Annotated in this window: 55 protein-coding genes (1 of these 55 running past the window's edge); 6 read left to right on the plus strand and 49 right to left on the minus strand. The window is 63.8% G+C overall.

From position 1 onward, the window contains the following. Nucleotides 1–158: 158 nt before the first annotated feature. Genes ABIB24_RS22730 through ccmA form a run of 10 tightly spaced genes read right to left on the minus strand, consistent with a single transcriptional unit; the run spans nt 159 to nt 7,510 of the window. On the minus strand, nt 159–575 hold the full coding sequence (locus ABIB24_RS22730) for a hypothetical protein (RefSeq protein WP_025340051.1): 417 nt from the start codon (nt 573–575) through the stop codon (nt 159–161). Between the two features lie 12 nt (nt 576–587). Continuing rightward, entirely contained in the window at nt 588–1,778 is a 1,191-nt protein-coding gene (gene ccmI / locus ABIB24_RS22735; RefSeq protein ID WP_137164512.1) for a c-type cytochrome biogenesis protein CcmI, read from the minus strand. Beyond that, nucleotides 1,771–2,259 (minus strand): cytochrome c-type biogenesis protein, encoded by a 489-nt coding sequence (locus ABIB24_RS22740; protein ID WP_137164513.1) that lies wholly within the window; start codon nt 2,257–2,259, stop codon nt 1,771–1,773. Before ABIB24_RS22740 ends, ccmI begins: the two co-directional genes overlap by 8 nt. Continuing rightward, nucleotides 2,256–2,792 carry a DsbE family thiol:disulfide interchange protein gene (locus ABIB24_RS22745; protein WP_274078396.1) on the minus strand — a complete coding sequence of 179 codons (537 nt, stop codon included), beginning with the start codon at nt 2,790–2,792 and terminating at the stop codon, nt 2,256–2,258. The genes ABIB24_RS22740 and ABIB24_RS22745 overlap by 4 nt, the downstream gene beginning before the upstream one ends. Next, complete coding sequence (locus tag ABIB24_RS22750) at nt 2,789–4,762, minus strand: heme lyase CcmF/NrfE family subunit (protein WP_015271186.1); 1,974 nt, start codon at nt 4,760–4,762, stop codon at nt 2,789–2,791. The genes ABIB24_RS22745 and ABIB24_RS22750 overlap by 4 nt, the downstream gene beginning before the upstream one ends. 11 nt (nt 4,763–4,773) lie before the next feature. Beyond that, entirely contained in the window at nt 4,774–5,229 is a 456-nt protein-coding gene (ccmE, locus tag ABIB24_RS22755; RefSeq protein ID WP_019096399.1) for a cytochrome c maturation protein CcmE, read from the minus strand. Beyond that, nucleotides 5,226–5,402 carry a heme exporter protein CcmD gene (ccmD, locus tag ABIB24_RS22760; RefSeq protein ID WP_013973562.1) on the minus strand — a complete coding sequence of 59 codons (177 nt, stop codon included), beginning with the start codon at nt 5,400–5,402 and terminating at the stop codon, nt 5,226–5,228. Before ccmD ends, ccmE begins: the two co-directional genes overlap by 4 nt. Next, on the minus strand, nt 5,399–6,166 hold the full coding sequence (locus ABIB24_RS22765; RefSeq protein WP_012273476.1) for a heme ABC transporter permease: 768 nt from the start codon (nt 6,164–6,166) through the stop codon (nt 5,399–5,401). The genes ccmD and ABIB24_RS22765 overlap by 4 nt, the downstream gene beginning before the upstream one ends. A gap of 46 nt (nt 6,167–6,212) precedes the next feature. Then, nucleotides 6,213–6,890, minus strand: a complete 678-nt coding sequence (ccmB, locus tag ABIB24_RS22770; RefSeq protein ID WP_502945833.1) for a heme exporter protein CcmB — start codon at nt 6,888–6,890, stop codon at nt 6,213–6,215. Then, nucleotides 6,878–7,510, minus strand: coding sequence for a cytochrome c biogenesis heme-transporting ATPase CcmA (ccmA, locus tag ABIB24_RS22775; protein WP_137164514.1), 633 nt, complete (start codon nt 7,508–7,510; stop codon nt 6,878–6,880). Before ccmA ends, ccmB begins: the two co-directional genes overlap by 13 nt. Nucleotides 7,511–7,918: 408 nt before the next feature. On the opposite strand from ccmA, the gene ABIB24_RS22780 reads away from it, so the two are divergent. The 4 genes from ABIB24_RS22780 to ABIB24_RS22795 all read left to right on the plus strand — a co-directional run bounded on the left by ABIB24_RS22780 (nt 7,919) and on the right by ABIB24_RS22795 (nt 13,921). Further along, nucleotides 7,919–10,786, plus strand: a complete 2,868-nt coding sequence (locus tag ABIB24_RS22780) for a dermonecrotic toxin domain-containing protein (protein ID WP_286919661.1) — start codon at nt 7,919–7,921, stop codon at nt 10,784–10,786. A 177-nt stretch (nt 10,787–10,963) separates the two neighbouring features. Beyond that, nucleotides 10,964–12,520, plus strand: coding sequence for a flagellar hook-length control protein FliK (fliK, locus tag ABIB24_RS22785; protein ID WP_137164516.1), 1,557 nt, complete (start codon nt 10,964–10,966; stop codon nt 12,518–12,520). Then, the gene (locus ABIB24_RS22790; protein ID WP_075045906.1) at nt 12,517–12,858 is read left to right on the plus strand and encodes an EscU/YscU/HrcU family type III secretion system export apparatus switch protein; all 342 of its coding nucleotides are present in this window, start codon (nt 12,517–12,519) and stop codon (nt 12,856–12,858) included. The genes fliK and ABIB24_RS22790 overlap by 4 nt, the downstream gene beginning before the upstream one ends. A 91-nt stretch (nt 12,859–12,949) precedes the next feature. Continuing rightward, nucleotides 12,950–13,921, plus strand: coding sequence for a GlxA family transcriptional regulator (locus ABIB24_RS22795; RefSeq protein ID WP_023663289.1), 972 nt, complete (start codon nt 12,950–12,952; stop codon nt 13,919–13,921). 10 nt (nt 13,922–13,931) lie between these two features. On the opposite strand, the gene ABIB24_RS22800 is transcribed toward ABIB24_RS22795, so the two are convergent. The 6 genes from ABIB24_RS22800 to ABIB24_RS22825 form a co-directional block, all read right to left on the minus strand. Further along, entirely contained in the window at nt 13,932–14,858 is a 927-nt protein-coding gene (locus tag ABIB24_RS22800; protein ID WP_085691633.1) for a dienelactone hydrolase family protein, read from the minus strand. 71 nt (nt 14,859–14,929) lie between these two features. After that, on the minus strand, nt 14,930–15,157 hold the full coding sequence (locus ABIB24_RS22805; protein ID WP_085588993.1) for a hypothetical protein: 228 nt from the start codon (nt 15,155–15,157) through the stop codon (nt 14,930–14,932). Then, a complete protein-coding gene (locus ABIB24_RS22810; protein ID WP_274078400.1) occupies nt 15,150–16,403 on the minus strand; it encodes an aminotransferase class I/II-fold pyridoxal phosphate-dependent enzyme in 1,254 nt (417 codons plus the stop codon). Before ABIB24_RS22810 ends, ABIB24_RS22805 begins: the two co-directional genes overlap by 8 nt. A gap of 62 nt (nt 16,404–16,465) precedes the next feature. Further along, on the minus strand, nt 16,466–17,695 hold the full coding sequence (locus ABIB24_RS22815) for an MFS transporter (RefSeq protein ID WP_024087451.1): 1,230 nt from the start codon (nt 17,693–17,695) through the stop codon (nt 16,466–16,468). Nucleotides 17,696–17,718: 23 nt separating this feature from the next. Next, nucleotides 17,719–18,441 (minus strand): iron-containing redox enzyme family protein, encoded by a 723-nt coding sequence (locus ABIB24_RS22820; protein WP_075045910.1) that lies wholly within the window; start codon nt 18,439–18,441, stop codon nt 17,719–17,721. A 75-nt stretch (nt 18,442–18,516) separates the two neighbouring features. After that, a complete protein-coding gene (locus ABIB24_RS22825; protein ID WP_013973573.1) occupies nt 18,517–19,092 on the minus strand; it encodes a GNAT family N-acetyltransferase in 576 nt (191 codons plus the stop codon). Between the two features lie 234 nt (nt 19,093–19,326). Here ABIB24_RS22825 and ABIB24_RS22830 point away from each other — a divergent pair, with 234 nt between their 5' ends. Both ABIB24_RS22830 and ABIB24_RS22835 read left to right on the plus strand, forming a co-directional pair. Then, nucleotides 19,327–22,080, plus strand: a complete 2,754-nt coding sequence (locus tag ABIB24_RS22830; protein WP_354317278.1) for a dermonecrotic toxin domain-containing protein — start codon at nt 19,327–19,329, stop codon at nt 22,078–22,080. Then, nucleotides 22,077–24,941 (plus strand): dermonecrotic toxin domain-containing protein, encoded by a 2,865-nt coding sequence (locus tag ABIB24_RS22835; RefSeq protein WP_354317279.1) that lies wholly within the window; start codon nt 22,077–22,079, stop codon nt 24,939–24,941. Before ABIB24_RS22830 ends, ABIB24_RS22835 begins: the two co-directional genes overlap by 4 nt. Nucleotides 24,942–24,997: 56 nt before the next feature. Here ABIB24_RS22835 and ABIB24_RS22840 read toward each other — a convergent pair whose 3' ends face one another. From ABIB24_RS22840 to ABIB24_RS23000, 33 genes are all read right to left on the minus strand, one after another. Beyond that, nucleotides 24,998–25,393 carry a DUF2802 domain-containing protein gene (locus ABIB24_RS22840; protein ID WP_025340064.1) on the minus strand — a complete coding sequence of 132 codons (396 nt, stop codon included), beginning with the start codon at nt 25,391–25,393 and terminating at the stop codon, nt 24,998–25,000. A gap of 1 nt (nt 25,394) precedes the next feature. Beyond that, entirely contained in the window at nt 25,395–25,874 is a 480-nt protein-coding gene (locus ABIB24_RS22845) for a chemotaxis protein CheW (protein WP_003254393.1), read from the minus strand. A 41-nt stretch (nt 25,875–25,915) separates the two neighbouring features. After that, a complete protein-coding gene (locus ABIB24_RS22850; protein ID WP_025340065.1) occupies nt 25,916–26,809 on the minus strand; it encodes a CheW domain-containing protein in 894 nt (297 codons plus the stop codon). After that, nucleotides 26,809–27,597: a ParA family protein gene (locus ABIB24_RS22855; RefSeq protein ID WP_025340066.1), complete on the minus strand. Its 789-nt coding sequence runs from the start codon at nt 27,595–27,597 to the stop codon at nt 26,809–26,811. The genes ABIB24_RS22850 and ABIB24_RS22855 overlap by 1 nt, the downstream gene beginning before the upstream one ends. A 216-nt stretch (nt 27,598–27,813) precedes the next feature. After that, nucleotides 27,814–28,671 carry a flagellar motor protein MotD gene (motD, locus tag ABIB24_RS22860; RefSeq protein WP_075045915.1) on the minus strand — a complete coding sequence of 286 codons (858 nt, stop codon included), beginning with the start codon at nt 28,669–28,671 and terminating at the stop codon, nt 27,814–27,816. 3 nt (nt 28,672–28,674) lie between these two features. Continuing rightward, nucleotides 28,675–29,415 (minus strand): flagellar motor protein, encoded by a 741-nt coding sequence (locus ABIB24_RS22865; RefSeq protein ID WP_085614522.1) that lies wholly within the window; start codon nt 29,413–29,415, stop codon nt 28,675–28,677. Further along, complete coding sequence (locus tag ABIB24_RS22870; protein WP_137164523.1) at nt 29,415–30,548, minus strand: protein-glutamate methylesterase/protein-glutamine glutaminase; 1,134 nt, start codon at nt 30,546–30,548, stop codon at nt 29,415–29,417. The genes ABIB24_RS22865 and ABIB24_RS22870 overlap by 1 nt, the downstream gene beginning before the upstream one ends. Before the next feature lie 46 nt (nt 30,549–30,594). Continuing rightward, a complete protein-coding gene (locus tag ABIB24_RS22875) occupies nt 30,595–32,820 on the minus strand; it encodes a chemotaxis protein CheA (protein ID WP_274120213.1) in 2,226 nt (741 codons plus the stop codon). Between the two features lie 12 nt (nt 32,821–32,832). Beyond that, a complete protein-coding gene (locus tag ABIB24_RS22880) occupies nt 32,833–33,621 on the minus strand; it encodes a protein phosphatase CheZ (protein WP_025340071.1) in 789 nt (262 codons plus the stop codon). Nucleotides 33,622–33,641: 20 nt separating this feature from the next. Continuing rightward, nucleotides 33,642–34,016 (minus strand): chemotaxis response regulator CheY, encoded by a 375-nt coding sequence (locus ABIB24_RS22885; protein WP_161551427.1) that lies wholly within the window; start codon nt 34,014–34,016, stop codon nt 33,642–33,644. A gap of 103 nt (nt 34,017–34,119) precedes the next feature. Then, nucleotides 34,120–34,860, minus strand: coding sequence for an RNA polymerase sigma factor FliA (fliA, locus tag ABIB24_RS22890; RefSeq protein WP_013973585.1), 741 nt, complete (start codon nt 34,858–34,860; stop codon nt 34,120–34,122). After that, a complete protein-coding gene (gene fleN / locus ABIB24_RS22895) occupies nt 34,857–35,690 on the minus strand; it encodes a flagellar synthesis regulator FleN (protein WP_003254408.1) in 834 nt (277 codons plus the stop codon). The genes fliA and fleN overlap by 4 nt, the downstream gene beginning before the upstream one ends. A gap of 93 nt (nt 35,691–35,783) precedes the next feature. Beyond that, nucleotides 35,784–37,091 carry a flagellar biosynthesis GTPase FlhF gene (flhF, locus tag ABIB24_RS22900; RefSeq protein ID WP_274078403.1) on the minus strand — a complete coding sequence of 436 codons (1,308 nt, stop codon included), beginning with the start codon at nt 37,089–37,091 and terminating at the stop codon, nt 35,784–35,786. 11 nt (nt 37,092–37,102) lie between these two features. Continuing rightward, nucleotides 37,103–39,232, minus strand: a complete 2,130-nt coding sequence (gene flhA, locus ABIB24_RS22905; RefSeq protein WP_025340073.1) for a flagellar biosynthesis protein FlhA — start codon at nt 39,230–39,232, stop codon at nt 37,103–37,105. 522 nt (nt 39,233–39,754) lie between these two features. Beyond that, complete coding sequence (gene flhB / locus ABIB24_RS22910; protein ID WP_274078404.1) at nt 39,755–40,897, minus strand: flagellar biosynthesis protein FlhB; 1,143 nt, start codon at nt 40,895–40,897, stop codon at nt 39,755–39,757. A 2-nt stretch (nt 40,898–40,899) separates the two neighbouring features. Next, the gene (gene fliR, locus ABIB24_RS22915) at nt 40,900–41,676 is read right to left on the minus strand and encodes a flagellar biosynthetic protein FliR (protein WP_025340075.1); all 777 of its coding nucleotides are present in this window, start codon (nt 41,674–41,676) and stop codon (nt 40,900–40,902) included. Nucleotides 41,677–41,683: 7 nt separating this feature from the next. Next, nucleotides 41,684–41,953, minus strand: coding sequence for a flagellar biosynthesis protein FliQ (fliQ, locus tag ABIB24_RS22920; RefSeq protein ID WP_013973591.1), 270 nt, complete (start codon nt 41,951–41,953; stop codon nt 41,684–41,686). 21 nt (nt 41,954–41,974) lie between these two features. Continuing rightward, a complete protein-coding gene (gene fliP / locus ABIB24_RS22925) occupies nt 41,975–42,730 on the minus strand; it encodes a flagellar type III secretion system pore protein FliP (protein ID WP_003257293.1) in 756 nt (251 codons plus the stop codon). Continuing rightward, nucleotides 42,730–43,164, minus strand: a complete 435-nt coding sequence (fliO, locus tag ABIB24_RS22930; protein WP_043936227.1) for a flagellar biosynthetic protein FliO — start codon at nt 43,162–43,164, stop codon at nt 42,730–42,732. The genes fliP and fliO overlap by 1 nt, the downstream gene beginning before the upstream one ends. 12 nt (nt 43,165–43,176) lie before the next feature. Then, nucleotides 43,177–43,647 (minus strand): flagellar motor switch protein FliN, encoded by a 471-nt coding sequence (gene fliN / locus ABIB24_RS22935; RefSeq protein ID WP_003257291.1) that lies wholly within the window; start codon nt 43,645–43,647, stop codon nt 43,177–43,179. A gap of 47 nt (nt 43,648–43,694) precedes the next feature. After that, nucleotides 43,695–44,663 (minus strand): flagellar motor switch protein FliM, encoded by a 969-nt coding sequence (fliM, locus tag ABIB24_RS22940; protein WP_013973595.1) that lies wholly within the window; start codon nt 44,661–44,663, stop codon nt 43,695–43,697. Between the two features lie 9 nt (nt 44,664–44,672). After that, nucleotides 44,673–45,170, minus strand: coding sequence for a flagellar basal body-associated protein FliL (fliL, locus tag ABIB24_RS22945; RefSeq protein ID WP_025340078.1), 498 nt, complete (start codon nt 45,168–45,170; stop codon nt 44,673–44,675). A 419-nt stretch (nt 45,171–45,589) separates the two neighbouring features. Beyond that, on the minus strand, nt 45,590–46,855 hold the full coding sequence (locus ABIB24_RS22950; RefSeq protein ID WP_354317282.1) for a flagellar hook-length control protein FliK: 1,266 nt from the start codon (nt 46,853–46,855) through the stop codon (nt 45,590–45,592). A 72-nt stretch (nt 46,856–46,927) separates the two neighbouring features. Next, entirely contained in the window at nt 46,928–47,275 is a 348-nt protein-coding gene (locus tag ABIB24_RS22955; protein ID WP_137164527.1) for an Hpt domain-containing protein, read from the minus strand. A gap of 48 nt (nt 47,276–47,323) precedes the next feature. Then, nucleotides 47,324–49,015 carry a fused response regulator/phosphatase gene (locus tag ABIB24_RS22960; RefSeq protein ID WP_354317283.1) on the minus strand — a complete coding sequence of 564 codons (1,692 nt, stop codon included), beginning with the start codon at nt 49,013–49,015 and terminating at the stop codon, nt 47,324–47,326. Between the two features lie 8 nt (nt 49,016–49,023). After that, entirely contained in the window at nt 49,024–49,329 is a 306-nt protein-coding gene (locus ABIB24_RS22965; protein WP_025340082.1) for an STAS domain-containing protein, read from the minus strand. 244 nt (nt 49,330–49,573) lie between these two features. Then, nucleotides 49,574–50,026, minus strand: a complete 453-nt coding sequence (fliJ, locus tag ABIB24_RS22970; protein WP_025340083.1) for a flagellar export protein FliJ — start codon at nt 50,024–50,026, stop codon at nt 49,574–49,576. 6 nt (nt 50,027–50,032) lie between these two features. Continuing rightward, a complete protein-coding gene (gene fliI / locus ABIB24_RS22975; protein WP_137164529.1) occupies nt 50,033–51,388 on the minus strand; it encodes a flagellar protein export ATPase FliI in 1,356 nt (451 codons plus the stop codon). Further along, the gene (fliH, locus tag ABIB24_RS22980) at nt 51,378–52,160 is read right to left on the minus strand and encodes a flagellar assembly protein FliH (protein ID WP_274078406.1); all 783 of its coding nucleotides are present in this window, start codon (nt 52,158–52,160) and stop codon (nt 51,378–51,380) included. The genes fliI and fliH overlap by 11 nt, the downstream gene beginning before the upstream one ends. A gap of 101 nt (nt 52,161–52,261) precedes the next feature. Then, nucleotides 52,262–53,281, minus strand: coding sequence for a flagellar motor switch protein FliG (gene fliG, locus ABIB24_RS22985; protein ID WP_003257289.1), 1,020 nt, complete (start codon nt 53,279–53,281; stop codon nt 52,262–52,264). Next, the gene (fliF, locus tag ABIB24_RS22990) at nt 53,274–55,052 is read right to left on the minus strand and encodes a flagellar basal-body MS-ring/collar protein FliF (RefSeq protein ID WP_354317284.1); all 1,779 of its coding nucleotides are present in this window, start codon (nt 55,050–55,052) and stop codon (nt 53,274–53,276) included. The genes fliG and fliF overlap by 8 nt, the downstream gene beginning before the upstream one ends. A gap of 15 nt (nt 55,053–55,067) precedes the next feature. Further along, nucleotides 55,068–55,400 carry a flagellar hook-basal body complex protein FliE gene (gene fliE, locus ABIB24_RS22995; protein WP_013973606.1) on the minus strand — a complete coding sequence of 111 codons (333 nt, stop codon included), beginning with the start codon at nt 55,398–55,400 and terminating at the stop codon, nt 55,068–55,070. Between the two features lie 262 nt (nt 55,401–55,662). Next, nucleotides 55,663–56,966: the 3' portion of a sigma-54-dependent transcriptional regulator gene (locus tag ABIB24_RS23000; RefSeq protein WP_354317285.1), read on the minus strand. It continues 52 nt past the right edge of the window; 1,304 of the gene's 1,356 nt are visible here — the last part of the coding sequence; its start codon lies off the right edge, out of view; it ends in the stop codon at nt 55,663–55,665.

Genomic DNA, 56,966 nt, shown 5'->3' on the forward strand with positions numbered 1-56,966 from the left:
CTTGACGGGCATCCATGCCCGTCACCTCCCTCCGCAGTCCCTTCGCTCGGCCTCCTGAAGTCGCAATCGGCGGCGCCTGAACTATCGCGCGCTTAAAAGCAAAAGCAAAAGCAAAAGCAACGGCAACGGCAACGGCAACGGCAACGGCAACGTTGCAATTATTGGGCGAACGCACGCCCCAGACCACCCGGCACACCGCTGCTGTCAGTCTCCTGCCACGGCCCATCCGGGCTCAGCGACCAGCTCCAGCCGTTGTCGAAGCGGTAGTAGGTCCGCTGGCGGTAGAAGGTATTGGGTTTCTTCTCCAGCACATACACACCCAGCTTCGGGTCCCAATGGCTCGCCCCGCCAGGTGGCGGCGCGAAGCTGGCCGAGGTGCGTGGCATCGGCTTGGGCGTGGCCGCAGGCTTGCTCGGCGCGGGGGCCGGTTGCCTGTCCGGCAAGGGCTTTACCGCCGGCCCCGGCGGCGGCAGGCGCTCGATCGGTGGTTCGGGCTGCTCGTACGGCTCATGCACCGTACACGCAGACAAACCCAGGGCCAGGGTGATCAGGGTCAGGCGGACGATGCTGTGCATGGCATTGCTCTCTTACGGGTCGGGGCTGTCGATGGTCAGGTGCTGGATGGCCTGGGTGGCGCTGGGCAGTGGCGTGCCCTGGCCAATCCACTCGCCATGGGTTGGCTGGCCAGCGCGTGATACACGTGCAACGAGTTGGACTTCGGCAAAGTCCGACAGTTTCATCTGCGGCATCATGGCGTCAGCATCGGACAACTCCACCTCGATCGGCAACTGCGCCACGGTCACCCGCTTGGCTGCCAGCGGCATCGGTGGGCCATTGCTGGCACGGGCGAAGATGAACACCGTGTCGTCCGGCTTGACCTTGTCCTTCAACGCCGCCGCCAGTTCCACGCGCACCTTCAAGCGAGCCGCCACGGGCGCCATAGCCTGCCCCGGCGAACCACCCAGGCGCTCCGCGGCGCGGTCGATACCGCCCTGCAGCGCCGCACGCGAGGTATCACCTTCCGGCAGCTGCGCCAGCAGGCGCTTCCAGTAATCGATAGCTTCCTGGTAACGCTCGCCCTCGAAGGCAGCGATACCACGCAGGCCCAGGCTGGTCACTTCGTTGGGGTCGGCTTTCAGCGCCTCGTCAGTCAGCGCCTGCAGCTGCGGGCTCCATTTCTTGTCGGCGGCGAAGTACAGCGCCTGGGCCCACTGCCCGAGCAATTCGGGCTGGCGACCGGCCAGGGCCACGGCGCGCTCGAAGGTACGCGCGGCGTCGCTGGGGCGCTGCTCGGCCATGTAGGCTCGGCCCAGGAAGTACACGGCCTCGGCCGAATCCGGCTGGGCCTGCACCACCCGCTCCAGGCGGGCAGTCATTTCTTCCATCGACTTGGGCGCTTCGGCAAACTCCTGGGTCAACTCCACCTTGTCGGCCGCGCCGAAATGCAGGTACAGCCCCAATGCCAGCAGCGGCACCAGCAGCGCCGCCAGCAACGGCAGGGCCTTGCCCAGGTGCCCCTGGCGCGGGGCCTCGGCACCTTCGGTATCCGCCAGCAGCTCACGGGCGGCCTCGTCACGGCCCTTGGCCATCTGCGCCTCGTCGAGCACGCCAGCGGCCTGCTGGGCAGCCAGTTCGGCGACGCGCTCCTGGTACAGGGCCACGTTCAGGGCGGTGCGGTCTTCTTCCTGCTGGCGGCCACGGCCACGCAGGATCGGGATCAGCAGGAAGCTGAGGGCAGCGAGCAGCAGCAGGCCCGCGCTAAGCCAGAATTCAATCATGGGTCTGTTCTTTTTCCAGCAATTTGGCGAGACGCTCGTGTTCTTCGGCGGACAACTCATTGGCGCCCTGCACGGCCGCACCGCGGCGCCGGCGCACGATCAGCGCCAGCACCACGAAACCACCGGCCAGCAAAATCCCCGGGCCAAACCACAGCAGCCAGGTACGCCCGCTGAGCGCCGGCTTGTAGCGCACGAAGTCGCCATAGCGGTCGACCATGAAGTCGACGATCTGCTGGTTGCTCTTGCCCTCGCCGAGCATGCGGAAGATTTCCCGACGCAGGTCGGCGGCAATCGGCGCGTTGGAGTCGGCGATGTCCTGGTTCTGGCACTTGGGGCAACGCAGCTCCTTGGTCAGCTGCTGGTAGCGCTCACGCTCGGCATCGTCGCGGAACTGGTAGGTGTCGATGGCCGCCTTGGCCACGCCTGCCAGGCTCAACCCCATGAAGAGCCCCAGCACGGCAGCTGCCAGCCCCCGCTTCATGGCTTGGCCTCGTCGACCAGGCCCTGGTACAGCGGCGCCAGCTGCTCACGCCAGACCGTGGCATCGACCACGCCCACGTGCTTGTAGCGGATGATGCCCTTGGCATCGATCAGGAAGGTTTCCGGCGCGCCGTACACGCCCAGGTCCAGGCCCAGGCTGCCCTGCTCGTCACGAATGTCCAGCTGGTACGGGTTGTGGAACTCGGCCAGCCACTTCAGGGCCGCCGCATTGTCGTCCTTGTAGTTGACGCCATGGATCACCACGCCCTGGTGGGCCAGCTGGTTCAGGTAGGGGTGCTCGACCTTGCACGACGGGCACCATGTGGCCCACACGTTGACCAGTGCCGGGCGGCCCCGCAAGTCGGCCTCGGTCAGGGTACGGTCGCCCTGGGTCGAGGCCAGGGAAAACGCCGGGAACGGCTTGCCGATCATTGCCGAGGGCAGCTCGTCGGGCTTGAGGAACAGCCCTTTGTAGAGGAACACCGCCACCAGCAGGAATACCGCCAGGGGGACTACCATGATCCAACGCTTCATGCAGCTGCTCCAGACACGCCCAGGGCATCACGCACCCGGGTCTTGACCTTGACGCGATAGCGCCGGTCGAGGGCCGCCAGCAACCCGCCCAGGCCGGTCAGCAGACCGCCCAGCCAGATCCAGCGGACGTAAGGCTTGATATGCACGCGTACCGCCCAGGCACCGTTCTCCAGCGGCTCGCCAAGGGCGACGTACAGATCACGGGTGAAGCCGGCGTCGATGCCGGCTTCGGTCATCATCGACTGCTGCACGGTGTACAGGCGTTTCTCCGGGTGCAGGGTGGTCACTTCACGGCCGTCGCGGCTGACCACCACGGTGCCCTTGTCGGAGATGAAATTCGGCCCTTCGAAATGCCGGGCACCTTGGAACAGGAAGTGGTAACCGCCCAGTTCCACGCTCTCGCCCGGCGCCATGCGCAGGTCGCGTTCGGCGCTGTTGTTGCTCGACAGCACCACACCCAGCGCGCACACCGCCAGGCCCAGGTGCGCCAGCTGCATGCCCCAGTAGCTGCGCCCCAGCCCGGGCAGGCCCTTGAGCAGGCCTTTGTGGCGGGTCTTGTCGAGAATGTCGCGCAGCCCGCCAAGCACCACCCAGGCGGCCAGGGCAAAGGCGGTCAGGGTCGGCCAGTCGAAGTCGTCGACGATAAAGCCCGCCACCGGCGCGAGGATGGCGCTGCCGAGCAGCACCGGGGTCATCATGCTGGCCAGCCATTTGCCGGGGGTGTCTTTCCAGCGCACCACCACGCCCACGCCCAGCACCACCATCAGCAGTGCCATCAGCGGCAGGAACAAGGCGTCGAAATACGGTGGGCCGACCGACAGCTTGGCCCCGGTCAGCGCATCGAGCACCAGCGGGTACAGGGTACCGAGCAGAATCATCGAGGCCGCCACTACCAGCACCAGGTTGTTGGCCAGCAGCAGCGTCTCGCGCGACCACAGGGCAAAGCCGACCTGGCTCTTGACCACCGGTGCGCGCAGGGCGAACAGGGTGAGTGAACCACCGACCACGAACAGCAGGAAGATCAGGATGAAAATGCCCCGCGACGGGTCGGCGGCAAACGCGTGCACCGAGGTCAGCACACCGGAGCGCACCAGGAAGGTACCCAGCAGGCTCAGCGAGAACGCGGCAATCGCCAGCAGCACGGTCCAGCTCTTGAATACCCCGCGCTTCTCGGTCACCGCCAGCGAGTGGATCAGCGCCGTACCTACCAGCCAGGGCATGAACGAGGCGTTTTCCACCGGGTCCCAGAACCACCAGCCACCCCAGCCCAGCTCATAGTAGGCCCACCACGAGCCCAGGGTAATGCCAACCCCGAGGAAGGCCCAGGCAACGATGGTCCAGGGCCGCGACCAGCGCGCCCAGGCGGCGTCCAGGCGGCCACCGAGCAAGGCGGCGATGGCGAAGGCGAAGGCCACCGAGAACCCGACGTAGCCCATGTACAGCATCGGCGGGTGGACGATCAGGCCAAAGTCCTGCAACAGCGGGTTGAGGTCGCGGCCATCGGTCGGCACCTGCGGCAGCAGGCGCTGGAACGGGTTGGAGGTAATGATCAGGAAGCTCAGGAAGCCCACGCTGATCATGCCCATTACCGCCAGCACGCGGGCCAGCATCACCTGCGGCAACTGCCGCGAGAACACCGATACGGCAAAGGTCCAGCCGCCGAGGATCAGCGCCCACAGCAGCAGCGAACCTTCGTGGGCGCCCCACACGGCACTGAACTTGTAGTACCAGGGCAAGGCGCTGTTGGAGTTGCTGGCCACATAGGCGACCGAGAAATTGTCGGTCATGAAGGCATGGGTCAGGCAGGCGAAGGCAAAGGCCAGGAAGGCGAACTGGCCCCAGGCCGCCGGCCGCGCCAGGCTCATCCACAGGCTGTCGCCACGCCAGGCGCCCAGCAGCGGCACGCTGGCCTGCACGGCGGCAAAGCAGATGGCCAGGATCATCGCCAGCTGGCCGAGTTCGGGGATCACCAGCGCCGCGTTCATGGCTTGGCCTCCCCGCCGGTGGCGGCCTGGCCGCTTTCCTTCAGGGCCTTGGTGACCTCGGGCGGCATGTACTTCTCGTCGTGCTTGGCCAGTACTTCATCGGCCACCACCACGCCATCGGCGTTGAGCTTGCCGAGGGCGACGATGCCCTGCCCTTCGCGGAACAGGTCGGGGAGGATGCCACGGTAGGTGATCGGCACCGACTTGTTGAAGTCGGTGACCACAAAGCGCACGTCCAGCGAATCGGACGAACGCTGCACCGAACCTTTCTCGACCATGCCGCCGGCGCGGATGCGGGTGTCCAGCGGCGCTTCGCCGTTGGCGATCTGGGTCGGGGTGTAGAACAGGTTGATGTTCTGCTGCAATGCGCTCAAGGCAAAGCCGACGGCAACCCCGACGCCGACCAGCAGGCCGACGATGAGCAACAGGCGTTTCTTGCGCTGCGGATTCACTGGTTGTTCTCCCGGCGCAAACGGCGCGCCTCATCTTGCAGGTAGCGACGGCGGGCCAGCACGGGCGCGGCGACATTCAGCGCCAGCACTGCCAGGCAGATGCCATAGGCCGTCCACACGTACAGGCCATGGTGGCCCATGGCGAGAAAGTCACCGAAGGTGGCGAAACTCATTGTGCGGCCCTCCGCCCCAGGCTGTTCAATACTTCGTCCTTGACCCAACTGGCGCGCGCTTCGCGCTTGAGCACTTCAAGGCGCATGCGCAGCAACAGCACCGCGCCAAAGAAGCAGTAGAAGCCCAGCGCCGTGCACAGCAGCGGCAACCACATTTCTGCGGGCATCGCCGGCTTTTCGGTGAGGGTGAAAGTGGCGCCCTGGTGCAGGGTGTTCCACCACTCCACCGAGTACTTGATGATCGGGATGTTCACCACGCCGACGATCGCCAGTACCGCACAGGCCTTGGCTGCACTGTCACGATTACTGATTGCCTGGCCCAGCGCAATAATGCCGAAGTACAGGAACAGCAGGATGAGCATGGACGTCAGCCGGGCATCCCAGACCCACCAGCTTCCCCAGGTGGGCTTGCCCCAGATGGCCCCGGTGACCAGCGCCACGGCGGTCATCCAGGCACCGATGGGGGCGGCGCATTGCAAGGCGACGTCGGCCAGTTTCATCTTCCATACCAGCCCCACCACCCCGGCCACTGCCAGCAGCACGTAGCAGGACTGCGCCAGCATCGCCGCCGGCACGTGGATGTAGATGATGCGGAAGCTGTTGCCTTGCTGGTAGTCCTGGGGGGCGAAGGCCAGGCCCCAGGTGATGCCGACCAGCAGCAGGAGCACGGCAGCGCCGGCAAGCCACGGCAGCATGCGGCCGCTGATGGCATAGAACCATTTGGGGGAGCCCAGCTTGTGGAACCACGTCCAGCTTATTTTCATCAGGGTACATCCAGGGTATTGGCCGGGCTTGAAAGCCCGGGACTCGTTATTCGCCGACGCTGATCTTCAGGCCGGCCGCTATCGCAAAGGGTGCCAGGGTCACGGCCAGGGCCGTCAGGCTGGCGAGCCAGAGCAGGTGGCCGGTTGCCGGCATATTCTGCAACGCCGCTTGCAACGCACCACTGCCCAGGATCAATACAGGGATATACAACGGCAGAATCAGCAATGCCAGCAGCAAACCGCCGCGTTTCAGACCGACTGTCAGCGCCGCGCCCACCGCCCCCAGCAGGCTCAGCACCGGCGTGCCCAGCAGCAGGGAACCGAGCAGCACCGGCAGGCAATGGCTCGGCAGCCCCAGCATCAGTGCCAGCAGCGGCGCCAACAATACCAGCGCCAGCCCGGAAAAGATCCAATGCGCCAGCACCTTGGCCAGCACCAGCAGCGCCAACGGGTGCGGCGACAGCACCCACTGTTCCAGCGAGCCGTCCTCGAAATCGCTGCGGAACAGGCCGTCCAGCGACAACAGCACCGCCAGCAGTGCCGCCACCCAGACCAGGCCTGGCGACAAGGTTTGCAACAATTGGCTTTCCGGGCCGACTGCCAGCGGGAACAGCGCAACCACGATGGCGAAGAATACCAACGGGTTGGCCAGCTCGGTCGGGCGGCGGAACAGCAAGCGCGCTTCGCGGCGCAACAACAGGATGAATACGCTCATGCCGCCCATTGCCCCAGGTTCAGTTCACGGTAACCGGAGGGCTTGCGTTCCAGCGTGTGGTGGGTGGTCAGCACTACCGTGCCGCCTTGCTCGCAGTGGGCCGCCAGGTGCGCCTCGAGCTGCGCCACGCCCTGCTTGTCGAGGGCGGTGAAGGGTTCGTCGAGGATCCACAGCGGCGGGCTGGCCAGGTACAGCCGGGCCAGGGCCACGCGGCGCTGCTGGCCAGCAGACAGGGTGTGGCAGGGCACGTCTTCGAAACCACGCAGGCCGACGGCCGCCAGTGCCGCCCAGATCGCCTCGCGGCTGGCCGGCTGGTGCAGGGCGCACAACCAGTTGAGGTTCTCCTCGGCGGTGAGCAGGTCCTTGATGCCGGCGGCATGGCCGATCCACAACAGGATGCTGGCCAGGGCGTGGCGCTGCTCGGCCAGTGGCTTGCCGCCCAGCAGGATCTGCCCGGCCGTCGGCTGCATCAGGCCGGCCAGCAGGCGCAGCAGGCTGGTCTTGCCGCTGCCGTTGGGGCCGCTGATCTGCAGCATGTCGCCGGGCCGCAGCTCGAAAGCGAGGTGCTCGAACAGCAGGCGCCAGTCGCGCTCGCAGGCCAGGCCCGCGGCTTGGAGGTGAAGGGTCACGGTTTCGCCTTATCTTTGTAGGGTTCCGGAGCGGTGTCGCCTGCTTCGCGGGCACGCCCGCTCCCACAAGGTTTCACGCAAGGCTTGAAAGCTGCGCAAGGCCCTGTGGGAGCGGGCATGCCCGCGAAGCAGGCGACACGGCCCTGAAGCCCTGTATCTCAAGTCGCCCCCCTCGCTGCCGTTAACTGGCAACGACGGACGGCCGGCATTATTACACGCGCCGCCGCGCTGCCAAGAGGGCGGGTTCGACAGGTTGTATACAATCATGACTGAAATCAATAGTCTCGGCGCACAAACCCTCGCGGCGAGCATGCCCGGTGTACTGTCTCCCGGCCAATAAATACATACCTCCAGATCTGTCGCCCCGGGCTCGACCATGCCAACTCCTTCACATGGCAGGTCCAAGACATGACAACTCATTTGCACCCATCAGCGGCCCAACACACGCGCAAATACCTCACCCTGATTCCTCGCCCAGATCGAGTCGCCGCCGAAAAAATAAGGCAGTGGTACCAGACTCAGGAAACCGATCTCGATCCCGACACCACATTGGCAGTTACCTTGCACTACAAGCCCAACCCCGAGGGGGGCTGGCTAGCCCAGGTGGTTGAGCAAATTCCGCTCAGTCAGGCCCTGTTGTCCAAATGGCAAGATCAATCCAATAGCGTGGAGAACATTTCACTTGCCCCCCTTCTCCGTCCCACGGCCCTAGTCGCCCTCGACCTCATAGGCCTTTTCAAGGAATGGAGCCTTACGCAGGAAAGCTGGTCTCAGGCCTTTTCCGATGGTCACGTGCATATCGTCGATCGACTCCCCCAAGGCGGCCTCTTTGGCGAGATCGAAGACCATTTGGTGTATCAAGGGCTCTTCCGCAAGACCGAGCCCATGCAATACAACCGCCAGACGCAGATCATCACCGACACGCAAGCGTTTCAACAATTCATCTGGAATTTGAACTTTCATGACGAGTTCATCGCCCAATTGAACGACTATTGGCTGCACCAATTTGACGATTTCGCCATGCTGGCACGCGTAAACTTCATCGCCGCCTGCAACAAGCAGGTCGAGGAAGGTAGCCTGAGCCAAGCGGGGTGCGAGCTGGCCTGGCGCTCGGCCGGTATCGCCAACGACGATGACTCGCAAACCGCGCATGACGGCCAGGTTGAGGCACGCATGCTCAACTTCTATGGCTATGTCGCTACGGATATTCCTTGCCTCACTGATCGGGCCTCAGGCCTGACCCTGCTCTATATACCTGGCAACTCTTCGCCAGTGCATGAGTTTGCCAACCAGGGCGCAATGAAAATCTGGTTGGTAGAGCAGTGCAAGGATGCCGAAAAGTGCAAGGCGTTGATGGCGCATTTCCGTCTCGAAGACCTACAAAGCGGGCTTAGCTACTCGGGGTTGCAAGCCACGCTCGAAGGGTTGGGCAATTACCAGGGCACGCGCTACCTGTACATTGACAATCTGATCGTTCCAGCGCGCGGCTGGTCCCCCCAATACATCAACTACAAGGTCGAGACCTACAGCCCGGTGATAGCGGGCAGCCTGTTCGACCATATCGCCTTGCGGCACAAACAGCGCAGCTACGAAGATGCACAGTTTTTGATCACCAGCAACAGCGACCTCATCAAGGCCAAATGGCGAGGTTATCTCAACCTTACGCTGACTCTGCTCGCGCCCCTGTCGCTTCTGGTGCCCGGGCTGGGATGGCTGGTTGCTGTTGGTGGCATCGCGCAGTTCGGCGTTGGGCTTGATGAAGTGATCAACGGCAGGAACCTGCAAGAGAAACTGGATGGCGTCACCAACATTGCATTCGGTGCACTGTGTGCCGCGCCGCTGCTCGGAGAGCTGAGAGCCGGCAGCCAACAACTGTTCCGGGCACAATACGACGGTTTTGTTGCCCCTCGCAGGATAAATGGCCAGATCGGCTACCCGCTCAGCCCAACCCGGCCACCAAGACCCCGCTGGGGTGGTAGAAACTTTCAGGCGTACTTCGAGCAGCCGGTGCCGGTCGAACCGCTCCCCCCTCATGCAGGCGAAACAGTAATCCGCCGGCAAACCACCCATGCGGGCATGGACACGCTGATAGATGTGCATAATCCGGAAACGGACTTTGTCTACGACCTGAATGCCGACGCGTTTGTCAGGTCAAGCGATGTGGGTGAAGCTGCACCCACCCGCTTCATCGCCGAGAACGCTAGGTTGCGCACATACCAACCGGCATTCAACGGCCCTCGCAACGTTAGCAACGCCATGCGCGAAAGCACGCTGCGCAGTCTCGGTATAGAACTCCCGCTCCCCGTCGAAGTGCCGAGGGTCACCCACGTAAATCAGCTGCCTATCCCCAAGAGAGTGATCCATCTATGGCCCAGCGGTGATCCCATCTCGCCGGCGTCGCTCGCGCATGTCAGCCGCAATTCCAGGCTGCTCAACGAGAGCGGCTTTGCTCATGTTCTTTACCTGTCCAACGCAAACTATGACGCCTTCGTCATGAATAGCCGCGCCTTGGCCCGCGTCGCTCCCGACCTGCAGGTATTGCCCCTCGAACACCAAGGTTTCTACCGCGAAATGGGGTACTCCAAGCGCTATTACGATGCCGCCATGGAGGGACCGGAGCGCGGGTCCTCACACATAACCGCAGCCAATGACATATTGAAATACCATGCGCTCTATCACGAAGGCGGCTTGTACATGGATATCAACAATGACCTGCTGGCACCGTCTGATCATCCTGCGGCGGCAGGTATCGTCAATGCCCACGCACCCAGCGACTGGATCGGCAATGTGCCGTTGGAGGCATCGCCCGAGGGCCTATTGCTCGAGCAGCCGAGCTCCAACCCATTCAGAGGCGCGCATCAGCAATACAATACCAGCGTAATTGGCAGCCATCCCCGCAACCCGTCCTTGCGCAGGGTCATAGACGAAATGGAACGTCGGCTGGACACCCGCCCAGGGTTCTTCAGCCAGAAACAGAACTGGCCGGCCCAAGGAGCCAGGGGCGCCAAGTACGCCACCTATGCCAAGGCGCTGAGTAACTTGACCGGTATTGAAATGTTCAATCACGTCGTTGACCGGGCCTTACCTGCTTATCGGCAAATGAAACAGATATACAAGCTGCTCAGCTGCCCGCTGCTGGAGACACCTACGCTGCTGGGCGCGGACCTGAGGCCAGTGTCTGATGAAGAGCTGCAAGCCAGCCTCCAGTCACTGTTCCGCGTGAACCGAGTTGTGCGAGTGAACAACGGGTTCGCCTGGAGGAACCTGAATCACTGAGACAACGCTGGACGTGTGCCGGCCTGGGGCTCATAGCTCCAGGCCGGCACGCTTTCCGGGCTCCCGCCTCAAGTCGCTGTCAGCGCTGCCGTTATACTGGCAACAACGGGCGGACTGCATGACGAGACGCAGCGCCACGCTGCGAACCAGGCGAGCTCGAAAGGTTGTAGACCCTACATGAGTGAAATCAACAGTCTCGGCGCACAAACCGCGATCAGCCCCCAGGCCATCAAGGCGGGCATGACCGGCGAACTGCTGCGCCTGACGCAACCGCAGCCCGGCTTGATGGCCCCCGGCGAGACCGCGCAGGCCGAGGTCATGTCGTTGCGCCAGGTGGGCCAGGACTTTCAGCTGGTGCTGCGGCTGATGCAGGCCAACGGCACCCAGACCCAGCTGCAAGCCAGCGCCAGCCAGCCCCTGCCCCAGGGTAGCCAGGTCACGGTCAGCCAGACCGAAAGCAACCGCCTGGCGATCATGCTGCAGCAGGCCAGCGCCAGCCAGGTCGCCACCCTCACTCAGCTGGACACCAGCAAGGTGCCGGTCGGCACCCTGCTGCAGGGCAAGGTCCTGACCAACCAGGCGCTGGCCCAGGCGCCCGGCCAGCCCGCCGTCTACCGGGCGCTGGTCAGCCTGCTGAACAGTGCCCAGGCCGGCGCAACCCTGAGCGTGGACAGCCCTCGACCGCTGGCCGTCGGTAGCCTGCTCAGCGCGCTGGTGCAGGGCGACCAGTCGCTGCGTTTCGTACCGCTCAGCGGCCGCCAGGACCAGCTCAGCATTGCCCAACAGCTGCTGACCCAGCAAAACCGCCAGGCTTCGCTGCCCGGCCTGCTCAATGCCCTGCAACAGGTGGCCCGCGACCCGGGCGCCGATGGCGAACTGCGAGCCAGCGCCGAACGCCTGCTGGCGGGCCTGCCGGAAGCCCGGCAACTGGGTGATGCCAAGGCAGTGGCCCAAGCCCTGAACAACAGCGGTACCTTTCTCGAAGCCAAACTGCTGGGCGGCCTCCCGGCCAGCGTCGCCACCGACCTCAAGGCGCACTTGCTGCGGCTGATCTCCGTCGCGCCGGCCAGCATACCCGGGGCGCCCAACCTGGCGCCCGCCAGCCTGGCCGTAACCATGCCGACCCTGGCCCGCAGCGCGCTGGGCATGCTCGAACGGGTCAGCCCCAAGCCGCAGCCGGGCGCATTCCCGCTGCCGTCGCGCCTGCTCAAGGCCATGGAAGACGAAGGCGACCTGCAACAACTGCTGCGCCTGGCCGCCGCTGCCGTGTCGCGCCTGCAAAGCCACGCCATGAGCAGCCTGCAACAAACCGGTACCCTGGAAAACGGCAACCTGCAGACCACCTGGCAAACCGAAGTGCCGATCCGTCACGGCCAGGAGTTCATCCCGTTGCAGGTCAAGCTGCAACGCGAGGAAACGCCACAACAGCAAGCCGACCGCCAGCAGGAATCAGCCGACCCGCTGCAAGCCCTGTGGCGTATCGAGCTGGCTTTCGACCTCTCGCCCCTTGGCCCGGTGCAGGTCCAGGCACAACTGAGCCAAGGCCGCCTGGGTGGCCAGCTTTGGGCGGAACGCGAGGCGACAGCCCGGCTGATCGACAGCCAGCTCGGCAGCTTGCGCGAACGCCTGTTGGCGCGGGGCCTGGATGTGGGTGATCTGGAATGCCATCCTGGTATCCCGCCACAAGGCCCGCGTACGCGGGTTGAACAACGCTGGGTGGATGAGAACGCATGACGCACCAACCTGCACGGCAGGCGATTGCCCTGTTCTACGACGGGCAGCAAGCCCCTACCCTCACCGCCAAGGGCGACGATGCGCTGGCCGAGGCCATCCTGGCATTGGCCCGCGAGCACGAGGTGCCGATCTACGAAAATGCCGAGCTGGTGCGCCTGCTGGCGCGCCTGGAGCTGGGGGACCAGATACCGGAGGCGCTGTACCTGACCATTGCCGAAATCATCGCCTTTGCCTGGCACCTGCGGGGCAAAGTGCCTGCGGGCTTCGATGACGAACCTGCCGCCCCAGGGCCTACCCCACCGCTGCTCGGAAGGCTGCCCGGAGGCGAAGGCGCCTGACCGCCATGGTATCCATGCAAATTGCCTTTTTGCGCCATATTGGTAACGTGCCGTTCAAGGTCAGGCGCTTGGCGATGTAAGGAATACTGTAATGCGTACCATCTGGTTCTTGCTGCTCCCGGGCACCCACATCCTTGATCTAGGCGGCCCGCTACAAATCATGGCGAGCCTCGAAGAACTCCAGCTGGCACCGGTCAACGTACGTTGCATAGCCGCCAGACAACAGGTCAGCAGTTTTCAGGGCGTGACACTGAGTGGCCTGCACCAGTTGCCTGAGCGGCTCGCACCGCAGGACTTGCTGTTCGTGGTGGGCAACAAGCTCTCTGCGACACCCGCCGAAACAGCGATATTGACCGCCACCGCCCTGTGGCTGGCGAAGGTGGTCAGGCAAACGCCGGATATAAAGCTGTGCTCCATATGCACCGGTGCGTTCCTGCTGGGCGAAGCTGGCTTGCTGGATGGCCGACAGTGCACCACGCACCATCGTTACGTCGATTTGCTTCGAATGCGCTACCCAGCAGCCAAGGTGCTGGAGAACCGCCTGTTCGTCGAGGACGATGGCGTGTTCACCTCGGCAGGCGTGTCCAGCGGAACTGACCTGGCACTGCACATCGTCAGCCTGGAATTTGGCAAGGTCGTGGCCAACCAGGTGGCGCAGGAGCTGGTCATCTACCGGCGCCGCGCTGGCGAAGATGTGCAGCTGCGCGCGGCAGACCTGGCGCGCAATCACATCCACCCGTTGGTGCATGCGGCCCAAGACTACATCGATGCACACCTGGGTACCCACTTCAGCTTCGAACAACTGGCCAGCCAGTTCAATGTCAGCTACCGGCACCTGGCGCGGCTGTTCCGCGACAATACCGGTCAAACGCTGCAGAGCTACCTGCGCACCCAACGCATCGACCTGGCCCGTGAGCTTTTGCGCAGCAGCCACCTCAACGTGGAACAGATTGCCGAACGTTGCGGCTACGGCAGCAGCCATGCCTTTCGCCTGGCATGGCGCCAGGAAATGCCGCAACCGCCCCTGCAGTTTCGCCATGCTCTCGCCCACGAGCGCGCCTAGATTTCGACTGCTACCGCTCGCTTATCGCAGTCGGGGCGAAGCTTTCGGTGAAGAACTCCACCACGGCCTGGCGCGAAGCGTCGCGCGCCGCCGGGTCAGGTGCCGAACGCCCCACGCCGCCCTGACCACGGTGCAGGAACGGGTCCTGATACTCCTGGGCGGCCTCCAGCCCGTTGAAACCGTGCTCTGCGCCGGGGTAAACCAGCACCTGCGCACGCGCCTGGTCTTCGCTGGGCAGGTTTGAAATCAGCGACGGGCAGGCACGCGGGTCATCGTCGTACTGGTCGTTTTCGCCTACCAGCACCAGCAAGCGAGCCGGGGCCAGATGCTTGAAGGTATAACCTGGCACATGGTTGTAACCCCAGCACACGGGGTAAAACGCTGCCATCGAGATGGGGCGAATACCTGAGGCTTGCTCCAGCTCGTCGTTGATGGGCGCAGAGGCGGCGAGCATGGCCTGTACGCCCCCCCAGGAAAACCCGAGCACTCCCACGCGCTGGCCGTCGACGCCAGGCTGCTTGGCCAGGTAAGCCAGGGCGCCTGCCAGGTCCGGCAGGGTATCGTGCACGCGTGGCGGCCGCCCTTGTGCACCGCCAGTGAGCCTGCGCGCGCCCCACATGTCCAACTCCAGCGTTGCGATGCCGCGGGCATTGAGGTCACCGCCATGCAAGGGACCACGCGAATCCATACCCGCCGAGCCATGCAGGATGATCACAGCCGGTACCGGGCCCGCGGCCTTGGCCGGCAACGACAACACCGCCGGAACCCGAATCGGTATCGCCTTGCCGGCGGATGGCAGTGGCTGACTATAGAAAGAGACGAGCCGTTTGCTGACTGTGGCAACGGTGCCGCTATTGGTGGCAGCGACCTCAGCCCGAGCCGTTGCGACCTGAAGGGCACAGCCCAGCACCAAGCTGATGGCCATTACTTTGAACATCTGGTTACCCCTGAACGTCATGAGCGGGTGTTGAACCGGCACCCGTTATCGAAAATTGACGGCGCCCGGCATCATCCGCACATCGCCATTACTGCCAGGCCGTCGACATGCCATTGGGTGAATGCCAATGGGTCGAGCATCGCCATGCCTGCCATCACGCAACTCGCCAATGCGAAAGCCACGGCATAGAAACGCACTTCCTTCGCGCAGGCCGTGCCATACACCGCGATCAATGCAAGGATCTGCACGCCCACGGCGAACACGCCAATGCCGAATCCTGAAGCGAGCAGTTCAGCCATTGAATACCGCGTTCCGGTTATGGCCGACCGGCGCTGCCATGGATGTTTGCAAGGACACGGCCTGGAAAGCCTGTTGCAGGTCGGCCTTGATATCGTCCACACGCTCCAGGCCGACGCACAACCTGATCAAACCATCCGAGATACCCGCCTGATGCCGCGCCTGTGCGTCCAGCCGCCCGTGTGTGGTTGTGGCTGGATGCGTGACCATGCTGCGGGTGTCGCCAATGTTGGTGCAGCGCGCCACGCAACGCAGTTGGTCAATCCATTGCCAGGCTGCGGCCTGGCCCCCGACGATCTCGAAAGCCAACAGTCCGCCATGGCCGTCCTGCTGGCGGCATGCCAATGCATGCTGGGGGTGGTGCTCCAGGCCGGTGTAATGCACCGCGGTCACCAGCTCCTGATGGCTAAGCCAGCGGGCCAGCTCGAAGGCGCTCTGCTGTGCCCGCATCATCCTGACTTCGAGGGTTTCCAGGCTTTTGAGCAGCAGCCAGGCGTTGAACGGGCTGCAAGAAATGCCCAAGGTACGCAGAACACCCCGCAACACCTGCATCAGGCTTTGCGACCCCGTCACGACGCCCGCCAATGCGCGCCCCTGGCCATCCATGTACTTGCCAGCGGAGTGGATGACCAGGTCCGCTCCCAGTGTGTGTGGCCGCTGAAAAACCGGGGTCAGCAAGGTGTTGTCCACCACCAGCAACGCCCCTTTTTCATGTGCCAGCAAGCTTACGGCGCGGATATCACCGATTTTCAGCAGCGGATTGGAGGGCGACTCCAACACCACCAGGCGGGTCCTGCCGTCGATTGCCGACTTCCACTGCGCCAGGTCTGTCAAATCGACGAACCGGGCCTCGATCCCGAAGCGGGCCATGTAGTAGCTGAAGGCATTGACGGTAGTGCCGAACACGTCACGGCTGCAGACGATGTTGTCGCCTTGCTGGAGAAAGGCGTGACAAAGCGCGGTGAAAGCGCCCATGCCGGAAGCGAACGCCACTGCACTTTCAGCGTGTTCGAGCGCCGCCACACGGCTTTCAAACGCTTGAACGGTCGGGTTGGTGAAGCGGCTGTATACATTGCCCTGCTGTTGCCCGCTGAAGCGCTCGCAAGCCTCTTTCGCTGAAGCGAAGGTATAGGCGGACGTCATGGCCAACGGCTCGCAGAACACATCGGACAAGTCGCTGACCCGGTGAGCATGCAGTGCCCCAGTTGCATTGAAATCAGTTGCGTTGAAATCATCCAGGCCAATCACGGTCGATTGCATGGTTTTGCGCCTCCTTGTTTGCATTGAACAATGCGCAATTGATTGGTGGACTATTCAGGTTCAGCGAGTTGAGCAGCCAGGGTTTCGCTTGATGGGCGAACCGCTATCAGCCACAACGATGCCAGGGCAGCCACCGCCGTGGCCGTGGCCAGGCCGGCCAAGGTCAGCTGATAGCTTTGATGCCGGTCGAAATCCAGTGCGCCCAGCTGCGTGGCCACCAACGCGCCAAGTTGATGTACCAGGAACAGCATCCCGAACACCTTGCCTTTGATTTCGGCGCCATACAGCGCGAAGCAGAAGGCAGATGTGAGCACCACCGTTCCGAGGTAACTGGCGCCAAACAGCACAGCGAACACGTACGTTCCAAGGGGCCCGGGCGTGGTCAGCAGCACGATGACCGCAGCGGTTCGCAGCAGGTAGAACATCATCAGCAGCAGGCCCTTGTTGTAGCGGGTAGCCAACCAACCCGCGAGCAGGCCGCTGACCAGCTCCAGCACACCTAACAGGCTCAGGCCGCTGGCCTGCACCGAACTGGGCAGCGCCTCACCCTGCCAGAACGACACCAGATGAACATCGATGAACGCCATGGTGGCACCACAACTGGCGAAACTGAGGGCCAGCACGAAGAAGCGCGGGTCACGCAGCAGAAACATCACCGGATGCCTGACCTTCGCAGCCTGCGGGTCGGGCTTCAACGGCACGGTGCGGGATACCCAATACAGCGCCAGGCTCAAAGGCACCAGAAAGATCAGGCCAACCCAGGAGAACACCGACTGCCAGGGCACGCTCTGCTGCAGCATGATCCACAACGGCGACAGCACGATGAAGCCAATGGAGGTGCCGTTGGTGACGAATGCGAAAGCGAAGGCCTTGAACCGTTCAGCGACCAGGCGATCGACCAGAATACCCATGGGTACATAGGTCATCGCAGCGAGGGCAAAGGCGCCGAGCAGGCCATACAACAGTGTGAACACCAGCAGGTGCGTGCCTGCGAATGTCACGCCCAGCAGCACCACCCCGCCGCTGACACTGCCCAGGGCCACCGTGCTCAAGGGCCCAACCCTGTCGCTCAGCCACCCCACCACGGGCGATACCAGGCCAATGGTCAGGACGAACAGCGATCCTGCGGTAGCCAAGGCTGCGCGCCCCTCGCCAAAGTGGGAGGCCAGGTCGACGAAGTAGACTTGGTACAACCCCTTCAAGGCGCTGGACAGAAACATCACCACGAAGCCGACGACCAGCACCGAGACGATCAAGGTAGAGCTGAATTTCTGTTTCATGGCCAATCCTTATCGTGTGGGCATTACACCGCCTCGGCCTGCGGAGCTCGGCAATACGCCTGGTACATGTTTTCGTACATCGCGTAGAACAGCTGGCAGGTGTGGTCTACAGCCTGCAACGCCTCTTCTTGCATCTGCGCCGTGGTGCACAACTGCGAGACAAGGTCCAAGCCTTCATTGACGTGGCCCACGTCTTCCTTCTGGTGCACCGAGAAGAACAGCAAGTCTTGTTCGGCCAGGCCATAGGCACGCCCCAGCAACACATGCCGTGCATCTCCAGCGACGGTCTCGAGGTTTTGCCCTTCGCTGGCGATCATCACTGCTGCCGCACCAATGTGGTAACGCGCCGGGTCACGTACCGCCTGCAGGCGGAAATCGATCAGTTCCCAGGTGGCTGGCAGCGGCTGCTCGGCATCACGCTCGGCATCGCTGATGCCGAGCGCCCTCAGGAAATTCTGCATGAGCACGACATGGTTGTCGGTGCGGGAAAGCCGGCCGGTTTCTTCTTCGAAACAATTGGTGATCAGTGCCCGCTTGTGGGCAGGCAACGGGCAATGAAAGAACAAGTGCTCGACATAGGTCAGGAAGTACTTGGTGAGCTGATAGCCTTGCAACGCGACCTTGCGCAGCAGCGGCCTGTTGCCCTCAGGCGCAAGCAGTTCCTTGAATATCGGGTGGGACAGGGTCAGATGGTGGTGCAGTTTCTGCTCCAGCTGATCGCGAAAGGCTGCAGTAGATAAGGCCATTCAGGGTGTTCCTTGGGTGAGAGAGGCAGGTGCCGTTGACCGCGATGGCCACAGGCAGAGTCGACGAAGGGCAACTCAGTCCAGGTTGAGTCGCAGCGCAAGGCTTTCCACGGGCTGGGCCATGTAATGGCCGCGATGCTTCACGCCATCGACACGTGCGTAGTCGTCCAGCACGCCGTAGGTCTGGAAGCCGAAGGTTTGCCATAACCGGTGTGCACGGGTGCCCTCGCGTACATCCAGGGTCAACAGCTCGATACCTTGGGCCTGGCACAGGCGCACGACTTCGCTGAAAGCCCGTGCCACCAGGCCGGTCCCGCGATAGGCCGGGTGCACCACGCCTTTGCTCAGGTCGGCAATATGCCGGCAGTTCGGCATGCTGCTGCGCGAAACAATGACCAGGCAGGCCGGCCCCGCCATTGCCTGGCCGAGCAAGACATGGGTATTGCCGCCATGGATGCGCTCTTGCAACGAGGCCGTGAATTCGACGCTCTGCCCGGCAGACATCTCATGCTCGTAACCCAGAACACCGCCATCGCCAACCGTGCTGTTGATCAGTTGCATGATGGCCGGCGCGGTATCGCTGTCGGCCTGACGCAACCACTGCAACTGTGGCTCGCCAGGGGCCACCTGCTTTGAAGAGAGGGTGTTCATTGCGTAAATCCCTTGTGCGTACAAGCAGGGATTTAAACGTTTAAGTGCGATGCCGGGTAAGAAGGGAACCGGACAGGAAGCGGAAGGATAGTGACATCCACGACCAAAATGCCATCAGCGCGCGAGGGCCAGGGGGTGACGAGATCGGCCAGGCGCCGTACCGACATATCTACCACCGTCTTTTCGTGCCCCTGCTTCAACCTTGCCGGCTTCATCTCAGCGCAAGGTACCCCCATGCATTCGACTCGCATCAACGTGATGGGCACGCATTACGTTATAGACCACCTCGGCCATGTGCCTCGCCCCGATCGTGAAGCCAACCGCGCCATCCGCCAATGGCTCGCAAAGCAAGGCCATGACCTGGACCCGGACCAGCTCGACGTCGTTACCCTTCACTATTGCCCGGACGGCGCAGGTGGCCATCTGGCCGCAATCAGCCAGCGCACCAGCCTGACTCAGGCACTGCTGGGCAACTGGCAGGGTGAGTCTGCTAGTGACATGTTCGGCAAGCTGCTGCAAGCACCGTGGGCCGGTGCGTTACCCGCAGGCCCGATACGGTTGGTGGGAACCCTCCCGCAACCCGTCTTCAATCACTACGGGGCACCCTTCGAAGTATTCAACGGCCTGTTTCGGCGCACTACCCCGCAACGCTACGACGCTTCCACCCATTTGCCGGTAAGCGCCGAAGCCTTCCAGCAGTTCATCAGCAACCTGGACTTCCAGCAGCCTTTCAAGGCGGCGCTGGATGTGTACTGGCGTGACCATCTGCACAGTCACAGGCTGGCGCTGAAGCTCAACTTCATCGCAGCCTGCAACAGACAGGTCAGCGAGGGCAGCCTCAGCGAGCCTGCACGGCAACTGGTCTGGCAAGCGGCCGGGCTTATGCCACGGCGTAACAGGCTGCGATGCAGTACCTTGAGCATCTACGGCTATGCAGCGACCGACCTGCTGTACCTGAACGACCCCGCCACCGACCTGACGGTGCTGTACGTACCTGGCAACAGCTCACCGTTGCTGACGTTCAGCAGCGAACGAGAATTGAAGGCCTGGGTCGGCGAACAATGCAAAGACCCGACCAAACGCCAGGCCCTGAAACAGCATTTTCGCCTGGCAGATTGCCCGCAAGGCCTCGACTTCAGCGGCCTGGACACTGCCATGGAGGGGCTGGGCGCCTACCCTGAACGGCACCTGCTGCCTCCCGAACACGGCTATTTCAACGACGACGGCACCTGGCCGCCGCAGACCTATGTCAACTATCGACCTACCAGGTACAACCCAAGGATCAAGGGCGACCTTTTCCAGGCATTGGCCGAGCGCCAGCGTCAGCGCAGCTACGACGATGCCGCGTTTCTGATCACGGCTGACAGCGAAGTCATCAAGGCCAAGTGGCGTGGCTACCTGGCCACTACGCTCAACCTGCTGGCGCCACTGTGCCTGGTGGTACCCGGCCTGGGGCCGCTGCTGGCCATCGGTGGCATCGCCCAGCTTGGCCTGGGGCTCGACCAGGCAATCAACGGCAAGTCACTGCAGCAACAGCAAGAAGGTATCGGCAACATCACCTGGGGCCTGTTCAACGCCTTGCCCCTGGCGGCAGGCGCTGCCGCAAGGGGCAAGGCACTGTTCGAATTCAAGGTCGAGGGTTTCGCGCCGCCGACGCGGCTGAATGAACAGATCGGCTACCCTCTGAGCCCACTCTCGCCACCGCGCTTTCCCGAGCCCGAGGGCGCAAGCTACTTCCATATCACCGACCCGATAGAGCCACTGCCTGACTGTGACCAGGCGGTTGCCGACGCAGTCATTCGTACGCCCCAGTACGATGGTGAGCCAGACACCCTGGCAGCGAACATCAAGGGCTACAACGCCAGAATGATCTACGACATGGAGCGGGATGTTTTCATTCGGGCCGAAGACCTGAACCAGGTCGACCCTGTAGGCTTCGTGGCGGTACCCGACAGCCGGAACCTGAGCCCCGCGCCGCAAGGGCGCGTGGTTACCCATGCAATGCGCAACCGCACCCTGCGGGCGCTGGGCGTGGACCTGCCATTGCCGCTACAGGTACCTGCCAGAGCGCCGGGCAGTTGGCCAATACCCAAACGCATCTCCTGCCTCTGGGTCGGTGACCGGGTCATCGGCCCGGAGCTGCTGGCCAATCTGGGCCAGAACGCAGCGCAGTTGCAAGACAGCGAATACAGCATACGGTTGTTCCTTTCCAGCACTGCCCGGCACGCCTATGCCGAAAACCTGGATCTGCTGGCCAGTCATGCTCCGGGCTTGCAAGTTCTGCCGCTGGAGGAGCAGGCCTTCTTCAGGGCTTTTCGACAAAGCAGATACTACGCGCAGTACGACGCTGCCCTGGATGGCAACGGCGGCGTTGCCAGCAACTATGCATCGGCATGCGATGTGCTGCGCTACCCGATGCTGCACCACGAAGGTGGCTTGTACATGGATGTCGATGACACCTTGCTCGCGCCAGGCGAGTACTCATTGATCATCGACGGGCAACCGGTAGGTCCCGCCGGTGAACCCATCGATCAGGTCGAACTGAGCACGGACGCCACAGGGCTGCTGCTGGTACCGCCCATGTCCAATGAAAAGATGAGCATGAACAGCCTCTACAATTCCAGCCTTATCGGCAGCCACCCCGGCAACCCCACCCTGGAGGCCATTTCCGAAGAGATGCTCGCACGCTACCAGCTCAATCGCGACTTCTACGACAGCAAGCCCAGCCTGGCTGAAGACCCGGGGAATTTCTATGAGTATGCCAGGCGCCTGAGCTACCTCACCGGCCCTGCCCTGCTCAGCGACGTGGTCGATCGGCAACTGCCGAGCCTGCGCATCCTGCGCCAGCTCACCAATCTCTATGGGATGCCGCGCATCAATGCCTACCGGTTCGTCGATCTGCCACGCATGCGCGACTCGGTGCGTACGCTCCTGCCCCTCAACCGGTTCGCCACTGTCGGCGGCAACCATTCCTGGAGCCGAACATGAACCCGCGTCAACCTGTGGTCGGCGCAGCCGGCCAAGACTACGTCAAGGCGATGCTGGGTTCCGTGCCTCGCCCTGACCGCAATGCCAGTGCAGCCATCCGCGAATGGGCCAGCCACCAGCGGCTGGATGTGGAACCCGACAACACGCTTGCGGTGACCTTGCATTGCAAATTCGTTCCCAAGCAGGGCTGGCTGGCCAAGGTCGTCCAACAAATGAGCATGACCGAAGCGCTGCTTGGCAACTGGCAGCAAAGCGGCTACTCCAAGGTTGCCGAGCAAACCGCGCAGCTGCTGCTGAGAGGCGGGATGGCCACCGTCGACCTGCTCGGTGTACTGCCAGAGCTGTCCCTGCCACACGGTCGAGCGCCCTGGGCCCAGGCCTTCAGCCATGGTCAGGTGACGATCGTCGATGAATTGCCAGGAAGCGGCCTGGCCCATGACATCGATGTGCACACCGAATTCCATGGCCTTTTCCGCCAGACCGCACCCATGCGCTACGACGCCAGCACTTATGTGCAGTTCGACGCCACGACCTTCCAGTCCTTCATCTGGCAACTCGACTTCCAGGGTGTATTCAAACGCCAGCTCGATGACTTCTGGGCCCATGCCGCCAGCCAGTACAGCGTCAGCGCGTGCATCGCATTCCTCGCTGCCTGCAACCGGCAGGCATTGCGGGGCAACCTCAGTGAACAGGGACGCAGCCTGGCGTGGCGGGCGGCAGGCGTGGAACGCTGGCACCACGGCGCCAGCCTCAGTGCCAACGGGGTAGACGCCAGGCTGCTGAACATCAATGGCTACCCATCAAGCGACATCCTCTGCCTGAGCGATACGCGCAGCCGCCTGACCTTGCTGTACATACCGGGCAATGCGGCGCCGTTGCATGAGTTCGCCAACCCGGGCGCCATGCGTGCGTGGCTTGCCAGGCAGTGCCGCGACGCGGACAAACGGGCGGCCCTGCTTGCCCACTTCAGGGCCTGCGATATTCCGGACAGGATTGGCCGGTCGGGGTTGAGCCGGGTACTTCAGGGCATGGGCGATTTCCCGCCCCGACGGATCATCCTGCCTGCAACCAGCGTGTATCGCCTGGCCAGGGTATGGAACCCGCACACCCTGATCAACTACAAGGCGGACACTTACAGCCCACGCATCGAATACAACCTGTTCGAGGCATTGACGGTGGCACAACGTCAACGCAGCCAATCCGACGCCGACTTCCTGATCACGGGCGACAGTGAAGTGACCAAGGCCGCATGGCGCAGCTATTTCTACCTGACCATGAACCTGGCCACACCGTTTCTGCTGGTGGTTCCCGGACTGCTACCCCTGGCTGCCGTGGCCGGGGTGGCTCAATTTACAGTGGGCCTGGACCAGGCGCTGCACGGCAAGGATGTGAACCAACAGCTCGAAGGCGCGGAGCAGGCCGTGTTCGGCCTGCTGAACGCAGCCCCGGGGCTGGCGCGTGGGCTCAAGGCGAGCAAGGCGCTGTTCGGCCAACGCCCCATTGGCTTCATCAAACCGGTGAGGCTCAATGGCCGCATAGGCTACCCGCTGAGCCCGGTCTCGCCGCCACGCTGGCCCGGGCCTGCGATGACACCCTATTTCCAGGACCTGGCAGTAGCGGGCGACCAGGTAGCCGCCAGCTGGTCCGGCGCCGATTCACACATTGCCCGCTGCGTAACGCGGCGCAGGGCATTCGGCACGGGTGACGAACTGATCGGCGATGTGGGCAATGGCCCGCACCCGCTCTACTACGACGCCCGACGGGACAGCTTCGTGCTCAAGTACCCCAACGGCACACGCGGCGCCCAAAACTATGTGGCCAGTGCCGATCCGCTGCAGCCCTCGATCAGCCGACTGCTGCCCGATACGGACCCGTTGCGGGAAATCAGCCCGGCATCGCGCTCGCGCACACTGCGGGCACTGGGTATCGATCTGCAGCTGCCCGTCGACCTCGATGCACTGGGGACTGCACCAGGCATACCCGTCCCCAGGCAGGTATTTCACATCTGGCTGGGTGACAGGACGATCGCCGGTGATTACCTGGCTGCGCTCGACAACAATGTGCAGGCACTGCGCAACAGCGATTTCACGCTCAAGCTCTACCTCTCCAACGCCAACCCTCAGGCATTCGAACGCAACATGACCCTGCTGCAGCCCCGCATCGACAGGGGATTGAAGGTTGCAGTACTGGAGCAGCAGACTTTCTATCATCAATTCGCGGCAAGTGAATACTTCGGCCAGTACCAGGCTGCGCTGGAAGGGAATGGCGGTGTGGCGAGCAACTTCTCTTCGGCCTCCGACATCTTGCGCTACCGCGTCCTGCATAGCGAAGGGGGCATCTACCTGGATATCGACGACCATTTGCTGGTCGAGCCGGACGCAACCGGGCAGCTGCGGGCAAAGATCGACAGCGTACCGCTCACCACGCCCCTCGACGGGCTGCTGTTGAGGAGCCCGGTGTGCAATGCGCAATTGGGCATGTATACCAGCTACAACACCAGCATGATTGGTAGCCGCGCTGGCAATCCGGTGCTGAACGCCATTTCCGACGAGATCCTGGCCCGCTACCTCACCCCGGAGGGCCAGGCGTTCTACGAGGCCCCCAAACCGCCGCGACAGCATGCGGCGGCATTCCAGTCCTATACCGAAAGGCTCAACACGCTGACCGGGCCTGCGGTGCTCAACCATGTGATCGACCAACGTCTACCTGAGCTGTACACCTTCAGGCAGGTGGCGGACCTGGCCAACATGCACACCCTGAACTACGACGCGCTGCTGGATGAAGCAGCACAACGGCGTGCAGAGCTGCGCTTGCTACCACTGGAAGAGGTCGCAATGGCGGGAAACGCACAGGGCTACTGACTGCCGGGCGAGCTTGCGCGGCCACTGTATAAGAGGCCGCGCAATGCTCATGGCAATCAGTTGCTGCGATGCAGCTTGCTCATCAGCTCTGCCTCGGCCTGGGTCAGGCCGCAGCTTTCGGTCAGCTCGGCCACGCTGGCGCCCATGCCCACCAGCTTGGCCGCCTGGGTGAAGGTGACGTTGTGCGGGTCGCGCTGCTCCAGCTGCTGGATCTTGTCTGGCAGCGGGGCAACCGCCACGCGCAGGTCGTGCAGCGCCTCGCCCATGCGCACGGTACCGTTCTGGTAGTCGTCCAGGCGCTTGGCGAGGTCCTTGATGCGCTGGTCACGCAGGGCATCACCCTCGGCCTGTTGCGCGGCCAGCTCGCGCTGGCGCTTGCTGTAGTTGAGGAAGAACCACAGGCTCAGCGCCCAGACCAGCGCCAGGAAGATGACAGCAACCTGTAGGATCAACTCAGATGTTCTCCAGCTCGGACCACTCTTCCTCGGTCATCATCTTGTCCAGCTCGACCAGGATCAGCAGTTCGCCATTCTTGTTGCACACGCCCTGGATGAACTTGGCCGATTCTTCGTTACCCACGTTCGGCGCGGTCTCGATCTCGGACTGGCGCAGGTAGACCACCTCGGCCACGCTGTCGACCAGGATACCGACCACTTGCTTGTCGGCCTCGATGATGACGATACGGGTGTTGTCGGTGACTTCGGTCGGCATCAGGCCAAAGCGCTGGCGGGTGTCGATCACGGTCACCACGTTGCCGCGCAGGTTGATGATGCCCAGCACGTAGCTTGGCGCGCCCGGCACCGGGGCGATCTCGGTGTAGCGCAACACTTCCTGCACCTGCATCACGTTGATGCCGTAGGACTCATTGTCCAGACGGAAGGTAACCCACTGCAGGATCGGATCTTCGGAACCTTGTGCAGACGACTTTTTCATTCCCCTACCCTCAAAATCCGCCATCGGCGGTGTATTCGGTGTCATTTCTGTTTGGCATGCATCTGCTTGACCGCACCACTGGCGATCAGCTCGGCCAGTGCGGCGACGTCGAGCAGTGCACACATGTGTTCAATCACCGTGCCGGCCAGCCACGGGCGCTGGCCACGCTGGCTGCGCCACTTGATCTCGGACGGGTCCAGGCGCAGCGAGCGGCTGACCTGGTGCACGGCCAGCCCCCATTCGTAGCCCTGCACGGAAATCACGTATTGCAGGCCCTGGCGAAAATCATCGCGGTAGCGGTCGGGCATCACCCAACGCGCGGTATCCAGCACCTTCAGGTTGCCGGCCTGGCAGGTCAGGATGCCGAGGAACCAGTCGGGCTGGCCGAACAGCGGTGTCAGTTCCTGGCCGGCCAGGGTGTAGATCGAGCCCAGGCACACCAGCGGCACCGCCAGGGTCAGGCCCGCCACGTCGAACAGCAGGCATTCGAACGGCTCGGCGGCCCAGGCCGGGCGGCCATCGACCGTGGCCGGGGGCACGGGCACCTGCGGCGCCGGCAGGTGCACATCCACCAGCGGCACTGCCGGTTCCACGGTTTGCTCTTCGACCAGCACCGGGATGCTGGCCTCGGCCACCACTTCGCGCTCGACCACCGTCACCACCGGAGCTTCCACCGGCATCACGCGAGGCAGCACCGCCAGCCTGGGCTCGGCGAACGGCCGTGGTGCGGGGCTGACGGTCGCTTCGGCTGACGCCGGCCTGGCTTGCTGCAAGGCATCACGCGCCTGCTCTTCGCGCACCGCTTCGGCGAACTCGTCCGCCGCCGCTGGCGCCTCGAACAGGTCTTCGGCTTCGGTGGCCTCCTGCAGCAGGCCGTCGAGGTATGACTGCAGGGCCATCTGTGGCCGGGTATTGGTTTGCCGGGTCTGGGTCATCAGGCCACCTGCGCTGCAGTCTTGTAGGTCAGCAGGTGCTTGAGCAGCGCCCGATAGGCAATCAGCCCGCGGCTCTTGCTGTCGAATTGCGAGGGCGTGACGCCCTTGCGGCTGGCATCGCGCAGGCGCGTATCCACCGGGATGTAGCCCTGCCATACATGCTGGTCGTAGGTGTCACGCAGCAGCTTGAGCGTGGCCAGTGAGGCCTGGGTGCGGCGGTCGAACAAGGTCGGCACGATCTGGTACGGCAGCGCCTGCTTGCGCGAGCGGTTGACCATGGCCAGGGTACCGACCATGCGCTCCAGGCCCTTGACCGCGAGAAATTCGGTTTGCACCGGGATCACCAGTTGCTGGCTGGCTGCCAGGGCATTGACCATCAGCACACCGAGCAAGGGTGGGCTGTCGATCAGGGCAAAGTCGAAATCCTGCCACAGCTGCGCCAGACTCTTGGCGATCACCAGGCCCAGGCCGTTCTGCCCCGGTGACTGGCGCTCCAGCACCGCCAGCGCGGTACTCGACGGCAACAGCGAGATGCGTTCGTCACTGGTGGGCAGCAGCAGTTGCCCGGGCAGGCCCTCGGGCACCGCGCCCTTGTGCAGGAACAGGTCGTAGCAGCTGTGCTCCAGGGCATCGGGGTTGTGCCCGAAATAGCTGGTCATCGAGCCGTGCGGGTCGAGGTCGACAACGACCACGCGCTTGCCGGCCTCGGCCAGCAGGCCGGCCAGGGCGATGGTAGTGGTGGTCTTGCCGACGCCACCTTTTTGATTGGCTACTGCCCAGACTCTCATCAAGCAAACTCTATCTATTGATTTGGCAGGGACACTGCTGGGGCAACTGTCTTGCTCAACATCGGAAAGCTGGCGCGATTTCTGTGGGAGCGGGTTTACCCGCGAACACCGGCGCAGCCGGTGCCATGCACCGTGTCACCTTCTTCGCGGGTGAACCCGCTCCCACACAAGACCGCGCTACATTCAACTACTTGGCAACGTCGGGGAATTGACGGATCACTGCCCCGCCACCGTTGCTGGCGTAGCCGGTGCACTTTGTGTGCCAGCCCGGCGCAATGCGGCATCCGGCGTGGCATTGGCACTGCCCGAGCCCGTCAGGCTGCGGCGCACTTCGAGGTTGCGCGAAATCACCAGCACCACGCGGCGGTTGCGCGCACGGCCTTCGGCAGTGTCGTTGCTGGCCACCGGCTGGTACTCGCCATAGCCGACCGAGGCCATGCGTGCCGGGTTGACCCCTTCCATGGCCAGCAGGCGCACGATGCTTGCCGCCCGCGCCGATGACAGCTCCCAGTTGGTCGGGTACTGCGCGGTGCGGATCGGCAGGTTGTCGGTAAAGCCTTCGACGTGCACCGGGTTGGCGAACGGCTTGAGAATGCCGGCCACCTTCTCGATGATGGCAAATGCCTTGTCGCTGGGCATGGCATCGCCACTGCCGAACAGCAACGAGGAATTGAGCTCGATCTCGATCCACAGCTCATTGCCGCGCACCGTCATCTGGTCGCTATTGATCAGGTCGCCAAAGGCATCGCGCACATCATCGCTGATGGTTTTCAGCGGGTCGACACTGGTCGCCCCAAGGCCTGCATCGGTCTGCTCGCTGTCCTTCACCAACGGCTCGGCCGGGCGCACGCTCAGCGGCCGCTCTTCACCGATGGGGATCGGCTTCATGCTGCGCTCGGGGTCGTTGAACACCCCGAGCAAGGCCTGGGAAATGACCTTGTACTTGCCCTCGTTGATCGAGGAAATCGAGTACATCACCACGAAAAAGGCGAACAGCAAGGTGATGAAGTCGGCGTACGACACCAGCCAGCGTTCGTGGTTTTCGTGTTCCTCGGTATGACGACGGCGACGCATGGGTTACTCCATGAAGCCTTGCAGCTTCAGCTCGATCGAGCGCGGGTTCTCACCCTCGGCAATCGACAGCAGGCCCTCGAGCAGCATCTCGCGGTAGCGCGACTGGCGCATGACGATGGCCTTGAGCTTGTTGGCGATCGGCAGCAGTACCAGGTTGGCGCTGGCCACGCCGTAGATGGTCGCGACGAAGGCCACGGCAATGCCGTTGCCCAACTGCGACGGGTCGGCCAGGTTGCCCATCACGTGGATCAGGCCCATCACCGCACCGATGATGCCGATGGTCGGCGCGTAGCCACCCATGCTTTCGAACACCTTGGCGGCCTGGATATCACGGCTTTCCTGGGTCAGGAAATCGACTTCGAGGATGCTGCGGATGGCCTCTGGCTCTGCGCCATCCACCAGCAGTTGCAGGCCCTTGCGCGCATACGGGTCAGGCTCGCTGTCGGCCACTCCTTCCAGGCCCAGCAGGCCTTCCTTGCGCGCGGTCAGGCTCCAGTTGACGACGCGGTCGATCCCGCCCGCCAGGTCGACCCGTGGCGGAAACAGGATCCAGCGCAGAATCTGCAAGGCACGCTTGAACGACGACAGTGGCGACTGCAGCAAGGCCGCCGCCAGGGTGCCGCCCAGCACGATCAGTGCCGCCGGGCCATTGATCAGGGCGCCGACATGGCCGCCTTCGAGGAAGTTGCCACCGACGATGGCGACAAAGGCGAGGATCAGGCCGATCAGGCTGAGCACGTCCATCAGACGCACGCCTCCACCAGGTGCTTGCCGATTTCGTCCAGGCTGTACACCGCGTCGGCCAGGTTGGCCTTGACGATGGCCATGGGCATGCCATAGATCACGCAGCTGGCTTCATCCTGGGCCCACACCGTACTGCCGCCCTGCTTGAGCAGGCGCGCACCTTCACGGCCATCGGCGCCCATGCCGGTAAGCACCACCGACAGCACCTTGTCACCATACGACTTGGCCGCCGAGCCGAAGGTGATGTCCACGCACGGCTTGTAGTTCAGGCGCTCGTCACCGGGCAGGATCTTCACCGTGCCACGGCCGTCGATCATCATCTGTTTGCCACCCGGGGCCAGCAGGGCCAGGCCCGGGCGCAGCATGTCGCCGTCTTCGGCTTCCTTGACGTTGATGCGGCACAGCTTGTCCAGGCGTTCGGCAAAGGCCTTGGTGAACGCCGCCGGCATGTGCTGGATCAACACGATCGGCGCCGGGAAGTTGGCCGGCAACTGGGTCAGCACCCGCTGCAGGGCGACCGGGCCACCCGTGGAGGTGCCGATGGCCACCAGCTTGTAAGGCTTGCGCTTGGGTGCCGGCGAGTGTGCTGGCGCCGCAGCCGGGGCCGCCGCACGGGCAGGCGCAGGCGTGCGCGCCGCTGCCGGGCTGGCGAAACTGCTGGTGGGTGCGTGGCTGCTGCCTGCCGGCGCAGGTGCGGCAACCGGCGCATGGCTGGCGTAGCTGCCAAAACGGCGGTTGCTGCGGGAAATGGTATGCACCTTCTCGCACAGCAGTTGCTTGACCTTGTCGGGGTTGCGCGAGATGTCCTCGAAGTTCTTCGGCAGGTAATCCACCGCACCGGCATCCAGCGCATCGAGGGTGACACGGGCGCCTTCATGGGTCAGCGACGAGAACATCAACACCGGCGTCGGGCAGCGCTGCATGATGTGCCGCACCGCGGTGATGCCGTCCATCATGGGCATTTCGTAGTCCATGGTGATGACATCGGGCTTCAGCGCCAGCGCCTGGTCGATTGCTTCCTTGCCATTGGTCGCGGTACCCACTACCTGGATCGTCGGATCCGCCGAGAGGATTTCCGAGACGCGGCGGCGGAAGAAACCGGAATCATCCACCACCAGGACCTTGACTGCCATAAACACTCCATTAGGCGGCGCAACCCGCCAGGGTGCGCCACCGAAATCAAATACGCCGCGCGGCGTAACGCTTGAGCATGCTCGGGACGTCGAGAATCAACGCGATGCGACCGTCGCCGGTGATGGTGGCCCCGGACATGCCCGGGGTGCCCTGCAGCATCTTGCCCAGCGGCTTGATTACCACTTCTTCCTGGCCAACCAGTTGATCGACGACAAAGCCGATGCGCTGGGTGCCGACCGACAGGATCACCACGTGGCCCTCGTGCTGCTCTTCGTGCACCTGGCCCTGGACCAGCCAGCGCTTGAGGTAGAACAGCGGCAGCGCCTTGTCGCGCACGATCACCACCTCCTGGCCGTCGACCACGTTGGTGCGCGACAGGTCGAGGTGGAAGATCTCGTTGACGTTGACCAGCGGGAAGGCGAACGCCTGGTTGCCCAGCATCACCATCAGGGTGGGCATGATCGCCAGGGTCAGCGGCACCTTGATGACGATCTTCGAGCCCTGGCCCTTGGCCGAGAAGATGTTGATCGAGCCGTTGAGCTGGGAGATCTTGGTCTTGACCACGTCCATGCCCACACCGCGGCCGGACACGTCGGAAATCTCGGTCTTGGTCGAGAAGCCCGGGGCGAAGATCAGGTTGTAGCAGTCCGACTCGCTCAGGCGATCGGCGGCATCCTTGTCCATCAGGCCCTTTTCCACGGCCTTGGCGCGCAGGATGTTGGGGTCCATGCCCTTGCCGTCGTCAGAGATCGACAGCAGGATGTGGTCGCCTTCCTGCTCGGCCGACAGCACCACGCGGCCGGTGCGCGCCTTGCCGGAGGCTTCACGCTCTTCGGGCATTTCCACGCCATGGTCGACGGCGTTGCGCACCAGGTGCACCAACGGGTCGGCCAGGGCCTCGACCAGGTTCTTGTCGAGATCGGTCTCTTCGCCGACCAGCTCCAGGTTGATCTCTTTCTTGAGCTGGCGGGCCAGGTCGCGCACCAGGCGCGGGAAGCGGCCGAAGACTTTCTTGATCGGCTGCATGCGGGTTTTCATCACCGCGGTCTGCAGGTCGGCGGTGACCACGTCGAGGTTGGACACGGCCTTGGACATGGCCTCGTCGCCGCTGTTCAGGCCCAGGCGCACCAGGCGGTTACGCACCAGCACCAGTTCGCCGACCATGTTCATGATCTCGTCCAGGCGCGCGGTATCGACCCGCACGGTGGTTTCCGCTTCGCTGCCATGCTTCTCGGCAGCCGGCGCCGGGGCGCGGGGTGCTGCGGCAGGTTTGCTGGCAGGTGCCGGTGCCGGCGCAGCAACTGCGGCTGGCTTGGCCACGGGCTGGCTGTCGGCCTTGGCCGCGACCGGCGCTTGCACCTTGGCCGCAGCCGGGGCTTCGACGGCGGCAACGTCGCCACCGAACTTGCCCTTGCCGTGCAACTGGTCCAGCAGCGCCTCGAACTCGTGCTCGCTGATTTCGTCGCTGGCTGCGCTGGTGTCGGTTGCGGCAGGCGTCTGCGCCTTGGCAGCGGGCAAGGCATCGGCCTGGAAGGTGCCCTTGCCATGCAACTGGTCCAGCAGCGATTCGAACTCGGCGTCGGTAATTTCGTCGCTGGCCGCTTCCGGCACGCTGGCAACCGGCTGCGCGGCAACCTCGGCGCTGAACTGGCCTTTGCCGTGCAACTGGTCGAGCAGCGACTCGAACTCGGCGTCGCTGATTTCGTCACCCTCACCGCTGACGGTCTCGCCCTGCATCTGCTCGTCGGCCGCAGCTTGTGCCTTGACCGCATCGAGCGAATCGAGCAGCTGCTCGAACTCGCTGTCGGTGATGTCCTGCTCCTCGGCAGGCGCTTCGGCAACCGGTGCCGCAGCGGCAGGCACTTCAACGGCTTCGGCGCCACCCGGCTCGGCCAGGCGCGACAGCGCCGCCAGCAACTCGGGGGTGGCCGCGGTCACTTCGGTGCGCTCGCGCACCTGGCCAAACATGCTGTTGACCGTGTCCAGTGCCTCGAGCACCACATCCATCAGTTCCGCGTCGACCCGGCGCTCACCTTTGCGCAGGACGTCGAACACGTTCTCGGCGATATGGCAGCACTCCACCAGCTCGTTCAGCTGAAGGAAGCCGGCGCCCCCTTTTACAGTGTGGAAACCGCGAAAGATCGCATTGAGCAGGTCGGCATCGTCGGGCCGGCTTTCCAGCTCGACCAGTTGCTCGGACAGTTGCTCAAGAATTTCGCCGGCTTCTACCAGGAAATCCTGGAGGATTTCTTCATCGGCGCCGAAGCTCATCAAACGTGCTCCTTAAAAACCCAGGCTGGACAGCAAATCATCGACATCGTCCTGACCGGACACGACGTCTTCACGCTTATCGGCATGAATCTGCGGACCTTCACCCCGAGTCGGATGTTTTTCTCGATCTTTTTCTGCGCGCAGTTGATCGTGGTCATGCTGGATGCCCGCAAAGCGGTCGACCTGGCTGGCCATCAGCACCAGTTTGAGCAGGTTGCTTTCCACCTCGGTGACCAACGTGGTGACGCGCTTGATCACCTGGCCGGTCAGGTCCTGATAGTCCTGGGCCAGCAGAATGTCGTTGAGGTGGCCGGCGACCTTGCGGTTACCTTCGGCGCTGTGCGTCAGGAAACTGTCGACGCGCTTGACCAGCTCACGGAACTCCGGCGCAGCCACTTCGCGGCGCATGAAACGCTGCCAGTCGGTGCTCAGGGCCTGGGCCTCGCTGGCCAGGTCGTTGAGCACCGGGGTACTTTCCTCGACCAGGTCCATGGTGCGGTTGGCCGCGCCCTCGGTGAGCCTGACCACGTACGACAGGCGCTCGGTGGCGTCGGTTATCTGCGACACCTCCTCGGCCTGCGGCATGGTCGGGTCGATCTGGAAACTGACGATGGCACTGTGCAGCTCGCGGGTCAGCTTGCCGACTTCCTGGTACAGGCCGCGGTCGCGGGTCTGGTTCAGCTCGTGAATCAGCTGCACCGCCTCGCCGAAACGGCCCCGCTCCAGGCTTTCGACCAGCTCCTGGGCATGCTTCTTCAGGGTCGATTCGAATTCGCCCAAAGACGTTTGTGATGAATCCATGGCGCGCCCCCTGACGTGACTCAGCCGTTGACGCGTTCGAAGATCTTCTCGATCTTTTCTTTGAGCACCTGGGCGGTGAACGGCTTGACCACGTAGCCATTGACGCCGGCCTGGGCCGCTTCGATGATCTGGTCGCGCTTGGCTTCGGCGGTCACCATCAGCACCGGCATGGTTTTCAGGCGATCGTGGGCACGCACCTTGCGCAGCAGGTCGATGCCGGACATGCCAGGCATGTTCCAGTCGGTCACCAGGAAGTCGTAGTGGCCGTTCTCCAGCATCGGCAGCGCCGTGGTGCCGTCGTCGGCTTCTTCGGTGTTGGTGAAGCCCAGGTCACGCAACAGGTTCTTGATGATCCGCCGCATCGTCGAAAAGTCGTCAACGATGAGGATTTTCATGTCTTTGTTCAAGTAGACCTCCAAGCAGTCTCAAACGCGCTCGGCCCCGAGCGCGCATTCACAATTCGGTACAACGTAGAAAACGACTGCAACGACAGCGGGCTCAACGCGCCCGCCATTCCCCCAGGCGGCTGCGCAGGCGCGCGGCACACTGGCTGTGCAACTGGCTGACCCGCGACTCGCTGACCCCCAGCACCTCACCGATTTCCTTGAGGTTCAGCTCTTCGTCGTAGTACAGCGCCAGCACCAGGCGCTCACGCTCCGGCAGGTTGGCGATGGCCTCGGTCAGGGCGACCTGGAAGCGCTCGTCCTCCAGGCCACGCGCAGGTTCTACCTGGCCACTGGCGCCATCCTCATGCAGCCCTTCGTGCTCGCCGTCCTGCAACAGGTCGTCGAAGCTGAACAGGCGGCTACCCAGGGTATCGTTCAAGATCCCGTAGTAATCATCGAGACTCAATTGGAGTTCGGCAGCAACTTCATGATCTTTAGCGTCACGACCGGTTCTGGCTTCAACCGCACGCATCGCGTCGCTGACCATGCGGGTGTTGCGGTGCACCGAACGCGGTGCCCAGTCACCCTTGCGCACTTCGTCCAGCATGGCCCCGCGAATGCGGATGCCGGCGTAGGTTTCAAAGCTGGCGCCCTTGCTGGCGTCGTACTTGTTGGCCACTTCCAGCAGGCCGATCATGCCGGCCTGAATCAGGTCCTCGACCTGCACGTTGGCCGGCAGCCGCGCCAGCAGGTGGTAGGCGATGCGCTTGACCAGCGGGGCGTAGCGCTCGATCAGCTCGTACTGCGCGTCTTTCGACGCCCGGCTGTACATCTTGAAGCCGCTGGCGTTCATAGCACAGGTCCCGCGCTGGTGGGCTGCACCAGACGCTCGACAAAGAACTCCAGATGGCCGCGCGGGTTGGCCGGCAGCGGCCAGCTGTCGACCTTCTGGGCAATCGCCTTGAAGGCCAGCGCGCATTTGGAGCGTGGGAAGGCTTCGTACACGGCACGCTGCTTCTGCACCGCCTTGCGCACGCACTCGTCATAGGGCACGGCGCCCACGTACTGCAGGGCAACGTCAAGGAAGCGGTCGGTGACCTTGGTCAGCTTGGCGAACAGGTTGCGGCCTTCCTGCGGGCTCTGCGCCATGTTGGCCAGCACCCGGAAACGGTTCATGCCGTAGTCGCGGTTGAGCAGCTTGATCAGGGCGTAGGCATCGGTGATCGAGGTGGGTTCGTCGCATACCACCAGTAGCACTTCCTGGGCGGCGCGGACGAAGCTGACCACCGAATCACCGATACCGGCCGCAGTGTCGATCACCAGCACGTCAAGGTTGTCGCCGATTTCGCTGAACGCCTGGATCAGCCCGGCATGCTGGGCCGGGGCCAGGTGCACCATGCTCTGCGTGCCCGAGGCTGCCGGCACGATGCGCACACCACCTGGGCCCTGCAACATCACGTCGCGCAGCTCGCAGCGCCCTTCGATGACATCGGCCAGGGTCCGCTTGGGGGTAAGGCCCAGCAGCACGTCGACATTGGCCAGGCCCAGGTCAGCGTCGAGCAGCATGACCCTGCGGCCAAGCTCGGCCAGCGCCAGGGACAGGTTCACTGAAACGTTAGTCTTGCCGACGCCACCTTTGCCACCGGTCACGGCGATCACCTGTACGGGATGCATGCTACCCATGTCTGTTCTTTACCTTGTCTCGCTGGGACTCAGGCCACACGTAGGGCAATTCTGCGTACCCTTTGGCATAGCTACCTTGCACACACTTCATCATCAACCCGCTCGCCGTGGGTTGTGATAGAGATCAGCGAACATGTCGGCCATGGCCTCTTCGCTGGGCTCGTCCTGCTGCTGCACATTGACCGCGCGGGTGACCAACTGGTGCCCCCGAGGCAGGTGCAGGTCGTCAGGAATGCGCGGCCCATCGGTCAGGTAGGCCACTGGCAGTTCATGACTGATGGCAAGGCTCAGCACATCGCCAAGGCTCGCCGTTTCATCGAGTTTGGTCAGGATGCAACCGGCCAGGCCGCAGCGCTTGTAGCTGTGGTAGGCGGCGGTCAGCACCTGCTTCTGGCTGGTGGTGGCCAGCACCAGGTAGTTCTTCGCGGCAATGCCACGCCCGGCCAGGGTTTCCAGTTGCATGCGCAGGGCCGGGTCGCTGGCCTGCAGGCCGGCGGTATCGATCAGCACCACGCGCTTGCGCAACAGCGGCTCCAGCGCCGCGGCCAGCGACTGGCCCGGGTCGACGTAGGTCACCGGCACGTTGAGGATGCGGCCCAGGGTCTTGAGCTGCTCCTGGGCGCCGATGCGGAAGCTGTCCATGCTCACTAGCGCCAGGTTCTGCGCGCCGTACTTGAGCACGTAGCGGGCGGCCAGCTTGGCCAGGGTGGTGGTCTTGCCCATGCCGGCCGGGCCGACCATGGCGATCACCCCGCCCTCTTCGATCGGCTCGACCTCGGGGATTTCGATCATCCGCGCCAGATGCGCCAGCAACATGCGCCAGGCCTGGCGTGGCTCGTCGATCTCGGCAGTCAGGTCCAGCAGCTCACGGGCGATCGGCCCGGACAGGCCGATGCGCTGCAGCCGACGCCAGACGGTGGCCTGCTGCGGCTTGCTGCCCTGCAGCTGGTTCCAGGCCAGCGAGCCGAGCTGCACTTCCAGCAGCTCGCGCAGGCCCGACAGCTCGGAGCGCATGGCATCGAACAGGCGCGGGTCGACCGGCGCCGACGCAGGCGCTGCAGCAGCCTCGGGAACATCGACGTGCGGTTCGATCAACGGCTCGGCGGCGGTCAGCGACTGCCCGGCGAACAATTGGCGGTTGTTGTCGCTGCTGTCCGGGCGGTGGTCCAGCTCGGCCTGGGCAGTGGCGATGCGCGTATGGGTCTTGCGCAGCTCTTCTTCCAGCTCGGCGTTGGGCACACGCGGGGCCAGGGCGGACAGCTTGTAGTCCAGCGCGGCCGTCAGCTCGACACCGCCGGCGATGCGACGGTTGCCGATGATGGCGGCATCGGCGCCCAGCTCATCACGGACCAGCTTCATGGCCTGACGCATATCGGCGGCGAAAAATCGCTTAACTTGCATTATCCCCTACCTCAGCCGTTAGGGCCCACGGTGGCAACGATGGTGACTTGCTTGTTGTCCGGTATTTCCTGATACGCCAGAACATGCAAATTCGGTACAGCCAGGCGACCGAAACGCGACAGCATGGCGCGGATCGGGCCGGCGACCAGGAGGATGGCCGGCTGGCCCTGCATTTCCTGGCGCTGGGCCGCCTCGATCAGCGAACGCTGCAGCTTCTCGGCCATGCTCGGTTCCAGAAGAACACCGTCTTCCTGACCTTGCCCGGCCCTTTGCAGACTATTGAGCAAAATCTGTTCCAACCTTGGCTCCAGGGTAATCACTGGCAGCTCCGACTCAACGCCGACAATGCTTTGCACGATGGCGCGACACAATCCGACGCGCACTGCCGCCACCAGCGCGGCGGTATCTTGACTCTTGCCGGCGTTGTTCGCGATCGCCTCGGCGATACTGCGAATATCGCGCACTGGCACTTGTTCAGACAACAGCGCTTGCAGCACCTTGAGCAGGCCCGACAAGGAAATGACACCCGGCACCAGCTCTTCTGCAAGTTTAGGCGATGCCTTGGCCAACACCTGCAGCAGTTGCTGGACCTCTTCATGGCCGATCAGCTCGTGGCAGTGCTTCTGCAGGATCTGGTTCAGGTGGGTGGCCACCACGGTGCTGGCGTCGACCACGGTGTAGCCCAGCGACTGCGCCTGGGAGCGCTGGCCGACATCGATCCACACGGCTTCAAGGCCAAACGCCGGGTCGCGCGCGGCGATGCCGTTGAGGGTGCCGAACACCTGCCCCGGGTTGATTGCCAGTTCGCGGTCCGGGTAGATCTCGGCCTCGGCCAGGATCACCCCCATCAGGGTCAGGCGATAGGCGCTGGGCTGCAGGTCGAGGTTGTCGCGGATGTGCACGGTGGGCATGAGGAAGCCCAGGTCTTGCGACAGCTTCTTGCGCACGCCCTTGATCCGCGCCAGCAACTGGCCACCCTGGTTGCGATCGACCAGCGGGATCAACCGGTAGCCGACCTCCAGGCCAATCATGTCGATCGGCGTGACGTCGTCCCAGCCCAGCTCCTTGGTTTCCAGCGCACGCTGTGGCGAGGGCAGCAGGTCCTGCTGGCGCTGCGCCTCCTGCAGCGCCTGCGCCTTGGCCTTCTGTTGCTTCTTCCATACCAGGTAGGCGCCACCACCGGCCAGCAGGCCGAGGCTTAGGAAGGCCACGTGCGGCATGCCCGGCACCAGGCCCATGACGATCATCAGCGCGGCGGACACCGCCAGGGCCTTGGGCGAATCGAACATCTGCCGGTTGATCAGCTTGCCCATGTCCTCGGAGCCCGAAGCACGGGTAACCATGATCGCGGCAGCGGTGGACAGCAACAGTGATGGCAACTGCGCCACCAAACCGTCACCGATGGTCAGCAAGGCGTACACCTTGCCGGCATCGCCAAAGCTCATGCCGTGCTGCAGCATGCCGATCAGCATGCCGCCGATCAGGTTGATGAACAGGATCAGCAGGCCGGCGATGGCGTCACCGCGGACGAACTTGCTGGCACCGTCCATCGAACCGTAGAACTCGGCTTCCTGCGCCACTTCGGCACGACGGTGCTTGGCCTGGGCCTGGTCGATCAGGCCGGCGTTGAGGTCGGCGTCGATGGCCATCTGCTTGCCGGGCATGGCGTCGAGGGTGAAACGCGCGCTCACTTCCGAGATACGCCCCGCGCCCTTGGTCACCACCACGAAGTTGATGATCATGAGGATGGCGAACACCACGGCACCGACCACATAGTTACCGCCGATCACCACCTCGCCGAAGGCCTGGATAACCTTGCCGGCAGCGCCGTGGCCCTCCTGGCCATGCAGCATCACCACCCGGGTGGAAGCCACGTTCAGGGCCAGGCGCAACAGCGTGGCCACCAGCAGGATGGTGGGGAATGCGGCGAAGTCGAGCGGGCGCAGGGCGTAGACGCAGACCAGCAGGACCACGATCGACAGGGCGATGTTGAAAGTGAAGAACACGTCGAGCAGGAACGGCGGTATCGGCAACATCATCATTGCCAACATCACCAGCAGCAACAGCGGCACACCCAGGTTGCCCCGGCCGAGCCCGGCCAGGTTGTTACGGGCGTTGCTGATTAACTGAGTGCGATCCACCGCGAGTCCTCTTGATGCAAAACTTTGACGCACAGGGGGCGCCTGGCGCTGGCTTTGCAAGAAGCCTTCCAACTTTGCTCGACGGTGTTCACCCTGAGGGTTTTATCGCCTGCGAGATCGAGCGCCGCCCGCGCGGCGCTTCGCGGGTGTTCGCCTTGACGCTTTCTGCGCCTGTGAAATCGAGCGCCGCCCGCGCGGCGCATCGCGGGTGTTCGCCTTGACGCTTTCTGCGCCTGTGAAATCGAGCGCCGCCCGCGCGGCGCATCGCGGGACAAGCCCGCTCCCACATTTGTTGCAACGTGGCCATGCCTGCGGGAGAGGTGTTGTCAGCCGGGGTGCAGGGCTTGAGACAGGTGATGCAGCAGCAATGCAACTCAGAAATCCAGTCATCCCACCAAGGCAGGCAACCATGGCCTGACAGGTTTGGCACGTTGCAACAAATGTGGGAGCGGGCTTGTCCCGCGATGCGCCGCGCGGGCGGCGCTCGATCTCACAGGCGCCGAAAAACCACCGACAAACACATCAACTGTCGCGGCGCAGGTCCGGCGGAATCGGCAGGTCGTCCTTCAGCGGCTCTGGCCGCTTGCCCTTGCCTGCCCGGTACTGGCGGATCTGGAACACATAGGCCAGCACCTGCGCCACCGCCAGGTAAAGCCCGGCAGGGATTTCCTGCTCGAGTTCGGTGGAGTAGTAGATCGCCCGCGCCAACGCCGGCGATTCGAGGATCTGGACCTTGTGCTCCACGCCGATCTCGCGAATCTTCAGGGCAATGAAATCCGTCCCCTTGGCCAGCAGCAACGGCGCCGCCCCGCCTCTCTCCGGGTCGTATTGCAAGGCCACCGCATAATGCGTCGGGTTGGTGATGATCACATCGGCCTGCGGCACCGCCGCCATCATGCGCCGCTGCGACACCTCACGCTGCAGCTGGCGAATACGCTGCTTGACCTCGGGCTTGCCTTCGCTGTCCTTGTACTCGTCGCGCACTTCCTGCTTGGTCATCTTCATTTTCTTGTGGGTCTGCCACAGCTGGAACGGCACATCCGCCGCCGCAATCAGCAACAGCCCGGCCGACATCCACAACGCACTCCAGCCCACCACCTGCAGGCTGTGGATGATCGCCTGCTCCAGCGGCTCGTTGGCGATCGACAGCAAGGCCTGACGATCGCTGACCAGCACCACCACCGCCACCACCAAAATCACGAAGAACTTGGCCAGCGCCTTGAGCAGCTCGGTCAGGGCATGCATCGAGAACATGCGCTTGATCCCCGACAGCGGGTTCATGCGGCTGAACTTGGGCTGCAGCAGGCTGCCGGAGAACAGGAAACCGCTCAGCGCGATAGGTGCCACGAAGGAGATCACGAACAGCAGGATCAGTACCGGCTGCGTCGCCCATATCGCCATCTTGCCCGAGGCCAGCAGGAAGGCGCCCATGGCCCGCTCGTCGACGATGATGTCGCGGGTCAGGCTGAAGTTCATGCGCATCATCTCCAACAGCGTCTCGGCCAGGTGGCCGCCGAACGCCAGCAGGCCACCGGCGCCGGCCAGGGTCACCGCCACCGTGTTCAGCTCCTTGGAGCGCGCGATCTCGCCTTTCTCGCGGGCATCGCGCTTGCGCTTTTCGGTGGGGTCTTCTGTCTTGTCCTGACCGCTCTCGCTTTCCGCCATGCTCAGCGCGCCCTCGCCAGTTCACGCAGCCATTGCAGCGCTTCGCTGGCCAATGCCTGGTAGTGGGACAGCACATCGGCCAGGCCGACCCAGAAAATGAACATGCCCATGACCAGGGTCAGCGGAAAACCGATGGAAAAAATGTTCAGTTGCGGCGCGGCGCGGGTCATCACACCAAAGGCAATGTTCACCACCAACAGCGCGGCGATCACCGGCAGAATCAGCAGCAGGCCCGCGGCAAACACCCAGCCCAGGCGCCCGGCCAGCTCCCAGAAATGATTGACCACCAGCGCGTTGCCCACCGGCAAGGTGGTGAAGCTTTCGGTCAGCACCTCGAATACCACCAGGTGGCCATTCATCAGCAGGAACAACACACTTACCAGCATGGTCATGAACTGGCTGATCACCGTGACGTTGACCCCGTTGGCTGGGTCGACCATCGAAGCGAAGGCCATACCCATCTGCACCGCGACGATCTGCCCGGCAATCACGAAGACCTGGAACAGCAACTGCAACGCCAGGCCGAACAGCGCGCCGACAATGATCTGCTCGGCACACAGCAGCAAACCGCGCAGGCTCAGCGGGTCGAACTCAGGCAGGGGTGGCAGTGCCGGGACGATTACCACGGTAATCGCCACCGCCACGTACAGGCGCACCCGCGCCGGCAACATGCGGGTGCCGAAGATGGGCATGGTCATCAGCACCGCTGTCACCCGGAACAACGGCAGGATGAAGGTGGCGACCCAGGTGCCGATCTGCGTGTCGGTCAGCTCCAGCATCGGCGCGTCAACCGATCAGCTGCGGGATGTTGGTGTACAGACTGGTGATGTACTCCATGAACTTCTGCACAAGCCACGGCCCGGCGATGATCAGTGTGACCAGCATCACCAACAGGCGTGGCAGGAAGCTCAGGGTCTGTTCGTTGATCTGCGTGGCGGCCTGGAACATGGCCACCACCAGGCCAACCAGCAGGCTCGGCACCACCAGCACGGCGACCATCAGGGTGGTCAGCCACAGGGCATCACGGAACAGGTCGACTGCGACTTCAGGTGTCATCGGCGGCTCTCCTTGACGGCTTCAGACGCCGCCGAAACTGCTGGCCAAGGTGCCCATGATCAGCGCCCAGCCATCGACCAGCACGAACAGCATGATCTTGAAGGGCAGCGAGATGATCAGCGGCGACAGCATCATCATACCCATGGCCATCAGCACGCTGGCTACCACCATGTCGATGATCAGGAACGGGATGAAGATCATGAAACCGATCTGGAACGCGGTCTTCAGCTCGGAGGTGACGAACGCCGGCACCAGGATCGTCAGCGGCACCTGGTCCGGGCCGGCGATGTCGGTACGCTTGGACAGGCGCATGAACAGGTCGAGGTCGCTTTGCCGGGTTTGCGCCAGCATGAAGTCCTTGAGCGGCCCCTGGGCCTTGTCGATGGCCTGCTGGGCAGTCATCTGCTCCTTCAGGTACGGCTGCAGTGCGTCCTGGTTCACCCGGTCGAACACCGGCGCCATGATGAACATGGTCAGGAACAGCGCCATGCCCGTCAGCAGCTGGTTCGACGGCGTCTGCTGCAGGCCCAGGGCCTGACGCAGGATCGAGAACACGATGATGATGCGGGTGAAGCTGGTCATCAGGATGACGAACGCCGGGATGAAGCTGAGCGCCGTCATGATCAGCAGGATCTGCAGGCTGACCGAATACTCCTGCTGCCCGTCCGCGGTATTGGACAGGGTAATGGCCGGGATCGACAGCGGGTCGGCCCCCAGGGCCAGCGGCGCAGCCAGCAGCAGCGCCAGAGTCAACAACACACGCAGCGCGCCACTCATCACTTCTTGTCCTTAGGGTCCTTGCCCATCAGCTCCATCAGCCGCTGGGCAAACTCCGGCGTCGCCTGGCGGGCGTTTTCCGGCACTTCCACGGGTTCGGCCAGCACATGCAGGGCCTCGATGCTGCCAGGGGTATGGCCGATCAGGATCTGCTCCTTGCCTACCTGCACCAGCAGCAGCCGATCACGCGGGCCGATGGCCCGACTGCCGACGATCTCGATCACCTGCCCGCCCTTCACCGCCGTGCTTTGCATGCGCCGCAGCAACCAGGCCAGGAAGAAGATCAGGCCGACCACCAGCAGCAGGCCGAAGACCATCTGCGCCAGCTGCCCACCGAGGCTGCCAGGCGCGGTTGCCGGGGTTGCCGCCGGTGTGGCAGCGGCCAGGCAAGCCTGGCTGGCGAGCAGCGCGGCGGCCGCCGCGATGGCGCGCATCGTGCCCTTCACTCAGCGCAGCTTCTTGATACGTTCGCTGGGGCTGATCACGTCGGTCAGGCGGATGCCGAACTTCTCGTTGACCACCACCACCTCGCCATGGGCAATCAGCGTGCCGTTGACCAGCACATCGAGCGGCTCGCCGGCCAGGCGGTCGAGCTCGATCACCGAGCCCTGGTTGAGCTGCAGCAGGTTGCGGATGTTGATCTCGGTACTGCCCACTTCCATGGAAATGTTCACCGGGATATCCAGGATCACGTCCAGGTTAGGGCCTTCGAGGCTGACGTTTTCGTTCGGCTTCGGCGAGCTGGCGAACTCCTCCATCGGCAGGCGGCCCGCGCCGCCGGTGCTGCTACCGGTGTCACCACCCAGCAGTGCATCGATATCGGCCTGGCCGGCTGCACCGGTTTCTTCCAGTGCCGCAGCCCATTCATCGGCCAGTGCCTGGTCCTCTGCGGAGGTGATCTCGTTTTCGTTAGCCATGGTTTCCTCGACAGGCATTCAATTCGTTATGAGCGACCGGCACGCCGTCAGCGGCGTTCGATCGGGTCGATGATCTGCAGCGCCAGGTTGCCCTTGTGCGAACCCAGGCGCGCCTTGAACGACGGCACGCCGTTGGCGCGCAGCACCAGGTGCTCGGGCAGCTCCACCGGGATCACGTCGCCAGGTTGCATGTGCAGGATGTCGCGCAGTTTCAGCTGGCGCCGGGCTACGGTGGCGGTCAGCGGCACGGCCACGTCCAGCACGTCCTCGCGCAGGGCCTTGACCCAGCGCTCGTCCTGGTCGTCCAGGTCGGACTGGAAACCGGCGTCGAGCATTTCCCGCACCGGCTCGATCATCGAGTACGGCATGGTCACGTGCAGGTCGCCGCCACCGCCGTCCAGCTCGATGTGGAAGGTGGACACCACTACCGCCTCGCTGGGGCCGACAATGTTGGCCATGGCCGGGTTTACCTCGGAGTTCATGTACTCGAAGGTGACCGGCATGATTGCCTGCCAGGCTTCCTTGAGGTCGACGAAGCACTGGTCCAGCACCATGCGCACCACGCGCAACTCGGTGGGGGTGAACTCGCGGCCTTCGATCTTGGCGTGGCGGCCGTCGCCGCCGAAGAAGTTGTCCACCAGCTTGAACACCAGCTTGGCGTCGAGGATGAACAGCGAGGTACCGCGCAGTGGCTTGATCTTGACCAGGTTGAGGCTGGTCGGCACGTACAGCGAGTGCACGTATTCGCCGAACTTCATCACCTGCACGCCGCCCACTGCCACGTCGGCGGAGCGGCGCAGCAGGTTGAACATGCTGATACGGGTGTAACGGGCGAAACGCTCGTTGATCATTTCCAGGGTCGGCATGCGACCCCGCACGATACGGTCCTGACTGGTCAGGTCGTAGCTTTTGATGCTGCCAGGCTCGGATGCACTCTCGGTCTGCACCAGCCCGTCGTCGACGCCATGCAACAGGGCATCGATTTCATCCTGGGACAGCAGGTCCTGTACGGCCATTGCGGACTCCTACTGCAATACGAAATTGGTGAACAGCAACTGGTCGACGACCGGCTTGCCGACTTCCTTCTGCGCCACTTCCTGAACCACTGCGGTGGCCTTCTGGCGCAGCATTTCCTGCCCCACCGGGCTGCCGGCCAGGGTGTCGAAGCCTTGCCCGGAGAACATCATCACCAGGTTGTTGCGGATCACCGGCATGTGCACCTTGAGGGCGTCCAGGTCAGCCTGGCTGCGCGCTTGCAGGGTGATGCTCACCTGCATGTAGCGCTGGCGGCCGTTCTGGTTGAAGTTGACCACGAAGGCCGGGGCCAGCGCTTCGTAGATAGCCGCTGGCTTGACGTTGCTGGCTGCAGGATCAGCGGCCGGGGCCGGCTCGCTCTTGTGCATGATGAACCAGGTAGCGCCCACCGAAAGGCCGATCGCCAGCAACAGGCCCACTACCGCCAGCAGGATCAGCTTGAGTTTGCCTTTAGTGGCGGGGTCTTTGACTGCTTCGCTCTTCGCCATGCCAATAATCCGTCGTCCATCGGGGGTTCAAGGGAGGATGGCTTGGCTTGAGCAAGTGTTATGCCAGTTTTGGCTGGAGGGATGGGATGGGGCTTAGAGGGGTTCGACGGTAGATGTGTTGCGCTTGTGAGATCGAGCGCCGCCCGCGCGGCGCTTCGCAGCACAAGGCTGCTCCTACATCTGTTTCGGGCCAGTCACTCCTGTGAGTTCACCTCTGTCCGCCTTGTTTGTTCCATTCAATATCGAGGGAGGGCGCGGCTGCTTTTCATCAATCCTCAGCCATGCACCAAGGCTGCAACCCACCTGGCACAGGAGATATTGGCCCGAAACAGATGTAGGAGCAGCCTTGTGCTGCGAAGCGCCGCGCGGGCGGCGCTCGATCTAACAGGCGCAAAAAACCTTAAGGCATGCACCCCACATCACGCGTAGTAATCGACCGCACTGTCGCCAACAACCACCTGCTGCTCCACAGGCCGGGCGCTATCGACTGCCTCTGCCCCCCCCTGCTCGGCCCGGCGCGCCGCCACCCCGGACAGGTTGCTGCCCTGCGCCTGCCCCTGCTGCTGTTGCTGCCCACGCGACTGGTCGGCCACGTTGACGTCCGGCTGTGCCAGCCCCTGCTGGGCGAACAGCTCGCGCAGGCGGTGCACCTGGCTGTCGAGGGCGTCACGCACGCCGGCGTGGCCGCTGATGAAGGTGACTTGTGTCGACTGGTCCGTCGCAACATTGACGCGAATGTCCAGGCGGCCCAGTTCCGCCGGTTCCAGCTGGATATCCGCCGACTTGAGGTTCTGGCTGGACAGGTACATGACCCGGTTGACCAGGCCCTCGGCCCAGGCGTTCTGGTTCATCGGCAGCGGCTGGTGCAATGGGCTGGCATTGGCCGGCACGGCATTGGCGGTCTTGGCCGTGGCGGCCTGGGTCAGGTTGGCCAGGCGGTTGGCGAAATCGTCTACGCGTGTATCGCTGCCAGCGCTCTTGGTGTCTTTCAGGCCATCTTCGAGCAAGCCAGCAAAGGCCTTGTCGCCAGGCTCGCCCGTTTCACCCTCGGCATTCTCGACCAGATTCGCCAAGGTATTGACGGCCATCTGCCCCTCTTCGCCCTGTGCCTGCGAAGGGCCCAGGGCATGAGCCGACGTCGCTCCCTTGGCCTGGGCGCTTTGTTCCAGCGCCAGGCGCAGGGTAGGCAGGTTGGCCAAAGGGTCGGCGTCAGGGTCGAAGGCTTCCTCGGCGGCCGGCTCCTCGGGCAGCTCGGCGGTGACCTGCGCCTGCGCCGCGGCGGCCTGCAACACCGGCGCCACCGCCTCGGCCTGGGCCTGGATCAGTTGTGCGCCAGGCTGGGCGTCGGTGACCTGGCCGGCAACCAGGCTGGCATCGCGCAAGCCGGTGTCGGCCTGGGCCTGGTCGTCGCCTGGCAATTGTTTGCCGTCATCGGCAACCGCGGGTTTGTCGGCAGCGGCTTTCTTGCCGCCCTGCGCCGCCTCGGGCTTGTCCTTGGGCTTGGCCTGAGCGACCTTGTCGTCCTGCCCGGCGGCCTTGTCGCGGCCCTGCCGGGCCATCACCTGGCCGAAGCCGTCGCCCTTGTCGCCCGGCGCCTGCAGCGGCTTGTCGGCCTGTGCGGCGGCCGAACGCGAGGTGTTGGCAATGGCGTTGCCTTGCAACAATGGGTTGGGTGCGACAGGCATCGAGCGGTCTCCGCGCCAGAAACAAAAAAATCTTACTGCCAGAGACAGGCAAGACTCGCGCCAAGTCGTGCTTCAACCCGCCGAAATGCGCTGCTGCTCACCTCGGTAGAAGCCCTGCACCTCGAGGAACTCTTGGTCGATGCGGTTGATCAGGTCTTCGATCCCATACAGCGGGGGCCGCCGTGCGCACTCCTCCAGCTGCTGGCACAGGTTGGCCAATGCAACCGCGCCCATGTTGCTGCTGCTGCCCTTGAAACTGTGAGCCGCAGAGCGGAGCTCTTCGGCACTTTTGGCCGCGTGCAGCTGGCCCAGGCGCCGTTCGGAGTCGTCGAGAAAGGTTTGCACCAACTGCAGGTAGCCATCTTCCATGACCTCACGCAGGTCGCTGAGTACCTTGTGGTCAATATGCATGTCAGTCACTTGTTCACTCCTTGATCAAGCCAGATTATGCCCGAGCCAACCCGTGGCTCACCAGACGAACTCCACATGCGCGCAGCGCCCGCCCTCACTCCAGTGCGCGCTGCTGGCCAGCCGCCGCACCAGGTTCACGCCTCGCCCGCTCAGCCCCTGCTCCAGCGAGGGCCGCGACAGCACCCGTTGCACATCGAACCCGGCACCACTGTCACGGACCTCGATCATCAGACGCCCGCCGTCAGCTTGCGGTTCAACCTTGAAATCGATGCGCACGTAACCGTCGGTCAGAACCCCAAGGCGCCGGGCGCGTTCCTGATAATAGTCGGCAAAGCCCTGTACATCGCGCTTGAGCTGCGAGTCCAGGCCCAGCACGCCGTGCTCCAGGGCGTTGGAATACAGCTCGCTGAGCACGCTGTGCAGGTTGCCGGTACGCGCGCGCAGGCCGTGAATCTCCTGCAACAACTGCACCAGGTACGGCACCGGGTTGAAGCGCTTCAGGCTCTGGCCACGCACCTCGAACCCCAGCGACCAGTCCAGCGGGCTGGAGCGGCCGCTATCAGAGTAGATCATCGGCGCCGGCACCCGCTCCTCGGCGCTGAACATACGAATGTCGCACAGGCTGATGTCATCGCGCGGGCGCCCGCCAAAGCGCTCCAGGGCCTGCATCACTTCGTCGAACAACCGCACCGGGTCACGGTTGTCGGCCAGCACCCTGCGCAGGCGCTGCACACCAAACAGGCGTTCCTGGTCGTCGGCGGTGTCCAGCACGCCGTCCGACAGCAGCAGCAGGCGCTCGCCCGGCGCCAGCGGCAACACTTCGGTACTGTCATCGAAACGCTCGGCGTCCAGAATGCCCAGCGGCAGGTGTCGCGAAGTCAGCGCCGACAGCACCTGGCCATCCACTGCCAGGCGATAGCCATCAGGCATGCCGCCGTTCCACACTTCCACCGAACCGCGCTGCATGCTGAGGTTGAGCAGCAGCGCACAACAGAACATGTCCACCGGCAGGATACGTTTGAGCTTGGCATTCATCTCGCGCAGGATCTGCGCCATGCCGTAGCCCTTGGCAGTCATGCCGTAGAACACTTCGGCCAGCGGCATGGCGCCTACCGCCGCCGGCAGGCCGTGGCCGGTGAAATCGCCAAGCAGCACGCGCATGTCGCCGGACGGGGTGAACGCGGCCAGCATCAGGTCGCCATTGAACAGCGCATAGGGCGATTGCAGGTAGCGGATGTTGGGCGCGGCCAGGCAGCCGGAGTGGGCCACCTTGTCGAACACCGCCTTGGCCACCCGCTGCTCGTTGAGCAGGTGGTGGTGGTGCCGGGCAATCTGGTCGCGCTGCTCCAGCACGGTGGCCTGCAGCCGGCGCAGGCGGTCCATGGCGCGGATCTTGGCGCCGAGGATCACCGCACTGTAGGGCTTGGCCATGAAGTCGTCGCCCCCGGCCTCCAGGCAGCGCACCAGGCCTTCCTCCTCGTTCAATGACGTCAGGAAAATGATCGGCACCAGCGCTTCGCCAGCCAGGGCCTTGATCTGCCGCGCCGCCTCGAAGCCATCCATCACCGGCATCAGCGCATCCAGCAGCACCAGTTGCGGGCGCCGCTCGACGAACAGCGCCACCGCCTGCTCGCCGTTTTCCGCGGTGAATACCTGATGGCCCTGACGGCGCACGATCTGCGCCAGCAGCAGGCGGTCGGCGGCACCGTCTTCGGCGACCAGCACGGTCAACGCCTGTTCGGCCGGCATGTCGGCGCTCAACTGATATCGAAGAGTTTTTCGAAATTGGAGATGGCGAGGATCTTGCGCACATCGGAGCTGGCATGCACCACACGCACATCCGACTCATCGCCGCCCGCATGGTCACGCAGCAACAGCAGCATGCCGAGTGCGGAACTGTCGAGGTAGGTGGTGTCCTTCAGGTCGACGACCACCGAATCTGGCCGGCCGGGATGGCGTTCGTAGGCGTCACGAAATTCCTGATGCTTGCCGAAATCGAAGCGCCCCTTGATCTTTATCGTCAGCTTTTTCCCGTCCTGCGAAAAATCAGTCTCGACTGCCATGCTAGCGATTCCTTCGATGATGGCGGATGCAACTCCTTAAAGGTTTAGCAGGCGATGGCGGGGGTGGCAAGCATGCCATTCCCACAGGCGGTGCACCCAGTGTAGGAGCGGCCTTGTGTCGCGAAAGGGCCGCAGAGCGGCCCCGGCGATATTTGCTGCGAAGCTGAAATCCTGGGGCCGCTGCGCGCCCCTTTCGCGACACAAGGCCGCTCCTACAGGGTACCGCGCAAGCCCAATGGGCAGCTTAAAGGTGATTCTGCCGCGGCAGGCGTTGTGACAGCTCGTCGAGCAAGCGCTGCTCGCGCTTGTCTTCGGCTCGCCGGGCTTCGTCCAGGTAGCGCTGCACCAGCTTGCGCAAGCCTTCCACCCGGGCATAGGCCTGCTGCCAGGTGCCGCGTGCGTTGTCGAGGTTGTTCTGGTGCCAGACCAGGCTCTGGCGCTGCTGGGTCATGGCCGTTTCCAGCTGCCCGAGGAAGCGCTGGTAATTGACCAGCCAGCTACCGTTTACCCCCTGCCCGCCACGGTTGATCCACTGCAGTTGGTAATCCTCGCGAAACCGCTCGAGCTCGGCCAACTTGGCCTGGGCCGTGGCCACCTGCTGCTGGAAATGCCCAAGGCGCTGGGCAGCCTTGCGCTCGGCCTCCTCGGCCATGTCCACCACCGGCGCCAGGCGCGCGGCACGTCCGGGCAGCGCCATGATCTATCAGCCGGCCGGGGGCGTGAAGATCGCCCCCAACTGGTCGCGGCTTTGCGCCATGCCCACGTTCTCGCGCAAGCCCTGACGCAGAAACTCCACCAGCTTCGATTGCAGGGCAATGGCCAGGTCGGTTTCCGGGTCGCCACCGGCCACATAGGCACCCACGCTGATCAAGTCGCGGCTCTGCGACAGGCGCGACCACAACTGCTTGAACTTTTGCGCCTGGCGCAAATGGTCGGCATCGACCACCTGGGGCATGACCCGACTGATCGAGGCTTCGATGTCGATGGCCGGGTAATGACCTTCCTCGGCCAGCCGCCGCGACAGCACGAAGTGGCCATCGAGTACACCACGCGCCGAGTCGGCAATCGGGTCCTGTTGGTCGTCGCCCTCGGACAACACGGTGTAGAACGCGGTGATCGAACCACCACCTGGCTCGCCGTTGCCGGCCCGCTCCACCAGCTTGGGCAGCTTGGCGAACACCGACGGCGGGTAACCCCGGGTGGCCGGCGGCTCGCCGATGGCCAGGGCAATTTCACGCTGGGCCTGGGCGAAACGGGTCAGCGAGTCCATCAGCAACAGCACGTTCTTGCCCTTGTCGCGGAAGTACTCGGCAATACGTGTGCAGTACATGGCGGCCCGCAGGCGCATCAGCGGCGCATCGTCGGCGGGCGAAGCGACCACCACCGAGCGCTTGAGGCCTTCCTCACCAAGGATATGCTCGATGAATTCCTTGACCTCGCGACCCCGCTCGCCGATCAGGCCGACGACGATGATCTCGGCTTCGGTGAAGCGGGTCATCATGCCCAGCAACACCGACTTGCCCACACCGGTACCGGCGAACAGGCCCAGGCGCTGGCCGCGACCGACGGTGAGCAGGCCATTGATGCTGCGAATACCCACGTCCAGCGGCTTGCTGATGGGGTCGCGGTTCAACGGGTTGATCACCGGGCCGTCCATCGGCACCCAGTCCTCGGCCTTCATCCCGCCCTTGCCATCCAGCGCGCGGCCGGCGCCGTCGAGCACCCGGCCGAGCATGCTCATGCCCATGGGCAGGCGGCCGCCGTCATCCAGCGGCACAACCCGGGCGCCGGGGGCGATGCCGACGATGCTGCCGACCGGCATGAGGAATACCTTGGACCCGGCAAAGCCCATGACTTCGGCCTCCACCTGCACCGGGTGGTAGCTGTCGTCGTTGATTACCAGGCAGCGGCTGCCGACTGCAGCGCGCAGGCCTTCGGCTTCCAGGGTGAGGCCGACCATACGCAGCAGGCGGCCTTCGACGATGGGCTGGGCCGGCAGCTCGATGGCCTCGGCATAACTGCCCAGGCGCTTGCCGAAACTGGTGCGCTTAAGGTGCATCGGGGGTATCCACCGGGCGGTCCAGGTCAACGGACATATCCGCTGCCGCCGGGTGCAGCGAATGATCGTGCAACTGGTCGAACAGTTGTGCCACGGCTTTCTCGATGCGGGTTTCCATGGTCGCGTCGATGCGGCTGTGCGCGGTCTCGATACGGCAGCCGCCTGGCAGCAGTGCGCTGTCCTCGAGCAGCCGCCAGCTTTCCTCATGGCGCTCGCGCAGGGCCTTGGCCAGCTCGAAATCCTGCGGGTTGAGGTGGATGCGGATATTGTCCGCGCCCATGGGCAGCAGCTTGAGCGCTTCGCGCAGTACCTGGGTTATCTGGCTGGAATCGCCCCGCAGTTCGCGACCGATCACCTGGCGGGTCATGTGAGCCACCAGGTGGACCAGAGCCTTCTCGATCTGCGTGTCCTGCTCGGCGATCGGCTCCATCAGGTTGCTCATCAGCCGGTCGAGGCTTTCCAGCTTGGTCTTCAGGGCCTCTTCGGCCTCCTGGCGGACCTTGAGCTGGGTGCTATGGAAGCCCTCGCGCTCACCGGTGGCGAAGCCTTCGTTGTAGGCCTCCTGGCGGATGGCCTCGAGTTCTTCAAGGGTCAGCGGCTGGACTTCTTCCAGCGGCACTTCCTCGACTTCTTCCTCGATTACCTCGGGTTCCGGCTCCGGTTCGGGCTCAGGCTCCGGTTCCGGGTCGAAGCTGGGCAGCGCCCATACGTCCACGCCCTCGAGGTCGCGGGCGCGGATCAGGTCGCTGGGGTGATGTTCTTTGGTGGGCATGCTGTCATGTTCTCAAACCATGTTCAGCCGACACGGTCCCTGTGGGAGCGGGTTTACCCGCTCCCACAAGGGGCGGCGTCGGCCTTCAGATCGCGAATACCTTAGATCATTTCCTCGGCACCCTTGCCGCCGAGCACGATCTCGCCGGCCTCGGCCATGCGGCGGGCGATGGTGAGGATTTCCTTCTGCGCCGTTTCCACGTCGCTGACCCGCACCGGCCCCTTGGCCTCCAGGTCGTCGCGCAACAGCTCCGAGGCACGTTTGGACATGTTCTTGAAAATCTTGTCCTTGACCCGCTCGTCGGCGCCCTTGAGCGACACCACCAGCACGTCGGACGAGACTTCGCGCAGCAGCGCCTGGATGCCTCGGTCGTCGACGTCGGCGAGGTTGTTGAAGACGAACATCAGGTCTTCGATCTGCTCCGACAGGTCGCTGTCGATCTCGCGGATCGCGTCCATCAGTGCACCTTCCACCGAGCTGTCGAGGAAGTTCATGATGTCGGCGGCGCGCTTGATGCCGCCCAAGGTGGTACGCGCTGCGTTGGAGTTGCCCGAGAACTGCTTCTCGAGGATCTGGTTCAGCTCCTTCAGCGCCGCTGGCTGCACGGTGTTCAGCGACGACACGCGCAGGACGATGTCCAGGCGCACCTTGTGGTCGAAGTTGCTCAGCACTTCGCCGGCCTGGTCGGGGTCGAGGTAGGCAACCACGATGGCCTGGATCTGCGGGTGCTCGTAGCGGATCACGTCGGCAACGGCGCGCGGCTCCATCCACTTCAGGCTGTCCAGGCCGCTGGTGTTGCCACCGAGCAGGATGCGGTCGACCAGGCCGTTGGCCTTGTCCTCGCCCAGGGCCTGGTTGAGCATCTTGCGGATATAGGCATCGGAGCCCACGCCCAGGCTGGTCTGGTCGCCGACGATTTCGACGAACTCGCTCATCACCTGCTCGACCTGTTCACGGTGCACATTGCCCATCTGCGCCATGGCCACACCCACCCGCTGCACTTCCTTGGGCCCCATGTGTCGCAGCACCTGGGCGGCATCGGTCTCGCCCAGCGAAAGCAGGAGGATCGCCGCCTTGTCGACGCGGCTCAGCTTGGCGGTAACGGCTCGGTTATCACTCATCGGCGTTGATCCACTCTTTCACGACCTGGGCAACGCGGCCCGGGTCTTCGGCCACCAGGCCTTTGATTGCGTTGAGCTGTGCCTCGTAACCCTCGTTCGGGCTAGGCAGCAGAATGCTTGTCGGGCCACCCAGACTGACGCGGTCGTTGGCCAGTTCGCCATCCAGACCCATCATGCCGCCCAGCTCCATGTCGCTATCCGGGGCAGCCTGCTTGCCGCCCCCTGTAATGTTGTTCAGCACCGGACGCAGCACACCGAACACCAGCACCAGGATGAACACCACGCCCAGCACTTGCTTGACGATGTCCCAGAACCACGGCTGCTGGTAGAAGGCGATGTCGGTGATCTCTTCGCCGCGGTCGGCGGCGAACGGCACGTTGATCACCGTCACGCTGTCGCCACGGCTGGCGTCGAAGCCGACCGCGTCCTGTACCAGGCGAGTGAAGCGTGCCAGGTCCTCGGCGCCCCATGGCGCACGGGTGGCGTCGCCGGTGGCCGGGTCGATCTTGACCTGGTCGTCCACCACCACCGCCACCGACAGGCGGGTCATGCGCCCCTGCTGCTGGCGGGTGTGGCTGATGGAGCGGTCCAGCTCGAAGTTCTTGGTGCTTTGCTGGCGCTTGTCCGACGGGTACGGCGCGAGCATCGGCTGGCCGGTGGCCGGGTCCATGATCTGCTGGCCGTTGGCATCCACCAGCGGCTGGCCAGGCTGGATGGCCGCGGCCGGGGTAGCGGCACCACCGGTGGTCTGCGGTGCCGAGGCCGGGCCTGGCGGCTGGTTGCTCAGCGCACCGGGCACACCTTGCGGGCCCTGGCTGCTGGCACGTTGTTCATCGACCGACTGCTCGCTGCGCAGCGCCGGCTGGTCTGGGTTGAATTGCTCGGAGGTGGACTCGACCGCACTGAAGTCCAGGTCGGCGGACACTTCGGCCTTGTAGCGGTCATTGCCCAGCACCGGCTGCAGGATGTTGTGCACCCGCTGGGTGAGCATGCTTTCCACCCGGCGGCTGTAGTCGAACTGTTTGCCTGCCTGGGTCAGGGCGGTGTCCTGGATCTGCTCGGACAGCAGGTTGCCCTTCTGGTCGACCACGGTGACCTGGGACTTGTCCAGTTCCGGCACGCTGGTGGCGACCAGGTTGACGATGGCCATCACCTGCCCGGCTTCCAGGGCACGGCCCGGGTACAGCTCGACCAGTACCGAGGCGCTGGGCTTGCGTTCGTCACGCACGAACACCGAGCTTTTCGGGATGGCCAGGTGCACGCGCGCGCCCTTGACGTTGTTCAGGCTGGACACGGTACGCGCCAGCTCGCCTTCCAGGCTGCGACGGTAACGGGTGGCTTCCATGAACTGGCTGGTGCCCAGGCCCTGCTCCTTGTCGAGCAGCTCGAAACCGACGTTGCCATCGCTTGGCGCCACGCCGGCGGCCGCCAGTTTCAAGCGCGCACGGGAGAGGTCGTCGGCCTTGACCAGCAGAGCACCGGAATTGGGCTCGACGTTGTAGGGGATGTCGGCGGCGGCCAGGGTATCCATGACCTGCTTGGTGTCCATGCCCGCCAGGCTGCCGTACAGCGGACGGTAATCGGGTTGTTGCGACCACAGCACCACGGCAAAGCCGATCGCCACGCTGGCGGCCAGGCCGACCAGAAGGCCGATCTGACGCAGCATGGGCATCTGCGCGATGTTTTCCAGAAACGCCATGCCGAACAGCGGCGGTTTGGCCGCGGGCGGGCCGCTTTTGGCAGGGGCGTTGTCGACGACTGCTTCAGCCATGGTTTACGTCCGTCCTCAAACCGGCATCTGCATGATGTCCTGGTACGCCTGGACCAGCTTGTTGCGTACCTGGGTCAGGGCCTGCATCGACACGCTGGCCTTTTGCGAAGCGATCATCACATCGGTCAGGTCGACACCACTCTTGCCGATCTCGAAGGCGTTGGCCAACTGGGTCGAAGCCTGCTGCGTCTCATGCACCTTGCCGATGGCCTGGCCGAGCATGTCGGCAAAGGTACTTTGCCCGGGTGCCAACTCGGGGGCAGCGGCCACCTTTGGCAGCGACATGGCATCGGCCTGCATGGCCCGCATGTCCAGCATCAGACGATTGAATTCAACACCTTGGCTCATGACCCTTCTCTCTCCTGCGGCCGCATTTTTTTGACAGTGATGCGGCGGATAGCCAACCTAAAGCAACAAAGGTGCCAGCCTTGGGAATCACCGCCCCGTGCGCTTGCGCGATCTTTGTAGGAGCGGCCTTGTGTCGCGACAGGGGCGCGGAGCGGCCCCACATCTGCGCTTCGCCGCCGATATCGCCGGGGCCGCCTTGCGGCCCTATCGCTACACAAGGCCGCTCCTACAGGGGGCGCATCTTCAGCGGCTGCAGTGTCAATCAGCCGAACAGGCTGGCCTCGACGTCAAACCCGGCATCGCGCATCTGCGCCAGCTTGTAGCGCAGGGTACGCGGGCTTATCCCCAGGCGTTCGGCGGCCTCTTTGCGGCGGCCGCGCTCGGCGCGCAGGGTGTCGATGATCATCTGGTACTCATGGCGACGCATGTCATCGCCCAGCCCGCCGGGCTCGGCCACCACCTCAGGTGATGGCTCTATGCTAGCTGACAATGGAATGGCGCCTGCCAGACAAAAATCCGCCGCCTCGATCACCCCGCCCTGCTGCAGGATCAGCGCCCGCTGCAGGGCGTTGTCCAGTTCGCGCACGTTGCCCGGCCAGGCATACGCCTGCAGGCAGGCTCGGGCCTGGGGCGACAGCTGCACCGGGGCGTGCTTCATCTTCGCCACGTGACGCGCCAACAGGCGCTCGGCCAGTTGTAGGATGTCACCTGGGCGTTCGCGCAGCGGGCGCCAGGCCAGGGGGAACACCGACAGGCGGTAGTACAAATCTTCACGGAAACGCCCGGCCGCCACTTCGCCAGCCAGGTCACGGTTGGTGGTGGCCAACACGCGGATATCCAGGCTGATCGGCTTGCGCCCGCCCACCCGCTCCACCTCGCGCTCCTGCAGCACGCGCAGCAGCTTGGCTTGCAAGGCCATTGGCATTTCCGAGATTTCATCGAGCAGCAAGGTGCCACCTTCGGCCTGCTCGAACTTGCCGGCCTGGGCAGCGATGGCACCGGTAAAGGCCCCCTTCTCGTGGCCGAACAGGGTGGCCTCGAGCATGTTGTCGGGGATGGCAGCACAATTGATCGCCACGAAGGGCTGCGCCGCCCGCGGCGACTGCTGGTGAATGAAGCGCGCCAGCACTTCCTTGCCGGTACCGGATTCGCCGGAAATCAGCACGGTCGAGTCACTGCGCGCCACGCGGGCAGCCAGTTCGAGCAACTGACGACTGGCCGGTTCGCAGGCCACCGGGCCTTCCTCTTCAGCCACGCGCCCGGCGGCATGCCGCTCGACCAGGCTGAGCAAAGCCTTGGGTTCGAATGGCTTGACCAGATAGTCGGCAGCCCCTTGGCGCATTGCCTCGACAGCACGCTCCACCGCGGCATGCGCGGTCATCAGCAACACGGGAAGTTGCGGTTGCTGGCGGCGCAGCTGGGCCAGCAGTTGGTGCCCATCCATGCCTGGCATGCTCACATCGCTGACCACCAGGCTGAAGGCCTCTTGCTGCACCGCAGCCAGCGCTTCCTCGGCGCTGCCCACGGCCTGGTAGGCGAAACCTCCGATCTCCAAGGTATCGCCCA

The organism is Pseudomonas sp. UYEF17 (assembly GCF_040546125.1).
Classification (GTDB): domain Bacteria; phylum Pseudomonadota; class Gammaproteobacteria; order Pseudomonadales; family Pseudomonadaceae; genus Aquipseudomonas; species Aquipseudomonas putida_Z.

Bases quoted from the DNA above. Each gene is read 5' to 3' on its own strand.
- ABIB24_RS22730 (WP_025340051.1), bottom strand. From the start codon at position 575: ATGCACAGCATCGTCCGCCTGACCCTGATCACCCTGGCCCTGGGTTTG.
- ccmI (WP_137164512.1), bottom strand. From the start codon at position 1,778: ATGATTGAATTCTGGCTTAGCGCGGGCCTGCTGCTGCTCGCTGCCCTC.
- ABIB24_RS22740 (WP_137164513.1), bottom strand. From the start codon at position 2,259: ATGAAGCGGGGGCTGGCAGCTGCCGTGCTGGGGCTCTTCATGGGGTTG.
- ABIB24_RS22745 (WP_274078396.1), bottom strand. From the start codon at position 2,792: ATGAAGCGTTGGATCATGGTAGTCCCCCTGGCGGTATTCCTGCTGGTG.
- ccmD (WP_013973562.1), bottom strand. From the start codon at position 5,402: ATGAGTTTCGCCACCTTCGGTGACTTTCTCGCCATGGGCCACCATGGC.
- ABIB24_RS22765 (WP_012273476.1), bottom strand. From the start codon at position 6,166: ATGAAAATAAGCTGGACGTGGTTCCACAAGCTGGGCTCCCCCAAATGG.
- ccmB (WP_502945833.1), bottom strand. From the start codon at position 6,890: ATGGGCGGCATGAGCGTATTCATCCTGTTGTTGCGCCGCGAAGCGCGC.
- ABIB24_RS22780 (WP_286919661.1), top strand. From the start codon at position 7,919: ATGACAACTCATTTGCACCCATCAGCGGCCCAACACACGCGCAAATAC.
- fliK (WP_137164516.1), top strand. From the start codon at position 10,964: ATGAGTGAAATCAACAGTCTCGGCGCACAAACCGCGATCAGCCCCCAG.
- ABIB24_RS22790 (WP_075045906.1), top strand. From the start codon at position 12,517: ATGACGCACCAACCTGCACGGCAGGCGATTGCCCTGTTCTACGACGGG.
- ABIB24_RS22795 (WP_023663289.1), top strand. From the start codon at position 12,950: ATGCGTACCATCTGGTTCTTGCTGCTCCCGGGCACCCACATCCTTGAT.
- ABIB24_RS22800 (WP_085691633.1), bottom strand. From the start codon at position 14,858: ATGTTCAAAGTAATGGCCATCAGCTTGGTGCTGGGCTGTGCCCTTCAG.
- ABIB24_RS22805 (WP_085588993.1), bottom strand. From the start codon at position 15,157: ATGGCTGAACTGCTCGCTTCAGGATTCGGCATTGGCGTGTTCGCCGTG.
- ABIB24_RS22815 (WP_024087451.1), bottom strand. From the start codon at position 17,695: ATGAAACAGAAATTCAGCTCTACCTTGATCGTCTCGGTGCTGGTCGTC.
- ABIB24_RS22820 (WP_075045910.1), bottom strand. From the start codon at position 18,441: ATGGCCTTATCTACTGCAGCCTTTCGCGATCAGCTGGAGCAGAAACTG.
- ABIB24_RS22825 (WP_013973573.1), bottom strand. From the start codon at position 19,092: ATGAACACCCTCTCTTCAAAGCAGGTGGCCCCTGGCGAGCCACAGTTG.
- ABIB24_RS22830 (WP_354317278.1), top strand. From the start codon at position 19,327: ATGCATTCGACTCGCATCAACGTGATGGGCACGCATTACGTTATAGAC.
- ABIB24_RS22835 (WP_354317279.1), top strand. From the start codon at position 22,077: ATGAACCCGCGTCAACCTGTGGTCGGCGCAGCCGGCCAAGACTACGTC.
- ABIB24_RS22845 (WP_003254393.1), bottom strand. From the start codon at position 25,874: ATGAAAAAGTCGTCTGCACAAGGTTCCGAAGATCCGATCCTGCAGTGG.
- ABIB24_RS22850 (WP_025340065.1), bottom strand. From the start codon at position 26,809: ATGACCCAGACCCGGCAAACCAATACCCGGCCACAGATGGCCCTGCAG.
- ABIB24_RS22855 (WP_025340066.1), bottom strand. From the start codon at position 27,597: ATGAGAGTCTGGGCAGTAGCCAATCAAAAAGGTGGCGTCGGCAAGACC.
- motD (WP_075045915.1), bottom strand. From the start codon at position 28,671: ATGCGTCGCCGTCGTCATACCGAGGAACACGAAAACCACGAACGCTGG.
- ABIB24_RS22865 (WP_085614522.1), bottom strand. From the start codon at position 29,415: ATGGACGTGCTCAGCCTGATCGGCCTGATCCTCGCCTTTGTCGCCATC.
- ABIB24_RS22870 (WP_137164523.1), bottom strand. From the start codon at position 30,548: ATGGCAGTCAAGGTCCTGGTGGTGGATGATTCCGGTTTCTTCCGCCGC.
- ABIB24_RS22875 (WP_274120213.1), bottom strand. From the start codon at position 32,820: ATGAGCTTCGGCGCCGATGAAGAAATCCTCCAGGATTTCCTGGTAGAA.
- ABIB24_RS22880 (WP_025340071.1), bottom strand. From the start codon at position 33,621: ATGGATTCATCACAAACGTCTTTGGGCGAATTCGAATCGACCCTGAAG.
- ABIB24_RS22885 (WP_161551427.1), bottom strand. From the start codon at position 34,016: ATGAAAATCCTCATCGTTGACGACTTTTCGACGATGCGGCGGATCATC.
- fliA (WP_013973585.1), bottom strand. From the start codon at position 34,860: ATGAACGCCAGCGGCTTCAAGATGTACAGCCGGGCGTCGAAAGACGCG.
- fleN (WP_003254408.1), bottom strand. From the start codon at position 35,690: ATGGGTAGCATGCATCCCGTACAGGTGATCGCCGTGACCGGTGGCAAA.
- flhF (WP_274078403.1), bottom strand. From the start codon at position 37,091: ATGCAAGTTAAGCGATTTTTCGCCGCCGATATGCGTCAGGCCATGAAG.
- flhB (WP_274078404.1), bottom strand. From the start codon at position 40,897: ATGGCGGAAAGCGAGAGCGGTCAGGACAAGACAGAAGACCCCACCGAA.
- fliR (WP_025340075.1), bottom strand. From the start codon at position 41,676: ATGCTGGAGCTGACCGACACGCAGATCGGCACCTGGGTCGCCACCTTC.
- fliQ (WP_013973591.1), bottom strand. From the start codon at position 41,953: ATGACACCTGAAGTCGCAGTCGACCTGTTCCGTGATGCCCTGTGGCTG.
- fliP (WP_003257293.1), bottom strand. From the start codon at position 42,730: ATGAGTGGCGCGCTGCGTGTGTTGTTGACTCTGGCGCTGCTGCTGGCT.
- fliO (WP_043936227.1), bottom strand. From the start codon at position 43,164: ATGCGCGCCATCGCGGCGGCCGCCGCGCTGCTCGCCAGCCAGGCTTGC.
- fliN (WP_003257291.1), bottom strand. From the start codon at position 43,647: ATGGCTAACGAAAACGAGATCACCTCCGCAGAGGACCAGGCACTGGCC.
- fliM (WP_013973595.1), bottom strand. From the start codon at position 44,663: ATGGCCGTACAGGACCTGCTGTCCCAGGATGAAATCGATGCCCTGTTG.
- fliL (WP_025340078.1), bottom strand. From the start codon at position 45,170: ATGGCGAAGAGCGAAGCAGTCAAAGACCCCGCCACTAAAGGCAAACTC.
- ABIB24_RS22950 (WP_354317282.1), bottom strand. From the start codon at position 46,855: ATGCCTGTCGCACCCAACCCATTGTTGCAAGGCAACGCCATTGCCAAC.
- ABIB24_RS22960 (WP_354317283.1), bottom strand. From the start codon at position 49,015: ATGCCGGCCGAACAGGCGTTGACCGTGCTGGTCGCCGAAGACGGTGCC.
- ABIB24_RS22965 (WP_025340082.1), bottom strand. From the start codon at position 49,329: ATGGCAGTCGAGACTGATTTTTCGCAGGACGGGAAAAAGCTGACGATA.
- fliJ (WP_025340083.1), bottom strand. From the start codon at position 50,026: ATGGCGCTGCCCGGACGTGCCGCGCGCCTGGCGCCGGTGGTGGACATG.
- fliI (WP_137164529.1), bottom strand. From the start codon at position 51,388: ATGCACCTTAAGCGCACCAGTTTCGGCAAGCGCCTGGGCAGTTATGCC.
- fliH (WP_274078406.1), bottom strand. From the start codon at position 52,160: ATGCCCACCAAAGAACATCACCCCAGCGACCTGATCCGCGCCCGCGAC.
- fliG (WP_003257289.1), bottom strand. From the start codon at position 53,281: ATGAGTGATAACCGAGCCGTTACCGCCAAGCTGAGCCGCGTCGACAAG.
- fliF (WP_354317284.1), bottom strand. From the start codon at position 55,052: ATGGCTGAAGCAGTCGTCGACAACGCCCCTGCCAAAAGCGGCCCGCCC.
- fliE (WP_013973606.1), bottom strand. From the start codon at position 55,400: ATGAGCCAAGGTGTTGAATTCAATCGTCTGATGCTGGACATGCGGGCC.